Genomic DNA, 47,247 nt, shown 5'->3' with positions numbered 1-47,247 from the left:
TAAGCCCGCTTGACTGCGAGAATGACAATTCGAGCAGGTGCGAAAGCAGGTCATAGTGATCCGGTGGTTCTGTATGGAAGGGCCATCGCTCAACGGATAAAAGGTACTCCGGGGATAACAGGCTGATACCGCCCAAGAGTTCATATCGACGGCGGTGTTTGGCACCTCGATGTCGGCTCATCACATCCTGGGGCTGAAGTCGGTCCCAAGGGTATGGCTGTTCGCCATTTAAAGTGGTACGCGAGCTGGGTTTAGAACGTCGTGAGACAGTTCGGTCCCTATCTGCCGTGGGCGTTGGAAGATTGAAGGGGGCTGCTCCTAGTACGAGAGGACCGGAGTGGACGAACCTCTGGTGTTCGGGTTGTGTCGCCAGACGCATTGCCCGGTAGCTAAGTTCGGAATCGATAACCGCTGAAAGCATCTAAGCGGGAAGCGAGCCCTGAGATGAGTCTTCCCTGACCCCTTGAGGGTCCTAAAGGGTTGTTCGAGACTAGAACGTTGATAGGCAGGGTGTGTAAGCGTTGTGAGGCGTTGAGCTAACCTGTACTAATTGCCCGTGAGGCTTAACCATACAACACCCAAAGGGTTTTGATGGACTCAAAGCAAGAACAGAATTGAATGTGTAGAGAACACAATAACAGCTTTCCGAATTAAAGAATTTGCTTGGCGACCATAGCGATTTGGACCCACCTGATTCCATGCCGAACTCAGAAGTGAAACGAATTAGCGCCGATGGTAGTGTGGGGCTTCCCCATGTGAGAGTAGGACATCGCCAGGCTTTAAATTTAGACTTAGAGTCTAACCAGTGCGGAGCGGTAGTTCAGTTGGTTAGAATACCGGCCTGTCACGCCGGGGGTCGCGGGTTCGAGTCCCGTCCGCTCCGCCACTTATTTCGAAACCTCGCTATGGCGAGGTTTTTTCGAATCTACAATTTGAAAGATTCTACAGGGGTGTAGCTCCAATTGGCAGAGCAGCGGATTCCAAATCCGCGTGTTGGGAGTTCGAATCTCTCCACCCCTGCCATATTCGAAAGCCTCAGCAGAAATGCTGAGGCTTTTTTCGTATGTGTGTCAAACCAAAGCAGCGGATTTCGCCACTACCAAAGACGAACGTGCTGGGAGCTGGAGTGCCAGCCCAGTCGAATATTTCCACTCTGCCATATTCAAGGTTCTAGCAGAAATGCCAGAGCCTTTTTGTTTTTCTAAAGGCGAGTACTTCATCCATAGCTCTCAAACTAGATTTCTTGTTGAGAACTATTCTTACTAATCTGTTACATTTGGTAACTTGTTTACTCAATAGTCGTAGTTTATGGATATTTCTCGTCGCTATTTTATTAAAACAGGATTGGCTGTTTCTGCATTAAGCGTTTTGCCTGCGTGTACTTTAACTCGTGCTAAGAGTGGTAAAGGTGAGTTTGTTTATGAGCTCACCGCAGAGCCAGCAACGGCTGAACTAGTACCTGGTTATACAACGAATGTACTTGGATTTAATGGTGAGATTCCAGCCCCAACGATTCGTTGTCGTCAAGGACAAGAAGTTACGATCAGATTTACCAATAAGCTTTCAGAGCCAACCACGATTCACTGGCATGGGCTGAGAGTTCCAATAGAAATGGATGGTGTACCATTCTTAAGTCAGGCACCAATCATGCCGGGTGAAACTTTCGAGTATCGCTTTACCCCACCTGATGCAGGCACCTTCTGGTATCACCCACATATGAATAGCGTCAAGCAACTTGGTATGGGTTTAGTGGGACTGATCATCGTCGAAGAAGCGGTTCCAGTAGAGTTTGATGAAGAACACGAGTTGATGCTTAAGCACTGGCACCTTGATAAACAGGGGCAGTGGAAAGAGTTAATGATCCCTCGTCTTAGCGCGAGAATGGGAACCCCCGGAGAGTGGAGCAGTGTTAATGGTGTACATGAGCCTATGTATCAATTAAAGGAAAATGCCACTACTCGGCTGCGTATCGCTAACGTCGATAATACCATTACCTATCCGATTGCTATTGAAGGGGCGGAAGCATGGGTGATAGCCATCGATGGTAACCCGATTAAAACTCCCTATAAGCTCTCTCAACATAAAATTGGTCCAGGTATGAGGGTTGACCTTGCCTTAAGAGCTCCAAAGCAAGGAGAGTCCGTTTACGTCCGATACATGAAAGGCAGATTTCCGTTTCCTCTGTGTGAGTTTGAAGCGATCAGGTCTGATCTTTCCGATCACAGACCGATCCCTCAACTTCCTCTTAATCCAGTGCCTGATCTTGATTTGGCCAATGCGGAGAAAATTGATTTCGTATTTGAATGGGAAGGAGCAATTTCACCGGTTGGAAAAGATGGTAAGTCAGTTCCTAAGTTTTGGTTAACCAACAAACGGGCTTGGGAAGGGATGTCGAAAGATAATATCCCCGCGCCACTCGCTTCATTGCAATTGGGTAAAACTTATATTTTCTATCTCAAGAATATCACTCAGTATCATCATCCAATTCATATCCATGGTCATACATTCACAGTTTTGGAGCTCAATGGAAAAAAGGTCGAACAGCCTTTCCATACTGACACTGTTTTACTAGGCAAAAACGGTACGGCTATCGCAGCGTTCGTGGCGGATAATCCAGGGCGGTGGATGTATCACTGTCATGTGATCGAGCATATGAAAACCGGACTAATGGGGTATATTGAAGTAAAGTGACTCCTGTAACTTTTAAAATGTTTGCAGTTAGTAATGGCTAAATCTTAATTTATGATCTTCCGTGAGCTTGTATTTTGGCTACAATACACCCAGTCAATCGGAGGAATTATGGGTCAGTTTTCAATATTGGGTTTTATCGCACTCGGTGGTGCATTTGGTGCATGCTCTCGTTATCTTGTTTCTGAGCTTTGTGTTGCACTTCTTGGGCGCGGATTTCCTTACGGTACGCTAGCTGTTAACGTGGTTGGTTCTTTCATTATGGGTTTGCTTATTGCGGCATTTGAAAATGATATGTTAGCCACCGAGCCATGGCGCCAAATTATCGGATTGGGCTTTCTAGGTGCACTCACCACCTTCTCTACGTTCTCTATGGATAATGTGCTTCTAATGCAGCAAGGCGCTTTTTTTAAGATGGGTTTGAATGTGTTGTTGAATGTCTTTTTAAGCATTTCTGCTGCATGGATTGGTTTTCAAATACTCATCAAGAGCTAATGTTGGTTAAAATTTAGCTAATTATTGTTCATCACGGCTTGGTTTACCCAAGCCGTTTTTATATACTGCAATTACTTGTCGGAGTGCCATAAGGCTGAGACCGTTAATTCGGGATCCGTTGAACCTGATCAGATTAAAATCTGCGAAGGGAACAAGAGAAGATATCTACACCAGAGTTCTGTCTGGTTACCTATCAAATAGTCGAATGTTGTTATATACCATTAGTGCACACTAATAAGGTCATAATTCGATTCCTCTTGTCGCATCTTTCCGCCAAGCATTTTTATCCCATTACTTTTTATCTAAGAATAACAAAGCAAGGAAAAATGCTATGTCGAGTCGCAAACAAGCGAGACTGGAAGCAAAACAGTTCATTGATACACTTTCGGTACAGCCGTACCCAAATTCAAGCAAAGTCTATGTAGAGGGTTCACGCCCAGATATTCGTGTGCCTATGCGAGAAATCTCACTCGCGGATAGTCTTATCGGAGGCACAAAAGAAGCGCCTATTTTCGAACCTAATGAGCCTGTACGTGTTTACGATACTTCCGGTGTATACACTGACCCAGAACACACTATTGACCTTTACAGCGGCCTACCAAAGCTAAGAGAAGGGTGGATTGAAGAACGAGCTGATACTGAATTACTCGACGATGTTAGCTCGGTATACACTAAGGAGCGTTTAGAAGACGAGACGCTTGATGAGCTACGTTATGGCAATTTGCCACGAATTAGACGTGCTAAAGATGGTCAGTGTGTCACTCAGCTGCACTATGCGCGCAAGGGTATCGTTACCCCTGAGATGGAATACATCGCCCTACGTGAAAATATGGGTCGCGCTCATTATCGCGATGAGGTGCTGAATCAACAGCATCCTGGTCAAAGCTTCGGGGCCAACTTACCCAAAGACATTACTGCAGAATTTGTTCGTAAAGAAGTCGCAGAAGGTCGAGCGATTATCCCTTCCAATATTAACCACCCAGAATCTGAACCAATGATTATTGGGCGTAACTTCTTAGTTAAAGTAAACGCTAATATCGGTAATTCATCAGTGACATCTTCAATTGAGGAAGAGGTTGAGAAGCTCGTATGGGCGACTCGCTGGGGTGGCGATACTGTTATGGATCTGTCTACTGGGCGTAATATTCACGAAACTCGTGAGTGGATTCTACGTAACAGTCCGGTGCCGATCGGTACTGTGCCAATGTACCAAGCGCTTGAAAAAGTGAACGGCATTGCGGAAAACCTCAACTGGGAAGTGATGCGCGATACTCTGATTGAGCAAGCAGAGCAGGGCGTCGATTACTTCACTATTCACGCAGGGTTATTGCTTCGCTATGTGCCTATGACGGCAAAACGTGTCACTGGCATTGTTTCTCGTGGTGGTTCTATTATCGCGAAATGGTGTTTAGCACATCATCAGGAAAGCTTCCTATATACTCACTTCCGCGAGATTTGTGAAATTTGTGCCAAGTATGACGTGGCGCTTTCTCTTGGTGATGGCTTGCGTCCTGGCTCAGTAGCCGATGCGAACGATGAAGCGCAGTTTGCTGAGCTTCGTACTCTAGGTGAGCTAACCAAGATTGCTTGGGAATATGACGTTCAGGTCATTATTGAAGGTCCAGGCCATATTCCGATGCATATGATCAAAGAGAACATGGAAGAGCAGCTAGAGCACTGCCATGAAGCGCCGTTTTATACCCTTGGCCCACTGACGACCGATGTTGCGCCGGGCTATGATCATATCACTTCAGGTATTGGTGCCGCGATGATTGGTTGGTATGGCTGTGCGATGCTTTGTTACGTTACGCCAAAAGAGCACCTTGGCTTACCGAACAAAGAAGACGTTAAGGTAGGTATGATCACCTATAAGCTCGCAGCACATGCGGCCGACTTAGCCAAAGGTCACCCCGGTGCTCAAGTCCGTGATAATGCACTTTCTAAAGCGCGTTTTGAATTCCGTTGGGAAGACCAATTTAACCTTTCGCTAGACCCTGATACTGCACGAGCTTACCACGATGAAACTCTACCTCAAGAGTCTGGAAAGGTCGCACACTTCTGCTCTATGTGTGGACCTAAGTTCTGTTCAATGAAGATCTCACAAGAGGTTCGCGAGTACGCGAAGGATACTGAACAAGTAGCGGCGGACCAAGCTATCTCGATCAAAATGCTCGACGATCCACTCGAAGGTATGCGCCAAAAATCGCAAGAGTTCCGAGAGACAGGTTCTGAGCTATACCACCCAGCAGTTCATGCAGAGGTAAGTGACTAATGAGCAAAATCCTAATTCCGTCATCATTGATTGAGCTAACAGGCTTAGTTCAGCAATGTTTGTTGTTGGCGAAAGAACAGGGTTTTTGCATCGAAGAGGTTGAGTTGGGTGTAAGCCCAACTCAGTCTGTTAAGCTTGTTCGTGACCAACAGATTACACATATCGCTACCGATCTCATTGATGGGTACGACTTTGAGTCAGATGACACATTTGCACTTTATTATCGCTCAGGCTTGTCGGTAGAAGCCTGTGCAGAGCAACCATCTAATGCGATTTATATTGGCATTGCTGATGGTTTGGCTTGTGATAAAAAGGATGAAGTGCTTCAGCTCGATGTCTGGCGTCATCCCATTAACGATGAAGTGAGAGCACTTTCCCTTAAGTCTAAACTCAATTCTGTATTTGAGCCTGAGTATCACTTTGCTTGGATAGTCGTGTTGTCCGTACTCGATTTTCCTATCGAAGATGCGTTAACACTCGCACGAGGAATGACAACTCAACAAGCGAATGTTTCACGTGAAACAGTGTTGAATGAGAAATTATTGACTCAGTGGGTTGAGAATTTCAATCAGTTCCCAACCCCCGTACTGGAAGATAGCCGACTGGGCATACAAGTTGGGTGGTCTGCGCAAGGGGAGAGTGTCAACTTTGCTAGCATAACTAAACAGAGTTTAGGGCTTTACCCAGTGGTCGATGATGTTGCTTGGATTGAGCGCTTGCTGCCATTAGGTATCAACACCATTCAACTGCGAATTAAGAACCCACAACAAGCCGATTTAGAACAACAGATCATTCGAGCGATTGAACTCGGTCGCCAATATCAAGCGCAAGTGTTTATCAATGACTACTGGCAGTTAGCTATTAAGCATGGTGCCTATGGTGTCCATCTTGGGCAAGAAGATATAGAAGAGTCAAACTTGGCTCAGCTAACTAAAGCGGGTATTCGTTTAGGTCTTTCTACCCATGGCTATTATGAGCTGCTTCGTATTGTGCAAATCCACCCTAGCTACATCGCGCTGGGACATATCTTCCCAACCACCACTAAGCAGATGCCATCGAAGCCACAAGGTTTAGTGCGCTTAGCTCTATATCAAAAATTGATTGATAGCATTCCTTATGGTTTCACGCATGAGGGTGCTAGTGCTTCGACCCTTGGTTATCCGACGGTTGCAATCGGTGGTATTGACCAATCGAACGCAGAGCAAGTTTGGCAAACCGGCATTTCGAGCTTGGCGGTTGTTAGAGCGATTACGTTGGCGCAGTCACCCAAGCCTGTGATTGAGTTTTTCAACCAGTTGATGAAGGAAAGACAGTCAACCTTTACTGATTCAATCTCGATAGCAACTAATGAAGAGAGAGAACAACATGCTCACTGATCAGCAGTTCCTCCGCTATCAGCGTCAAGTCGCTTTGCCAGAAATTGCTGAAAGTGGTCAGGAGAGACTGATCAAGTCGCAAGTACTGATAATTGGCTGCGGCGGGCTTGGAAGTGCTGCGAGTCTCTATTTGGCATCGGCGGGAGTCGGTAAGTTAGTAGTCGTTGATGATGATGAGGTCGATAGTAGTAACTTACAGCGTCAGATCATCTATCGTGAACGTGATCTCCAGCTTGCTAAAACGGAAGCGACGGTTAAACAGCTTTCTGACCTTAACTCCATGATACAAGTTCGAGCGCTTCACAAGCGGCTCGACAAGGCACAGTTGCAGCTTGAAATTATGCTGGCGGATGTCGTGTTGGACTGCACTGACAATATGCCAACTCGTCAGCTTATAAACCAAGTTTGTTTTGAACAAACAACGCCACTTATATCTGCAGCCGCAATTGGCTGGCAAGGGCAGTTTGCTGTCTTTGACTATCAAGCGAATAGTCGTGCTGATGGAGAAGAAGGTAAGGCTTGTTATCGCTGTTTGTATCCATTCGATGAACTGCAACAAACGCAGAAATGTAGTGAGAGTGGTGTTGTTGGCCCAGTGGTGGGCACACTTGGCAATTACCAAGCATTGGCGGCGATACAAAAACTTGCTACTGGCCTGTTTCATGTCGAGACCGCCAAGCTGCATCTTTTTGATGGTTTGAAAATGCAGTGGCAAACCATGGGGATTAGCAAAGACCAACAGTGCCAAGTTTGCGCTCAAGATCAGAGTGCAAGTTAACGAGAACAAAATATCCAATTGGTCTACTTAAAGTAACGATTGGAATTAAGAGAGTTGGAAGCAATGGCGTTATCAGAACAACAAACAACACAAGCACTTGCTGAAGAACTCGATGTGATCACTATTGTCATCAACGACCAATCACATCAAGTTGCCAGTGTGTCAAATATACAGCAAATCATTCACCAGTTTGAGCTGCCTGAAATGGGGTGTGTTTTTGCAATTAACAACAATGTTGTGCCGCGCAGTGAGTGGGCGAGCACAGTACTTTCGCAGGGAGATAGTATCTCTTTGTTTCAAGCTATCGCAGGGGGTTAAAGTCGATGCTTAAAATTGGTGATAAACAGTTTGAATCACGACTGTTCACAGGAACCGGTAAGTTTGCTAATAGCCAATTAATGGCGCAAGCGATTCAAGCTTCAGGCTCTCAATTGGCAACTATGGCGCTAAAGCGTGTCGACGTGAACGACCAACAAGATGATATTTTGAAGCCTCTAGTGCAATCGGGCGTAAACTTGCTACCAAACACTTCTGGTGCAAAGAACGCGAAGGACGCTGTGTTTGCCGCGCAACTCGCGCGTGAAGCGTTGGGAACTAACTGGTTGAAATTAGAAATCCACCCTGATCCTAAGTACTTAATGCCGGACCCAATTGAAACATTAGCTGCTGCTGAGCAGTTGGTTCGCGAAGGGTTTATTGTACTTCCTTACTGTCATGCAGACCCTGTGTTGTGTAAGCGGTTGGAAGAAGTGGGCTGTGCAGCAGTTATGCCATTAGGCGCGCCGATAGGTTCAAACAAAGGCATCGTTTCTCGCGACTTCCTAGAGATCATCATCGACCAGGCCAATGTTCCAGTAGTTGTGGATGCAGGTATTGGAGCACCTTCACATGCAGCGCGTGCAATGGAAATGGGCGCCGATGCGGTACTTGTTAATACGGCTATAGCTGCATCGAGCGATCCAGTCGCTATGGCACAGGCATTTAGAATGGCAGTTGAATCTGGGCGAATGGCTTATGAAGCGGGTCTTGCTGGTAAGGTGTCTCACGCAGTCGCATCAAGTCCACTGACTTCATTTTTAGATGAGCTATAGGTTCTAAGCGAGAATAACATGAGCTTTGTTGAACAATTTAAGCAGCTCAATTGGGATGACATTTCGATGTCGATTTATGCCAAGACAGCACAAGATGTTGAACGTGCATTGAGTAAGCCCAAGCGTGACTTGGAAGATTTTAAAGCGCTGATTTCACCAGCTGCGGAACCCTATTTGGAGCAGATGGCTCAGTTGTCTTACACGGCAACTCGTAAACGGTTTGGCAATACTATGTCACTCTATATTCCACTGTACTTGTCTAACCTGTGCGCCAATGCTTGTACTTATTGTGGATTCTCAATGGAGAACCGTATTAAGCGTCGCACCCTAAACAAAGATGAAGTATCTGCGGAAGTTGAAGCAATTAAACGAATGAAGTTTGATAGTGTTTTGCTGGTAACTGGCGAACACGAAACTAAAGTTGGCATGAACTATTTCCGTGAAATGGTGCCGATGATTAAGCAGCGCTTTAACTATTTGGCGATGGAAGTTCAACCGCTCGATCAAGACCAATATGCAGAACTTAAGACCTTAGGCTTGGACGCCGTGATGGTATATCAAGAAACTTATCATCCTTCTACCTATGCTGAGCACCACTTGCGTGGTAACAAGATGGATTTTGAATATCGACTAGATACCGCGGATCGATTGGCAAAAGCGGGCATTGATAAGATTGGTATTGGTGCCTTGATTGGCTTGGAAGAGTGGCGAACCGATTGCTTTTATGTTGCGGCGCATCTGGATTATCTAGAGCGTACGTATTGGCAAACTCGTTACTCGATATCGTTCCCGCGATTGCGTCCCTGTGAGGGAGCACTTCAGCCAAAATCGGTGATGACAGATAAGCAATTGGTCCAACTCATTTGTGCCTATCGCTTGCTGAATCCAGAAGTTGAGTTGTCTCTTTCTACTCGTGAGTCTCCGAAGTTTAGAGATAATGTTTTACCCTTGGGCATTACTACCATGTCTGCTGCATCAAAAACTCAGCCAGGTGGTTATGCGATGGATGACGTTGAACTGGAGCAGTTTGAGATCAGTGATGAGCGAAGCGCAGCTTCGGTCGAAGATATGATTCGCGCGAAAGGGTTCGATCCTGTTTGGCGAGATTGGCACTCGGCTTATTCAGGCTTGTCTTAAAAATAGTGTTTCACGTGAAACACACGCAATAAAAAGAGGGTTGATGCATTACATCAACCCTCTATTCTTATCCAGTTATCCAGTTATCCAGTTATCCAGTTATCCAGTTATCCAGTTATCCAGTTATCCAGTTTCTAGCCATGAGCAAGTGGTAAGGTTGCCTGACGCAGCCAATCCTTCACTTCACCTTCTACTAGAGGGCTGATCTCATCCCAGACTTTTTGATGATAGTCATTCAACCAAGCCAGCTCAGGTCGAGTCAGCATATCTACATTGATGTTACGCTTGTCGATTGGGCAACGTGTTAGAGACTCAAAAGACAGAACAGGGAAATCACCGTTGGTAGGCGTTTCGACAACAAGTTCTAGGTTCTCGATACGGATACCAAATGCGTCAGCGCGGTAATAACCTGGCTCGTTCGATAACACCATGCCTTCAGATAAAGGAACATCGATTTGTCGCTTCGAAATACTAGCTGGCCCTTCGTGAACACTTAGGAAGTGACCAACACCATGACCGGTACCATGATCGTAATCATAGCCTTCTGCCCACAGATGCTGACGCGCGAGCGTATCAATTTGGTAACCTCGTGTACCTTTAGGGAAACGCGCACGAGCGACACCGATATGACCTTTTAGAGCTAGCGTGAACTGTTTTATCATCTCTTGTGAAGGTTGACCGATTGCGATTGTGCGCGTGATGTCTGTGGTGCCATCTAGGTACTGACCACCCGAATCGACAAGGTAAAGCGTGTTCAATTCAAGCTGACCAGGCTCTGGCTGATTCTCATGATTATAGTGGCACATCGCTGCGTTGCCGCCTGCTGCTGAAATCGTATCAAAGCTAAGATCCATCAGAGTTGGGTCTTCACTACGAAATGCTTCTAGCTTATCTGACAAGGTTGCTTCGTTATGCAGGCTACCTGCGGCTACTTCAGCATCGAGCCAGCAGAGGAATTTGCTCATCGCAACGCCATCACGAATATGACATGCTTTCATGCCAGCGATTTCAACTGCGTTCTTCGCCGCTTTTGGCATCAAGCAAGGATCAGCTTTGCTAACTACAGTTGCGCCTGCATTTTGTAGAATTAGCTTAAACCATGCGTTACTTGTTGCTGGATCCACCAGTACTTTCTTTCCGTTTAGAGTTTCTAAACGCGCTTGTAAAGCTTGAGGATGATGAACCGTTACGCCTGTCCCTACGTGTGCATCAAATTCTTCTGGTAGGCGAGCAGGATCGAGAAAGAACTCTACGCTTGAGTCTGAATGAAGAATCGCGTGAGAAAGCAAAACGGGTAGTCGTGATACGTCAAGACCGCGGACGTTAAGCAACCAGCAAACTGAATCAAGAGCGGTAATCACTGCGCTGTCTGCGTCAGATTTATTAACTAGTTGCGCTATTTCTTGGCGTTTACTTTGACTAGATTGTCCGACTGCTTCTGTCGCCATTAGGCGAACATCAGAAACCACAGCAGCAGGGCGATCGTGCCAAAGCTCATCAATTGGGTTGTTGTCGAGGATCTTTAACTCAAGTGTATCAGCAAGTTTTGCCTGTGCCATGTCTAACCAAGAAGAGTTGTGCATGCGCGGGTCGATGGCTACAGATGCGCCATTAACTAGTTGGTCTTTAATCCAATCTAGCGCTGGCTCCTCAATCAGGTGACGATATTCGAACAGATCAGCAGGTACCTGCTTAGTCACTTGTACTGTGTAGCGACCATCAACAAAAATAGCGGCTTTATCTTTGGTGATTACCGCAGCACCAGCAGAACCGGTAAAACCTGTTAGCCAATGTAAACGCTCGTTATGTGCAGGTACGTATTCACCCAAATACTCGTCTTCATGTGGGATAAGTAGGGCATCAATATTGTTCTGCGCTATCCAGTGACGAATCGCGGTTAGGCGCTGTTCTGTTGTCGTAAGCATCTATGTTAATCCTTCATATTATTATGGCGTCCATGTCGACGAGAGTGACTGAAATTGGACGATGCGAATAAGCTACTCTTTTTACCGTCAGCCTGCAAATTATCTAAGAGCAGCGGTTTTATCGCGGATAATTTGTCGTAACCAAGACAAGGCAGGGTCATTTTCTCTATCTCTGTGCCAGAACAAAGTGTAAGCCATAGGAGGAAATTCCATTGGCAGTGGTAGCACAGTTAAATCGAGTTGTTTTGATGCCAGTTTGACGAAGTGACTCGGTGCGGTAAAGACAAAGTCGGTGTATGAGCACAAGCTCGCCGCGCTGTTAAAGTCAGGCACCGTAATCGCGATATCACGCTCTTTACCTATGTCAGCCAAACGATAATCTAACAGCCAGCGTTCATTACCGTCACACCTAACTTGTACGTGACGTTGAGTTAGATAGTTTTCGAGGTTCCAGTTTTGGTTTAGTGCAGGGTGCTGCTTACGGACTAAGCACATTTGGTTATCTCGATAGATTTCTTGCTCACAAATATCGCTGGGAGGCAGCATAGTTAACTTTGCGTCATTAATATCAATGTCTTTGCCAGTAATGCCTAAATCAATTTCCCCGCGTTGTATTTGCCTAAATGTCTCTTCTGCCCAGGCGTGAGTGCTAATGGTTACCCCTGGAGCACGCTTGAAGATCTCCGGCAAAAAATGAGGAAGAATAAGTGGGTAAACGCTTTCCACCGCAGCGATCTGATAGCGATAGTCACTTGAGCTAGGCGAGAACTGTTCTGGCTGAGTCAGCTGTTCTAGTTGGTTAATCAGAACTTCTAGCTTAGGTTTTAAAAACAGCGCTTTAGGTGTCGGTTTAAGGCCATGGGCATGGCGAACGAACAGAGGGTCGTCAAACTGTGTTCTTAGCTTGGCTAGGCTCTTGCTCACTGCTGATTGGCTTAAGCACAGTCGGTGTGCCGCCCTAGTAACGTTCAATTCTTCTATCAAGACACGCAAACAAACCAATAAGTTAAGATCGATACGAGCTAGCTTTTCAATATTCATTAGAAATTCTCATTGGGAATAACATTGATGACTATACGTCATTAGTTGGCATATCTAGTTTAGCTTAGAATATCGACAAATTCATCAAGTGCATCGGAGTTCAAAGTGCAAGCGGTAAGTGAAAGTTCCCCACGTAAATTACAGTTAGTGTTGTTAACACTGCTGGTTCTATTCAGCCCATTAGCGATAGACATCTACTTGCCAGCACTACCAATGATCTCTTCTACGTTCCACGTGGAACATGCACTAGCTCAAGACACAATTACATGGTTCTTGTTTGCTATGGGTGTAGGGCAATTGTTTGCAGGCCCTTTAGCAGACAAACTAGGACGTCGAACTGTTGCATTGGGAGGCGTAAGTATCTATGCCGTGAGCGCTTTATTGGCGTGGAGCGCTCAGAACATTGAATGGATGCTCATGTCTCGACTGCTACAAGGCTTAGGTGCGTGCGCGACATCGGTAGCGGCCTTTGCAACAGTTCGCGATATCTTTGGGCCGCAGAAAAGTGGCAAAATGATCAGTTACCTCAATGGTGCTATCTGTTTCATTCCTGCTTTGGCTCCTATTTTAGGCAGTTGGTTAACACAGCAATTCGGATGGCGCTCTAACTTTAGTTTTATGGCGGGATTTGCTGTTGTGGTTCTAGTCATGCTTTGGATAGGACTAAAAGAGACTAATCCTCAATTGAGCAAAGAACCTGTTTTCAAGCTCAACCGCTATCTTGATGTTGTGAAAACGCCTACTTTCCTTTTCCACGCAACGCTATGCATGTTGGCTATGGCTGTTATTCTTGGTTATGTCACCTCTGCACCTGTTGTACTGATGGAGAACTTAGGCTTGTCGATGAATCAATTTACTATGTGGTTCGGTATTAATGCGGCAATTAACATCGTGGCCTGTATGAGTGCGCCTAAGTTCATGGATAAGTTTGGTACGCACAAGGCTTTGTCTGTGGGTATTATTACTTTGGCGATTGCTGGTATTACAATGTTGGCAATGAAAAACCAAGCAACGGCCTTTGCTTTCATGTTGCCAATCTTTATGTCTTCCGTTGGTTTTGCGTGGATTCTGGGTGCCGCTGCAGGTAAAGCTTTAGCGCCTTTTGGTGATAAAGCAGGTACAGCAGCTGCGCTATTAGGACTGTTTCAGATGAGTGGTTCGGGCTTAGTGGTTGGCACCGTTCAGAGAATGGGTATGGAACCGCAAGTAATGATTGCGACGCTGATGTTGATCGTTGCCCCTGCGCTAGCAATTCTTTGGTCTAAAGCCGGAAAAACATGGCATCACGCAATGGCTTAGAGGCACTGACAAGCCTTGATAATCTAACCAAACGATGTATATTTGAGCTTCTTATTTCGAGTTCTGTGGATAAATCACAACGATGTCAATGACAACATACGAGATGGCCCGTTTATTGGAGCAACTGGAAGAGGCTCCAGAAAAGGTCATGTTTGGTAAACTTTTGAGTGAATTAGGCAATCAAAGTGGCGAGCGTATTCGCAGCGCTGCAAAACAGGTACCATTGCCAATTCTTCGCGATATGGTTTATCAGTTTCAGCAAGTGATTGACTCACGTAAAGGTGAGCAGATAGAGTCGTTGGCGAAAGAGATCGCCGAACAAGGTATTTCGGTCGATGATCTAAAGCACTATCTAAACTCAAAATAGTAAGTATTTAACAAATACTAAAACTCGCTACGGCGAGTTTTTTTATGGGTTAACGTTACGGTTGATAGGGTTCTGCAAAGAGATAAGCGTCTCAGTCGATTGAACTTCATCAATCGCTTGGAGCTTATCAATGAGAACGTATTGCAGCTCTTCAATTGAGCGGCACATGAGTTTAACGAAAATATTATATGCTCCAGTGGTGTAATAAGCTTCGACCACTTCTTCCAGAGCATTAAGTTTTTCCAATGCAGAGTGATAGTCTCGTGCGGCATTGAGGTTAATACCGATAAAACAGCATACGTCGTAGCCGAGTTTTTTCGTATCAACAATGACTTCAGTACCCTGGATAATATCACCAGCTTTCATTTTTTCGATTCGTACATGAATCGTCGCAGGGCTGACCTCGAACTGCTTAGCCATTTCGGCGTAAGGAGTGCGAGCATCTTCCATTAATGTCTTCAAGATTGCTTTGTCTAAGTCATCAAGTTTAATCGCGTGTGCCTGCATATAAGTCCTTGTAAATCAGCCTGACTTGGTGGAATAAGTACAAATTATCACCAGTGGTGATACAATTATATCCATATTCCATTGATTTTGAGACTATTTTAGTGCGTTTGTGCCTCTTACTACTAGCGCTAGTTGTCAGCTCTATTGCGCAAGCAAATGAAAAAGATGTGTTAGTGGTGCACTCATATCACCAAGGTTTCTTCTGGACTGATACCTTTCAAAAAGGGTTAGAGCAGCAGTTGAAGAATGCTCACATCTCGACACGTGTGCTATATCTTGATACCAAGCGAATCCAGAGTGAGGCATATTTTGATCAGCTCTACTCGCTGTATAAAACCAAGTTTGAACAAGAACAGTTCAAAGCCATTGTCGTGAGCGATAATAACGCACTGAGTTTGATGAATCGCTTGGCGCCATTGTTGGGAAGCACCCCCGTTATCTTCGGCGGAATCAATGATTATGACCCCTTTATGCACCGCGATCTCAACGCTACCGGGGTGACAGAAGATATTGACCTTTACAGCAATATTTCATTAATTGAGCGCATCCAGCCTGAAGTAAAGTCTATTTACATCATCAGTGATCACTCTGTTACTGGTACTGCTGTGCGATCGCAAGTCGGCCAGTTTCTATCTAACTACCCTGATTACTACAGTAAAGTTATCTCCTTCATCCCTAGTTCGTTTGAGCAGTTGCTTGAACTGGTCGCAAAACTCGATAGCCAATCAAGTGTACTGTTTTGGATTTATTACCGCGAAAGAGATGGCTCCGTTGTCGCACACCAAGAGCAATGGGAGCGATTAAATGAAGCCTCTAAAGCACCTATCTATATGGTGCATGATTTAGGTCTTGGCTATGGTGCGGTGGGTGGTGTCATTCAAAGTGGACGTCAGCATGGTCAGCAAACAGCAAAACTTTTGTTGCGCGTACTCGAAAATCCGCAAGCTCCGTTGCCTAAAGTAGAAGTTGGAATCCCAGAAATTAAGCTCGATTATCAGGCCGTACTTAAGTGGGGGTTAGGTATTGAAGGGGAGGCAACCTCGGTCGTCTTTAATAAGCCTCAATCTTTTTCTGACCGTTATCAGCAAGAACTGAAGGTTGTCGGTAGCGTGGTGCTATTTCTCGCAGTCATTATCATGGGCTTGGTTTACTATTTGAGCCGGATAAAACGCAGCGAGCAACTGGCGAAAGAGAGTCAAACCCTAATAGAGATGGTTTTTGATCAGAGTTATCACTTTATTGGTGTTGTTGATGGCAATGGTCACATCATTTCGAGTAATCGTAAGCTTCAGGATCTGCTGTATGACCAAGATTTTAGTGTTGACCGCCCCATTTGGCAGCATAGGCATTGGGAGCTTGAAGCATCACAGCAGTTGAAGCAGTTCTTTACCACTGAGCACGATACACTAGCTCAGTTTGAAGCGGAAATTTGGCACTCTGATCAAGGCTCAATGGTGCTAGAACTTTCCCTTAAACCGATTCCATTACCCAATAAAGGCACTCAATATTTACTCGAAGCGCGCGATATTACTTCACGCAAGATTACCGAAGAACGCCTGTTCCAACGCGAGGCTAACTTAAGCCACTACTATGATCAACAACCAGTCATGATGTTGACTCTCGATGAGCAAAACCGAATTCAACAAGTGAATCAGTTTGCAGAGCAGCTGCTAGGTTATGGGTCGCAAGAGGTGTTGGGTCATCGGCTAAGAGAGTTTTATTTTCATGAGGCAACCTTGGTACCTCGACAGGTGTTGTTGCAGCCCAAGCAGGCCATTAAAGGGGTATGGCGTCGTGAAGTGGAATATCGTCACGCCAATGGCCATACCGTCTGGGTTCGGGAAAATATTCGTCCTTTAGCAGAATCTGGTCACTTACTGATTGTTGGTGAGGATGTAACAGAGACTAAGGCGCTATCAGAACAGCTGCAGTATCAGGCTCGACATGATCTGCTTACGGGCACCTACAGCCGAAACTACTTCGAGGCAGAGTTGGAAAAGGCCCTGAGAGAGGTAGAGAGCTACACTCGAACTCACGCTATGCTCTATATCGACCTCGATCAGCTTAAAGTTCTCAATGATACGGCAGGCCATGAAGCGGGAGATGCTGCGATTCAGTTTTGTGCCAGCATGCTAGAAGAAATTCTACCTTACAACACGATATTGGCGCGTATGGGCGGCGATGAGTTCGCCATCCTTTTAAAAGATTGTACCGAGGTCGATGCAAAGAAATTGGCGACGACCATCATTAATACCCTAAGCGAACATGCGTTTATCTGGGAAGATATCAGGCTTAACTTAAACTGCTCGATAGGTATTCGCTTGATAGACCATACCGCTTCCTCACCGCAAATGGTCCACGCCCAAGCCGATACCGCTTGTCACATTGCTAAGGAAGAGGGTCGTAACCGCTACAGTATGTATTGCTTAGACGACCAAGAGTTACGTCGTCGTGAGCAAGAGATGGAAAGTGTTAATTTAGTGCACAATGCGCTGGCTAACAACCGAATTGAGCTATTTGCCCAGCAGATCCTCGATTTAACGGGTGAAGAGCAGGGCATGCACTTCGAAATACTGATTCGAATCAGAAACGCAGATGGTGAGTACATCTCACCGGGTATTTTTATGCCAGCATCAGAGCGCTACAACATCGCTCATCTACTTGATAAGCAGGTCGTGAGTCAGACATTAAGTTGGTTTGAGTTGCATCCACACGCGCTAGAACAATTGGGGCTGTGCTCAATAAATTTATCGGGTCACTCTATGGGCAATAAAGAGTTCACTGCCTATTTACTAGAGAAACTGGAGTCTAGCTCAGTGCCCTGCGAAAAAATCTGCTTTGAGATTACTGAGACTGCCGCCATGAGTAATATGAATCAAGCGATTGAGTTTTTTGGACAGCTCAAAGCATTGGGCTGTTGCATCGCATTGGACGATTTTGGCTCGGGTCTCTCTTCATTTGGTTACCTGAAAAAACTTCCGGTCGATATCGTAAAAATTGACGGCATTTTTGTCCGCGATATGGACACCAATGAGATGGATCATTTAATGGTGCGCTCAATTAACGATCTTGCTCGCCAGATGGGTAAGCAAACCGTCGCTGAGTTTGTCGAAAACGCTCAGATTATTGAGCTATTGATGGAGCTCGGAGTCGATTATGCTCAAGGTTACGTCATCGGCAAACCGAAACCACTTGCTGAGCTAGTATCAGAGCTAACGCCACAACAGAATACTTAGTGAAATGGCTCAAGATCCAGTAAACTGCGCCCGAGTCGAGACAATATCCTAGGAACATTGCGTGCAACTACAACTGCTATGTGAAGACCAAACACAGTCTGAGCGCTTTCAACAGATAACCCAACGCTGGGAGTTAACTCATTGCGATGACAGCCCATTCGCTCTTGTGCTTACTGAACAACGTTTAGAGTTGCGTAAGTTGGATGAGCCAAAACTAGGCGCTATCTTTGTTGATTTGGCAAGTGGTGCGGTTGCACATAGGCGTAAGTTTGGTGGTGGTAAAGGTCAGGCGATCGCTAAAGCGGCTGGTTTAAATAAAGGTGCCACACCAACGATACTTGATGGTACGGCTGGCCTGGGGCGTGATGCTTTTGTATTGGCTTCACTGGGCTGTGAAGTTCAGATGGTTGAGCGCCATCCGGTTGTGGCAGCGTTATTAGACGACGGACTAACCCGAGCCAACAACGACCCTGAAATCGGAGCGTGGGTGAGTGAGCGGATGTCATTGATTCACGCATCTAGCCACAATGCACTCAGCCAACTTGCTGAAGACCCTGAGTTTGTTAAACCAGATGTGGTTTATCTTGACCCTATGTACCCGCACCCGGAAAACAAGAAAAAGAGCGCGTTAGTGAAAAAAGAGATGCGCGTCTTTCAGTCTTTGGTCGGTGCTGATCATGACGCTGATGGACTGTTGGAACCCGCCTTAGCCCTTGCTACTAAAAGGGTGGTGGTGAAAAGGCCTGACTATGCAGACTGGCTTAACCAACAAAAACCTATGATGGCCATCGAGACGAAAAAAAATCGTTTTGATGTTTATGTTAATGCATCAATGACTTAGCGAACACTGTATCAATAGTGCGATTTTTGTCCTTGCTAATTGGTTATCAAGCAGGTATATCTTACTAAGAACTATTCGTATTCTTAGCTGGAGTTGTAGCGTGGCTAAACGTTTCTGTAAGATGAATCGCAAGCAAATTGCGGAAAATTTGGGTGATATTCATCGTTTGGTGGTTGAGCCTAAATACCTTTGCCGTTCTTGTGCTCGCTCGTCCGCTTCTAAAGACTCCCTTTGTAAGCCAAGTGCAATTCCTCCTCAAGCATGTCAAAACAAGCCGTTAGAGCAACAACAGAGCTGCGCTTTACTTGCAGAAGCCTTGCCTAACACTCAAGCAAATCTACCCTCAGAGCAAAAAGCGCAAGCCGTCAGAAGAGTGGTTGAGAGGGTGAAAGAGAAAGCCTTGCTGGAAAAAGCGCAACTTCAATCTAGCCAAACCGAAACTGTAGCCAGTGAAATGTTTGATTTAGAGGACAAAAAAGCGCTTAAGAAAGCAAAGAAAGCGATAAAGAAACACTACAAACAGCAGAAGAAACTGCTCAAGTTAGCTGACAAGCAACGTAAGCTGATTAAAAAGCAGAAGAAATTGGAAAGTAAGGTGAGCATATCTCGCTTAATTGCTGAAAGCTCAGAAGCACAAACTAGCTCAAACCTTCATTAATCCTCTAGACAATAAAAAAGCTCTCCGCCAATGGAGAGCTTTTTTGCATCTAATGATTCTATTTACTGTGGATTGGTTTGATAACTCTGCTCTACTTTACGCTTAACCCAAGTCTCGTTGACCCACAAAGAAAGTAGGATGATTGCCCCACCGATACTCAATTGAGTGATATCTACATCTCGATTCCAAATCACAATGTTGACGATTAGGCCGGCTGGCACTAACGCATTATTCATCACTGCTAGGGCTCCCGCATTGACCATAGTTGCGCCTTTATTCCAAGCAAAGTAACCGAGTCCAGAAGCAATCAGGCCTAAATAAACCAAAACACTCCACTGGGTCGTCGTGGTTGGCATCTTGTCTAGGTTGCCCATCAAGGCGAACGCGACCGTTGCTACACACAAAGCGCCTAAGTAGAAGTAGCCAAAAATCGCGTGCTGTGGCAGGTCGACATGGTATTTCTCCATTAGATACTTATAGCCAACCTGTCCAATGGCGAAACAGACATTAGCGCCTTGAACCACTAAGAAACCGACGATGAAATTCTCATTGATTCCGGCAAATTTAATAAAGGCTGCGCCAGCGACAGCGATGACCGCTGTTACTAGATACCATGGTGAGAATCGACGTTTAAGTAGATCGTAAATTAGCGTGACATAAATTGGTGTAAAGACGGTAAACAGCAGCACTTCTGGTACAGAAAGCAATAAGAAAGATTGGTAGTAGAAGCAATACATTAGGCCAAGTTGGAAGCCACCAACGACCATCAGCTTGGCAATCAGCCCTTTATCGACCCCTTTGAACTTAAGAAAAGGTAGGAAAACCAGACTTGCCAACGCAACTCGGATTAATACCGAGAACCAAGAATCAACCTGACCAGCAAGATAGACGCCGATCAGGCTAAACGAAAACGCCCACAATAATGTGACCGCAGATAGATACCCCATAACTAAGACTCATTATCAAAAACTATGGGGCCAGTGTATACCAATATTGGCGAGCAATCAGTCTTTGAGTGGTACTACCAACATATCAACTGGCGAGCAATTAATTAGCTGGCGAGTTGAAGAGAGCAGTTTACTCCAAAAATCTTGGTGGTGGCCGCACACCACGAGGTCGATATTGAACTCTTTAATGGTGTCGCACAATTCATTGCTCAGATCACCACTGCCGACGAGCGTGTGCTTGATCGGGAAATCGGCATGATCCGCCAAATTTTGTAACTGCTTTTGTGAGGCTTCGATGGCCTGATGCTGGGTTTCAGCCAAATTAATATCAATTAGGCCTGTATAGAGTTCGGCGTAGTTGACGTCGATATGAACAAATGACACCGATGCTTCAAGTGGTTTTGCCAAGGACACGGCTCTTTCGACCAAGAGTTTGCTGTCCTCAGAGAGGTCGATGGCAACCAAAATATGTTGATAACTCATAGTGCTATCTCCTTGTAAGGGTACTAATTAAAGATTAGCACCTTGAATTAATAAATTTTGCTGAAGTGATCTCAGATCCACATTTGGCATACAAAGTGTTATGGTTGTGAACATGATATAGTCAATTTAACTTCATAGACTTAGTAGGAGTGGTAAATGCTTTCTCAAGCAATGGTCGATCAATTGAATGAGCAAATTAATCTCGAATTTTTCTCATCCAATCTATACTTACAAATGAGTGCTTGGTGTGAAGACAAAGGATTTGAAGGTGCAGCTGAATTTTTACGCGCACACGCCGTAGAAGAAATGGAGCACATGCAGCGTCTATTCACATATGTGAGTGAGACAGGTGCGATGCCTATTCTGGGTGCAATTGAAGCACCAAAGCACGAGTTTAATAGCCTAGGTGATGTCTTCCGTGAGACGTTTGAACACGAGCAGATGATTACGGAAAAAATCAACAAACTAGCTCATGTTGCGTTTACATCACAAGACTATTCTACGTTCAACTTCTTACAGTGGTACGTTGCAGAGCAGCACGAGGAAGAGAAGTTATTTAAAGGGATCTTAGATAAGTTAGATCTAGTTGGCGAAGATGGCAAAGCGCTGTTCTTCATCGATAAAGATTTAGCAGCTTTGGCAAAAGAAGGTTCATCTTCAATTATGGATGCCCCTGCTGAATAAACTTCAGCGTAAGACACTCTAAGCAGATCGTCTTTTTCTCCGGGCATACCAGAAGATGTAGGGAGGAAAAGATGATCAATGCTGACACAATTCTATTTGCGCTAATGATGGTAACTCTAGTCAATATGGCTCGTTACCTCACTGCACTGCGTTCTCTAATATACATCATGCGTGAAGCCCACCCATTACTTTACCAACAAGTTGATGGTAACGGTTTCTTTACCACTCATGGTAACGTCACTAAGCAAGTTCGTTTGTTCCACTACATCAAGAGCAAAGAGTATCATCACCATCATGATGAAGTGTTTACCGGAAAATGCGATAGAGTCCGCGAGCTATTTATTCTTTCGACCTCTTTACTTGCGGTAACCTTATTGGCTGCGATGATTCTCTAGGTCAATTGGCATTCGCTCAAAATGCCGTTAAAATAGTCGCGCAAATGGCGAAGGATGTGCATCAGGCACATCCTTTTTTATTGGTTTTTATTTGAGTAGTAGTTCATGACAGAGAAGTTTGATGTCGTCATCATAGGTGCGGGCGCTGCAGGGCTGATGTGTGCAGCGGAAGCTGGCAAACGCGGTCGTAAAGTGTTGGTGCTTGATCATGCCAAAAAGCCTGGACGTAAAATCTTAATTGCTGGTGGCGGTCGTTGTAACTTCACTAATTACGATGTGTCAGCCAACAACTTCTTGTGTCAGAACCCTCATTTCGTCAAATCTGCGCTTTCCCAGTATACCAACTGGGACTTCATCTCTATGGTAAGTAAACATGGGATTGAGTTTGAAGAGCGAGATCATGGCCAGCTATTCTGTGTCGGTGACTACAACTCAAAAGACATTGTTAAAATGTTATTGGCTGAATGTGACTTACCAAGCGTGACTCAACGTTATCAGCAAGATGTCCATTATATAGAGAAAACTGAGGCTGGCTTCGAATTACATGCCAATACCAGTGTGATCGAGTGTGAGTCACTTGTTGTGGCGACAGGTGGTCTTTCCATGCCTAAATTGGGCGCGACACCATTCGGCTATAAGGTGGCAGAGCAATTTAACCTCAGCGTTGTGCCAACGAGTGCTGGTCTTGTGCCATTCACTTTGCACAAAGAAGATAAAGAAGCGTTTGCTGAGCTGTCTGGTATTGCCATTCCGGCTGAAATTACCGCTCAAGACGGAACTGTGTTTAAAGAGGCACTGCTGTTTACTCATCGTGGTTTATCTGGGCCTTCTGTACTGCAAATTTCCTCGTTTTGGAAAGCGGGGCAGAAAGTTGCGATCAACTTGGTTCCGGAAGTTGACGTTAATGAACTCCTGCAACGCTCACTAGAGAAGCACCCAAACCAGAGCCTGAAAAATACCTTGGCTAAAGTACTACCTAAGCGCCTTGTCGAAGTACTGATAGAGCGTAAGGTATTTACAGACAAGCCCCTTAAGCAGTTCAATGCTAATCAGCTAGAAGCGGTCACCGCTCAGCTTGAAAACTGGCAGATTGCGCCAAATGGAACAGAAGGGTATCGCACAGCAGAGGTTACTCTCGGTGGCGTAGATACTAACCACCTATCCTCAAAAACCATGGAGTGTAAGCAGGTTCAAGGCTTGTACTTTATAGGTGAGGTTATGGATGTCACTGGCTGGCTTGGTGGCTACAACTTCCAATGGTGTTGGAGTTCCGGTTTCGTCGCAGGGCAATGGGTTTAGCCTGAATAAATAGAAAAAAACGGAAGAGTCTAGGCTCTTCCGTTTTCCATGGAAGGGAAATAAGCAGAATGGAAGGGGTTATAATTTATCAGCAGCAACAGTTTTTATACTGGTCCAGTTGGTGTTTGCATCTTGAATGAAACCTTGAGTATCTTCTAGCCAGCGCTGTTGTACCGTTTTGTCTAGATTGAGATAAAGCTTACCGTCTTTAATTTTCCACGCTTGTGGGTCTGTTTCAAACTTCTTACCCATTGCCACCCCAAACGCGCAGTAGCCTCCATACTGAGGGGCGAAAGCTTGCGGATCTGCTTTGAATTGATCGCGGTTTTCACTGCTCGCGAAGTGATAAATGGCATTTTTATAGGTGGCGGAAAACTGTGGGTTGCCCTGGACGGCACCTGCATCAGTAAAGTACGCGACCGGATCATAGCCTTTGATTGCTAGATCATTGTCATCCACACTCATATCTATATCTGCTGCCATCAGTGAGACACTGGTTCCAAGTAGTGCTGCTATAAGAGTCAGCTTTTTACCGGTTGATTTAATGCGTGCCATAACAAGCTCCTTGCCTATGTTTGGTTATCTTGTATGAAATAAATTAGCCGACTCTCCCGGTCTATAGAGGGACTAAAAGTCTAAAAAGTACGCGTATCGTTCGGAGGTCACATGGATCTGCTGTCACAAATAATGGGGCATTTCTCTATCCGCACCGGTGTTTTCTATTCTGGCCAATTATGCGGTGTCTCTTCTTTCAAGAAGTGCCCACATAACCAAGGTCACCTTCATGTGCTTAAAGCCGGTCATTTGAAGTTGGCAAGCTCATTGGGGATAGCGCATCAGTTAACTCAACCTTGTATCATCTATTTACCTAACAGTACGCCGCATGTGATAGAAGGGACTGGTGAAGGGGCTGAACTCGTCTGTGCCAGTGTCGAGTACCGCGCAGGGCCGGTGAACCCTTTGTTGTCAGCTTTGCCAGACGTTGTCATCATCCCGTTTGAACTTGCACCCAACCTAACCCCTGTCATTGACATGTTGTTTCGAGAGTCGCATAGCGAATCTGCAGGGCAGCAATTTATGATGGATAGGTTGAGCGATGCATTAATGGCACTGATCTTTCGCTACTTAATTGATGAGCAACAGATAGAGCAGGGACTGTTTGCTGCCTTGGCGCACCCTCGCTTGGCTGCTGTAGTTTCAGCAATTCACCAGATACCGGTCCGTCATTACAATATTGCCGAAATGGCTTCGTTAGCTGCTATGTCACGAACTCAGTTTATTGAGACTTTTAAGCAGGTCGTCGGTGAAACCCCCGGAGATTATGTGCAGAGATGGCGCATATCAGTTGCTCAATCTTTATTACTAAAGAATAAACCTCTTAACTGGGTTGCTGATGAAGTTGGCTATGGTAGTTATTCCGGATTCTCGCGTGCTTTTCAACATGTTTTAGGTACCTCTCCACGCCAATGGTTACAAGGCTTGAAGCAATAATCCGCTACCATTTATGAATGGCTTATCGACCTATTCATCAATTTCTGTCCTATATTAAATGGGGAGAAGAGAGCAAGGAGTAAACTCTATGAGTCAACAAGCACTGATTTCTCGTATTAACGAGTTGCCGCGAATCGAAAGTGTACTGCAAGAGTTATTGGAGATGGTCAACCGAGACTCGATCGACTTCGGTGAGCTCGCCCATAAGATGGCAATGGATCAGGTATTGTTGGCAAGGGTTTTAAGGATGGCAAACTCTGCTCAATTTGGTGGTGTAAAAGGGGTGGCGAATATTAATGATGCCATTGTTCGTATCGGAATTGGTGCTATTCGTAACCTAATTTCTTCTTCGATACTTGCTTCGACGTTTCCCAAGATAGAGACCCTCAATATCAAAGATTATTGGGCGGCAACCTTTGAAGTAGCGACAATTGCGAGCACCATAGCGAGAGACATCAAGCTTGACCCCAATGAGGCGTTTAGTACTGGTGTGCTGCATAACATTGGTGAACTCATGATTCATACTCTAGAGCCTGAAAAAGCGGTCGCTATCAGCCAACGTGTCGCCAATGGGGAAAATGCTGCTCAGGTACAAAAAGAAGTACTTGGTGTTGATGCTCAAGAGCTCGGAGCCGTGCTTGCTGAAAGCTGGAAGTTCCCTAATCAGCTTGTTGATGCCATCGCCAATGTTAATCACCCAGCTAAAGCGGTAGAGTCGAAACGACTGGCTTGCTTGATGTATCTGGCGCGAGATGCGCATCAACGCTGGGACATGATGTTGGAAGAGAGTGAAAAGCTGAGTTACCTGGAAAACAGTAAAGCGGCTAAAGCACTACATGTATCACCTGAGCTAGCCGCTAAGATTGATGAGGTGCGCGGGCAAGGAAGTGAGCTAGCCTATCAACTATTTTAGATAGGCTAGGTCAACAAGACCCTATCGGTGTTAACGTGTTGTTATACAGGCTGTTTGGCGTGATCTTTTTTGCCAAATTTGATCTGCTGGATCACTAGGCCAGTAATGATCAGTACCAAGCCAACCAAAGTTGCTGGATGTATTTGTTCACCGATAATCGTTGCTAGCAACATCAGCGAGATAAAAGGGGAAGCAAAGATAAGGTTGCTCAAACGCGATGTATTTTGAGTTAACTTCAATGCGCTCAACCAAAGAACAAAAGTAATCCCCATTTCAAACAAGCCCACATAGCTGACGGCAAGCCATCCCTGGGTAGATATATGGCTAAAGCTCAGCCCTTCATACAGCGTTAAGCCAATAGCGAATGGAATCGCGACCAGAAAACCGAGCAAAACGCCAACAATCGGGTCCGCTTTGTTTTTGGTGTTTAAAATCCAGTAACTTGCCCATAGCAGGGTGGAGAATAGCGCGAGGCCAACTCCAAGCGGGCTCTCAAAGCTTAAGCCAAGTACATCGCCTTGTGTGGCAATTACTATCACTCCCAAGTAGCTAAACGTACAAGCGATCCAGTCTTGCTTACGGATTTTCTGACCTAAAAACACAGCCGCCATCAGGGTAAGCGTAATTGCCCAGCTGTAATTGATCGCTTGTGCTTGTGATGCTGGAAGCAAGTCATAGGCTTTAAACAAAATCACGTAGTAAGCGAGTGGGTTAATCAAGCCTAACAGTAGGTAATACCAAGGATTGGAGAGAAACGTACTCGGTAGTGTTTTAAGCTTACCTTGCACGGCACAAATCGCCATTAGTGCCAGCGCGGAAACGATACTAGCAACAGTCAACATTTGAATAGGGGAAAACTCAGCTAAGGTGAGTTTGAATGCGGTGGCAACCGTTGACCAGAGTAATACTGCTGATAAACCTAAGCCTAAAGCACGGCGCTCGTTCATGATGTTCCTTCAATAAAACCAACCAGTTAAGACTTACTGGCGACAAGTATGGGACAGGGTAGTGAGCGCCTAGTCTAGCTGTTCGATATCTAGCCGACAAACTGGACATTTATCCAGTGCTAAAATACCATTGAAAGTATCTCATTCTGAACAGTTAAATCTTTATTATGCAATGGATTCTTGAGCATCAAGCTATGTTGATCAGTGGCCTATCCGGTGCCGTCGCAAGTGGCGTGGTAGTTGGCTGGTGGGTCAAACAGAAAATGCGCTTTGACAATCAGCTTCTTGAACAACAACTGGAATCGAATCAGCACCTTGCCAGTAGCCAGATTGCGCAGCTAGAAAAAGAACTCCGTGAGGCACAGCAAGAACTCGACGAGCTAGATAGTGAACGTGACAAGTCAGCATACGAGTTAAAACAGTCTCACGGCAAGTTAATGGCAGTGCTAGAGAAGCTGCGCTATTTCGAGGCAGTGAAGCAGGAACGTCAGCAGTATGCCGATGACCTCAACCAAATTCGTGAGCAAAAGTCACAATTAGAGGCACAGTTGCGTGAGCAAGAAGCGCGACATGAGCAACAAAACAAAGCTAGCCAAGAAAAGCTCCAACTGTTAGAGCAGGCAGAAGAGCGCCTCAAGCAGCAATTTGAACAGCTTGCCAATCAGCTATTTGAAGCCAAAACGGCCAAAGTGGACCAGCAAAACCGCCAGAGCTTGGATGGTTTGCTTTCTCCTCTCAAAGAGCAACTGGAAGGGTTCAAGAAACAAGTGAACGACAGCTTTAATCAGGAAGCCAAAGAGCGCCACACCTTAGTTCACGAGTTAAAAAACCTCCAACGCTTAAATGAACAGATGACCAAAGAAGCGCTTAACCTGACTCAAGCGCTAAAGGGCGACAACAAGCAGCAGGGTAACTGGGGCGAAGTGGTACTCGCGCGCGTGCTCGCTGATTCTGGCTTACGTGAAGGGCATGAATATCAAACCCAAGTCAGTTTGCAAAATGAAGCGGGTAAACGCTATCAGCCCGATGTCATCGTTCACTTACCGCAAGATAAACAAGTGGTGGTGGACTCGAAAATGGCTTTGGTGGCCTACGAAAGGTACTTTAATGCTGAAACTGATAACGAACGAGAGCAGGCACTAAGTGAACACTTACTTGCGTTGAGAGCACATATAAAAGGGTTGTCTCAAAAAGATTACCATCAGTTAAAAGGCATTCAGAGTCTAGACTATGTACTGATGTTTATTCCCGTTGAGCCTGCATTTCAGGTCGCTATTCAAGCAGATCCTGGTCTGGTCAAAGATGCGATGGAGCAAAACATCATCTTGGTGAGCCCAACCACTTTGCTTGTAGCGCTACGTACGATCGATAACTTGTGGCGAAACGAGCGACAAAATCAGAATGCTCAGGTGATTGCCGAGCGTGCCAGCAAGCTTTACGACAAACTGCGCCTGTTTGTCGATGATATGGAGAGCCTTGGGGGGGCACTTGATAAAGCCAACCAAAACTATCAAGGGGCAATGAATAAGCTCGCGACAGGGCGCGGAAATGTGATTCGCCAAGCGGAAAGCTTCAAACAACTGGGCGTTGAAGTGAAAAAACCGATTTCCAATGATTTGGCGCAACTCGCTCAGCATGACCATTTCACAGAAAATGCTGCCTTGGATAAAAATGACTCTTTCGTACAAAGACATCCGGATGAGGATAAAGTAAACTAATCGCCCGCAGTGCTTAGGTCGTATTAATTCAATGCGCTGCTCGAAGAGGAATCATCATGACGGATACAAGCGTGCAATCGAATACAGCTTTAGAATCAAATGAAACCACGCACTTTGGTTTCAGTACCGTAGCCAAAGAAGAGAAAGTGGCTAAAGTTGCTCAGGTCTTCCACTCAGTAGCAGCGAAATACGACATTATGAATGACTTAATGTCGGGTGGTATTCATCGCCTATGGAAGCGCTTTACTATCGACTGTAGTGGTGTTCGTCCTGGTCAGCGTGTGCTTGACCTTGGTGGTGGTACGGGTGACCTAACCGCAAAATTCTCGCGAATTGTTGGCGAAAAAGGTCATGTGGTACTGGCCGATATCAATAACTCTATGCTTAACGTAGGCCGAGATAAGCTACGTGACAATGGCATTGTCGGCAATGTCCATTACGTGCAGGCGAATGCCGAAGAGTTGCCGTTTCCTGATGACTATTTTGATGCGATTACGATTAGCTTCTGCTTACGTAACGTAACTGATAAAGATAAAGCGCTACGCTCTATGTACCGTGTGCTTAAACCGGGTGGACGTCTACTAGTTCTAGAGTTCTCTAAGCCGATCTTAGAGCCGCTATCAAAGATTTATGATACTTACTCATTCCACTTATTACCTAAGATGGGCGAATTAGTGGCAAATGATGCAGAAAGCTACCGTTACCTAGCGGAATCTATCCGCATGCATCCAAATCAAGAGACCTTGAAGGGTATGATGAATGAAGCTGGCTTTGATCAAACCAGTTACTACAACCTGACGGGGGGTATCGTTGCCCTTCACCGTGGTTATAAGTTCTAAGGTCGGTTGTTATGCCATTTGAGCCTCTTGTTACTGCAGTGATTGAAACGTCACTCAATACCCTTATCAACGATGACCCTGAGCTGGGTCGTCGTCTTGCTCGCTTAAAAGGGCAAGTGATTCAAGTTCATCTTAAAGAGCTGAACAAGACATTGACCTTTATCTTTAGCCAGCAAATTGATGTTTTGGCGAATTATGAAGGTGAGCCTGATTGCTATCTATCCTTGAACCTCTCGGTACTGCCAGAACTGCGTGAGCAGTCCAATATCACTAAGCTGATCAAGCAAGATAAACTGGTATTGGAAGGCGATATTCAACTGGCACAAAAGTTTTCGCAGCTGATGACGGATTGCAAACCAGATATTGAAGAGTGGTTATCGCGCGTGACCGGTGATGTTGTCGCGCATACTGTGGTTCAGGGGGCTGCCAATGTCGGTCAATTCTTCAAGTCACAAGCCGCTAAGCATCAAGACCACCTTGCACAAGTCCTGACAGAAGAGTGGAAAATTGCGCCAGCACCGTTAGAGGTGGCGCATTTCTGTGACCAAGTGGATGAAGTGAAAAGCCAAGCGTCACGCGTTGAGGCTAAATTGAATCAACTGTTGGAGCGCGCATGACCCCAACAGAGATGCGTCGTTTATACCAGATCATCCGTGTTCAGCTAGAGTATGGCTTGGATGAGCTGCTGCCAACACACCAGTTGACCAAAGCGCCACTGCTGGCAAGAAAAAGCCTGTTTTGGATTAAGAACAAACATCCAGAGAAGCCACTCGGTGACAGGCTGCGTTTAGCACTGCAAGAGCTTGGCCCTGTATGGATTAAGTTTGGTCAGATGATGTCGACTCGTCGAGATCTTTTCCCGCCGCAAATTGCTGATCCACTAGCCTTGCTTCAAGATCAGGTTTCCCCATTTGATGGTCAGCTTGCCAAGCAGCAAATCGAACAAGCACTCGGTGGTTCACTAGAAACATGGTTTGATGATTTCGCGATTGAACCGCTTGCGTCTGCTTCGATCGCTCAGGTGCATACCGCCAAGCTGAAATCGACTAACCAAGAAGTGGTATTGAAGGTTATTCGACCAGATATTCGCCCGGTCATTGATGCAGATCTAAAACTGATGTACCGAATGGCGCGTATAGTCGCCAAAGCACTTCCTGAAGCACGTCGTTTGAAACCTGTCGAAGTGGTGCGTGAATATGAGAAGACCTTGCTTGATGAATTGGACTTGCGCCGAGAAGCGGCCAACGCGATTCAGCTAAGACGTAACTTCGAAGGAAGTGAAGAATTATACGTTCCTGAAGTTATTACCGACTTCAGTAATGAAACTGTAATGGTTTCTGAGCGAATATACGGCATCCAAGTTTCTGATATTGAAGGGTTGAAGGCCAACGGTACTAATATGAAGCTGTTGGCGGAGCGCGGTGTGAGCGTGTTCTTTACCCAGGTATTTCGAGACAGCTTCTTCCACGCAGATATGCATCCGGGCAATGTGTTTGTTGAGCCAGAGCATCCAGAAAACCCGCGTTGGATAGGTTTAGATTGTGGTATCGTCGGGACGCTAAACGGTGAAGATAAACGTTATCTAGCGGAAAACTTTTTAGCTTTCTTTAATCGCGACTATCGACGTGTTGCAGAGTTGCATGTTGAGTCAGGTTGGGTTCCACGTGAAACCAACATTGATGAGTTTGAATTCGCAATACGTATTGTGTGCGAACCGATATTTGCTAAGCCGTTGTGTGAAATTTCGTTTGGTCATGTTTTGCTAAACCTGTTTAACACAGCGCGCCGCTTCAATATGGAAGTACAGCCGCAGCTCGTATTGCTGCAAAAGACGCTGCTTTATGTTGAAGGTTTGGGCCGCCAACTCTACCCGCAACTTGATTTGTGGGAGACGGCTAAGCCATTCTTAGAAGAGTGGATGATGAACCAAGTTGGTCCTCAAGCGGTAATTAATGCGGTTAAAGATCGTGCGCCGTTTTGGGCCGAAAAACTACCCGAGTTGCCAGAGCTTCTCTACGATAGTTTGCGCCAAGGTAAAATGATGAACCAGCGTATGGATCAGCTTTACCAAGGTTATCGTTCAAGCAAGCGTCAGCAGGCGACAGGTAAATTTTTATTTGGTGTTGGAGCCACATTAGTCGTATGCTCGGCAATATTGGTCAACAGCACTTATGAGCAACTTTCACTGGCCAGCGCCCTAGGTGGGGTCACATTTTGGTTGCTTAGTTGGCGAGCTTACCGTCAATAGACGTTAAACTCTTGAAATAAATTTGTTTAATAAGACCCGAGGTAAAAAGAATGGGTGGTATTAGTATTTGGCAACTTCTGATTATTGCTGTCATCGTCGTTCTACTGTTTGGTACTAAGAAGCTACGTGGTATCGGTGGCGATCTGGGTGGAGCAGTAAAAGGCTTCAAGAAAGCAATGAGCGAAGATGAGTCGGACAAAGAGAAGAAAGACGCAGACTTCGAACCTAAGAATTTAGAGCAGCAGAAAACAGACGCAACTGCTGAAACTAAGAAAGACAAAGAGCAGGCGTAGATCGTGTTTGATATCGGTTTTTGGGAACTGGTATTAATATCTGTCGTTGGGCTAGTGGTTCTTGGTCCAGAGCGTTTGCCTCATGCCATTCGAAGTGTTTCCAAGTTTGTTGGTGCGGCGAAAAACATGGCAAACAGTGTGAAAGATGAACTTTCACATGAGCTTAAGGTTCAAGAGCTACAAGAAAACTTGCGCAAAGCCGAGAAGATGGGCATGGAAGATTTATCTCCAGAGCTAAAATCTTCGGTGGAGCAATTAAAGCAAGCTGCGCAAGATGTTCAACGCCCATACGCGAGCAAAAGCGAATCAGCGACGAACAGTGCTGAAGCGGCCAACGAAACTGTTGAGCCCGCTCAGAACGCCAATGACTCAGTAGGGGCGGTTGAGAGTCTAAACACTCAATCAGCGCCACAGGCAGATAAAAAAGCCGAATAGTCTCGCATATAGGAGGAGCTGCTATGGAGTAGCTCCTTTTCGATCTTTATGAGTAGAGGTTTCCATGTCTTCTGTTGAGCAGACACAACCTTTGATCAGCCATTTACTAGAGCTGAGAAATCGCCTGTTACGTGCAATTGTAGCGGTATTGGTGGTTTTCATCGGGCTGATCTATTTTGCCAATGACATCTATGAGTTTGTCTCTGCACCTTTGGTAGAGCGTCTACCTGAAGGGGCAACCATGATTGCTACTGATGTGGCATCACCCTTCTTTACCCCGTTAAAGTTGACCTTGATTGCGTCTATCTTTATCGCCGTTCCGTTTATTCTCTATCAGGTATGGGCATTTGTCGCACCTGGCTTATATAAACATGAACGCCGTTTAATCATGCCACTAATGTTCTCTAGCTCACTGCTGTTCTATTGCGGTGTCGCGTTTGCGTATTTTGTGGTGTTTCCACTGGTATTTGGCTTCTTTACCGCCATTTCGCTGGGTGGAGTAGAGTTCGCCACGGACATATCGAGCTACCTCGATTTTGTTCTCGCGCTGTTCTTAGCCTTTGGTATTGCCTTTGAAGTGCCAGTGGCCATCATCTTGCTATGTTGGACTGGTGCCACTGATCCTAAGAGCTTAAGTCAGAAGCGTCCGTATATTATTGTTGGTGCGTTTGTGGTCGGGATGATGCTGACGCCGCCAGATATGATCTCGCAAACACTACTGGCAATTCCTATGTGTCTACTGTTCGAGGTTGGTTTGTTCTTTGCACGCTTTTATGTGCGTAAAGGCGACAGTGAAGAACAGGTGGAAGAGTAGAGTTTCCACTAAGCCATATAGAGCAACGGGGTTGATAGCTAGCTATCAACCCCGTTTTGTTTTTGGAGAACTAGAGGTTAAAAAGTGTCTTGGCGTTGTGAGTGGTGAGGCTATCCACTTGTTCGATGCTGATTTCTCTTAGGTCAGCCACGCGTTGAGCAACAAGTGAGGTATACGCAGGTTCATTGCGTTTGCCACGATGCGGAACAGGAGCGAGATAAGGGCAGTCGGTTTCTAAGATAACGTAGTCCATATCAAGATGTGGAATCACTTTATCCATGCCACCATTTTTAAAAGTCGAAACGCCACCAAGCCCAAGATGAAAGCCGAGATCATTGATCGCTTTGGCTTCTTCAACACTGCCACCAAAACAGTGGAATACACCGCTTAAAGAACCATCTTGCTCTTTACGAAGTAGTGTGAGGGTTTCTTCTATTGAGTCGCGTGTATGAATGACCACTGGTAGCTTCATCTCTTTTGCCCAATTGAGCTGAGTGATAAACGCCATCTCTTGTTCGGCTTTAAAGGTTTTGTCCCAATAAAGATCAATACCAATTTCACCAACGGCAATAAAGTTGTGCTTATCAAACCAAGAATGAATGATGTCTAGGCTCTGTTTAACATTAGCGTCGACGTAACATGGGTGTAATCCCATCATCGAGCGGCAAACGTCTGGATACTCAGCCTCAGTGCGTAACATCGCCTCAATCGATTCTAAATCAATGTTTGGCAGTAATATCTTATCAATGCCTTGTGCCAACGCACGCTGGACGACTTGGTCGCGATCAGTATCAAATTCAGTAGCATAAATATGTGCGTGGGTATCAATCATTGCTTATCTCACTCTCTATCAGAGCTGAGAGTATACGGCAGTGTGAGCATTTGGTCATTTTTTGCATTTTTCTCGACTCTCTCTGGCGTCGTCAGCTTGGAGTGATATTATGCAATTCAAGCACTTTCACCACACAAGGAGAATAGAGTGTCAGTTTCGATTCAAGGTCAATTCCCTGGCCGTCGTATGCGCCGCCTGCGCAAGCATGACTTTAGCCGCCGCTTGATGGCTGAAAACCAATTGTCTGTTAACGATCTGATTTATCCAATGTTTATTCTTATGGGTAAAGATCGCCGCGAAACCGTGGAGTCAATGCCGGGTATCGAACGTTTGTCGATTGATCTAATGCTAGAAGAGGCGCAGTACTTAGCTCAGCTAGGTGTTCCTGCGATCGCTCTATTCCCTGTGGTCAACCAAGATGCAAAAAGCCTATGTGCTGCTGAGGCCTACAACCCTGAAGGTTTGGTGCAGCGTGCGGTTCGCTCTTTGAAAGAGCATGTGCCAGAAATCGGTGTGATCACGGATGTTGCGCTTGACCCATTCACGACTCATGGCCAAGACGGCATCATTGATGAAGAAGGTTACGTGCTAAATGATGAGACAACCAAAGTCTTGGTTAAACAGGCTTTGTCTCATGCCGAAGCCGGCGCTGATATTGTTGCCCCGTCAGATATGATGGATGGACGTATTGGTGAGATTCGTAAAGCGCTTGAGCAAGCGGGTCACATCAATACTCAGATCATGGCTTATTCTGCTAAATACGCCTCTTGTTACTATGGACCTTTCCGCGATGCGGTCGGTAGTGCAAGCAACCTTAAAGGCGGCAATAAGAAAAACTACCAAATGGATCCTGCTAATAGCGATGAAGCGATTCATGAAGTGGCGATGGATGTGAATGAAGGCGCAGACATGGTCATGGTTAAGCCTGGTATGCCTTACCTTGATATTGTTCGCCGCGTTAAGTCGGAACTTGAAGTACCAACCTTTGCTTATCAGGTCTCTGGTGAGTACGCGATGCACAAAGCGGCATTTGCCAATGGTTGGTTAAAAGAGCGTGATACTGTGATGGAATCGCTACTCTGCTTTAAGCGTGCAGGAGCGGACGGCATCCTTACCTATTTTGCTAAAGACGTCGCAGAGTGGTTAGCGGAAGAAAATGCCCAAGCAGCGACCTTCTTAAAAGAAGATTAGGGTCTGTTAAACAAAGAATATCAAAGGCTGGCGTTTGTCAGCCTTTTTTAATTTTGGAGAATATCGATGAGTATTATTTATCGTTTAGGGACGCTAGAAGAGTGTGTTCAAGTCGTTGAGCAGATCGCGGAGTTTGCCCATAAAGAGAGTGTCGAGAGTTTGTCTGCACGTTTAGAAGGGAAGTCGTGCTCTTTGATTCAGGTGGCGCAACAAGGTGACGACATCCTAGGGTTCAAGATTGGTTACCAGATCGACGAAACGACGTTCTACAGCTGGTTTGGTGGCGTGTCTTCTTTAGCGAGAAACAAAGGGGTGGCGCAAAAATTATTAGATATTCAGGAGCAATGGGTAACAGATCAAGGCTATAAACAGCTTAAAGTGAAATCACGTAACCAATTTCCTGCCATGCTCAGATTGCTGATTAAGAATGATTATCTTATTGAAAATTATGAACAAAAAGAACCGTTGCTAGAGAGCAGAATTCACTTTGTAAAGCAGTTAGGTGAGTGTCATAAAAATTAAATGAGATTTTTTCTCATTTAGGTGTTGACGCATTAAATGAGAATGGTTATTATTTATCTCGTCTTAGGGAATGAGAGAAGTTCACAAGGACGTTGAGTTACCAGATTCACAATTGGAGACGGTGATGACACTGAACTTAATCGAACTTGCACGAGTTCTTTTTGACACGACATTGCTCACATTGCTTCCAGTGTAATTTATAGCTTTATGGCAAAGCACCTCATTCACCTGAATTGCTTTGACCCCTTTTTGCTAGGCGACATCGAAAGATGTCGCTTTTTTTATGCCTGCTATTTCGCTCCGAACAAAAGGACACCAGTAGTCTTTTCCACAACGCAAGATCATTTCAGGATCGATCTTTAAACGATCGATCGGATAATTTATTTATTATTTACAAGGGGTTGTGGTCTATTTTGAGTTTTTTGTGCACTGTTTTATATCCTGTGGGTAAATAATATAAACAGAGTTATCCACAGAATGGTGAGTGGGGTGATAAAGGAATAACCAAATGTGTGAGTAGAGTTCAAAGAGTTAAAATGGATTCGCTGAACCAGTCATGGCATCCTAAGCAGATCTTTTTTGCATTTTCTTTGGATACGTAAAGACTATGGCCAACATTCCTGATAATCCGTTGATTTTGATTGACGGTTCTTCTTATTTATACCGCGCATTCCACGCTTATCCAGAAACGATGAGTAATGGCGAGATCCCAACCAATGCCGTTTATGGTGTGGTCAACATGCTGCGTAGCATGATGCGTCAGTTCTCTTCAGATCGTATTGCGGTTGTCTTTGATGCAAAAGGAAAAACCTTCCGTGATGATATGTACCCAGAGTACAAAGCTAATCGTCCTCCAATGCCCGATGATCTGCGCTGCCAGATTGAGCCTTTGCACAATGTAATCCGTGCGATGGGGTTGCCATTGATCTGTACCCCGGGCGTTGAAGCCGATGATGTGATTGGTACGCTCGCTTACCAAGCATCTCAAGCGGGTATGCCTGTGTTGATCAGTACTGGTGATAAAGATATGGCTCAGCTGGTGGATGACAATGTTACCTTGATCAACACCATGACCAATGTGGTGATGGATCGTGAAGGTGTGGTTGAGAAGTTTGGTATCCCACCAGAGCTAATTATTGATTACCTCGCATTAATGGGCGATAAGGTCGATAACATTCCTGGTGTACCGGGTGTTGGTGATAAAACCGCAACGGCTTTGCTGCAAGGTATTGGCGGTATTAACAAACTGTATGAAAACCTCGACGACATTGCTCCACTAGGTTTCCGCGGTTCGAAAACCATGGCGAAAAAGCTACTCGACAACGAAGAAAATGCACGCCTGTCGTATGAGCTTGCGACGATCAAGCTGGATGTTGAGTTAGAAGAGACGCCTGAATCTCTGCTTAAAACTGAGCCTAACAAAGATGAGCTGATCAAACTTTATGGTCAGTTGGTGTTTAAATCGTGGCTAAACGAACTTCTTGATGGCGGCACTGGTGTTGTTGAGGCTGATGAGAAGTCGGGCAACCAGAGTGGTGCATCTGCCAGTGCTGCGGCAGATATCGACACATCGGCAGTGACTATAGACCGTAGTCAGTATGAAACCATCCTAGATGAGTCTTCATTCAATGCTTGGCTAGAGAAGCTAAAAGCTGCTGAGGTATTCGCCTTTGATACTGAAACCGATAGTTTGGATTACATGGTTGCAAACCTTGTTGGCCTCTCTTTTGCGACCGAAGAAGGGATTGCTGCCTATGTTCCTGTTGCCCACGACTACCTAGATGCCCCTGCGCAGCTAGAGCGCGATTGGGTGTTGGCGCAACTAAAACCTATCTTAGAAGATGATGCCCAAGCGAAGGTAGGTCAAAACCTTAAGTACGATGCGAGCGTGTTAGCGCGTTACGGCATTGAGATGAAAGGTATTAAGCATGACACCATGTTGGCCTCTTACGTCTATAACAGTGTAGGTGGTAAACATGATATGGACAGCTTGGCGCTGCGTTTCCTTCAGCACAGCTGTATTTCATTCGAACAGATTGCAGGTAAAGGCAAGAACCAGCTAACCTTCAATCAAATTGACCTTGATGAAGCGTCACCTTACGCGGCAGAAGATGCCGATGTTACGCTACGTCTTCACAACCGCTTAATGAGCAATATTGAGCAGGATGAAAAGCTGAAAGGTATCTACCAAGATATCGAGGTTCCTTTAGTGCCTGTGCTTTCTCGTATCGAACGTACTGGTGTTCTAATCGATGACATGAAGCTGTCTGCACAGTCTCAAGAGATTGCCCAACGTCTGGATGAATTAGAGCAGAAAGCGTTTGAAATTGCAGAGCAAGAATTCAACATGAATTCGCCAAAGCAGCTTCAAGCTATTCTGTTTGAAAAGATGGGTCTACCAGTAATCAAGAAGACACCTTCAGGTACGCCTTCGACTAACGAAGAAGTGTTGCAAGAGCTGGCATTGGACTACCCATTACCTAAGCTGATCCTTGAATACCGTGGTCTAGCTAAACTTAAGTCTACCTACACAGATAAGCTACCTAAGATGATTAACCCAGAAACTGGGCGTGTGCATACTTCGTATCATCAAGCGGTAACCGCGACGGGTCGTCTTTCTTCAACCGATCCTAACTTACAGAATATTCCAATTCGTAATGATGAAGGTCGACGTATCCGACAGGCATTCATCGCGCCACATGGCTATAAAATTATGGCTGTCGATTACTCGCAGATTGAACTGCGTATTATGGCGCATTTATCTGGTGATAAAGCCCTGTTGGATGCTTTCCAACAAGGTAAAGATATCCACTCTGCGACCGCCGCAGAAATTATGGGTACCACCATTGACCAAGTGAGTACTGAGCAGCGTCGCCGTGCGAAGGCAGTTAACTTCGGTCTTATCTATGGTATGAGTGCTTTTGGTTTGGCCAAGCAGTTAGGTATTCCTCGCGGTGAAGCGCAAGACTACATGAACAAGTACTTCGAGCGTTACCCTGGTGTGATGCAGTATATGGAAGATACACGTAGTGCCGCAGCAGAGCAGGGTTTTGTTGAAACGATCTTCGGCCGTCGTTTACACCTTCCTGAAATTAAGTCACGTAACGGTATGCGTCGTAAAGCGGCAGAACGCGCAGCGATCAATGCGCCAATGCAAGGAACGGCAGCTGACATTATCAAGAAGGCGATGCTGTTAGTCGACGAGTGGATTCAAACTGAAGGTGACGGGCGAGTGAAACTGCTTATGCAGGTTCACGATGAATTGGTATTTGAAGTTCAAGAGTCAGCTTTAGCCGAAATTGAAAGTAAAGTACAACAATTGATGGAATCCGCAGCACAGCTAAATGTCCCTCTGGTTGCCGAGGCAGGGCATGGCGACAACTGGGATCAGGCACACTAGGCAAAAAATCGCCTAAAACACCCTTTTTGCATGAGCCAGCGCACAAACGCTGGCTTTTTTTTGTCCCTAAAAAAGATAGCGGGTATTTCGCATAAATGTAGTTTAATAAAATTATAATGAAAAAAACTTACAAAAAGAGTTTTCATTTCTGACCAATTGTTGTACATTAATCTGCGTAGGGTACAGAGGTAAGATGTTCTATCTTTCAGACCTTTTGTTTCACGTTATTGGATTAGGCTGATTCAGCCGCCCCAGTCAGTTTTTGACTGGGGCGTTTTTTATTGTGCCAAAGAAAAATCCCTACTTATCAAAAAGCTACATACCAAGCGAGTCCTTTCCCTGATATTTTCCCTGATGCCATCTAAAAGCCATTAAAATAATTATGGTTATTGACCTTGGTGTAATTTGGCCAAAGTTTGTAAATTTATACCAGTCACAGTTTGGTTATTTTGATAGAAAAACCAAAACAAAAACAGGCCAGAAAAGATAGCTTTAATTTCGGTTTTTATTTTTATTTTTCAATGAGATGGGTGGTGTTTGGGTGTGGTTTTCCTGAGCGGCACCCCTCTGTTGGGAGTGTTGATTTACGCCTTTAGATACATAATCCTAAGCGCATAATTAATAATAACTACTATTTCTCTCCCGTTGCCCCGCCAGGAAGGTGGGGCTTTTATTTTTCTATGCCGATAAAAAAAGCCCTACCATTTTATCGGCAGGGCTTTAGCAATCATTGTCTGGTCGAGTGTTTAATCTGACTTGTTATCGATATTCTCTTCTTCGATGATCTCTTCAACAACTGATTCCGCCAGCGCTGGAGCGAACCACTCATCGAGCTTGCTACGCAGCGTATCGACACCGATGCCTTTTAGCGATGAAAAAGCGGCGACGCTGACATCGCCACCAAAGCCCACCGCGTCTTTTTTGATCTTCAGAACTTGTGCTTTGCGCGCACCGCTCTTTAGTTTGTCTGCTTTAGTTAGCAGCACCTGAACAGGAATACCACTGTCAACTGCCCAAAAAATTAGCTGCTGGTCGAGGTCTTTCATTGGGTGACGAATATCCATCAGAACCACTAAGCCTTTTAGACATTGGCGTTTTTGTAGGTACTCACCCAACGATTTTTGCCACTTCTTCTTCATTTCTAGTGGTACTTGAGCAAAGCCGTACCCCGGAAGATCGACAATATGACAGCCATCGGTAACCTTAAAAAGGTTAATAAGTTGTGTTCGGCCTGGCGTTTTACTGGTTTTCGCTAAACTACGTTGGTTCGTCAGGCGGTTTAGAGAACTAGACTTACCCGCATTGGAGCGTCCTGCAAACGCAACTTCGATACCTTCATCTTCTGGCAAGGCGCGGATATCCGGCGCACTTGTGATGAAATGGGTGTTTTGATAATGAATTTTTACGCTCACTGTTAACTCCATCTCGACTTTGTGTAGTCGATTGATTACTTTTTTGTGAAATTGTGTAAAATAACCGTGCTCGGCATAAGGTCGCCTATTGTACCATGAGTGGCAACGCAGAGTGGTACCGGAAGCTTGATAATTATAATGGAATGTCATGAAGAAATTAGCGCTAATCTTGAGTCTTTTAGCCAGCTGCTCCGTGTGGGCCCAAGGTAACATTGAAGCTGGTAAAGCAAAATCCCAAACTTGTGTTGCCTGCCATGGTGCTGACGGCAACAGTCAACTCGCTATGTACCCGAAAATTGCAGGTCAGCATGCTAAGTATATTGAAAAGCAGCTGAAAGAATTCAAGTTGGGTATGACTAGTAATGGTAAGCAAGGTCGTATGGATCCTGTGATGAGTGGTATGGCTATGCCACTGTCTGAGGAAGATATGAAAGACCTAGCGGCTTACTATGCCTCTCTACCAATTGCTCACAACACTACGCCTGAAAATGTGGTTGATGCAGGTAGAGTTCTTTACACCGCTGGTGATGCCGAGCGTGGCTTAACAGCATGTATCGCATGTCATGGTCCACGTGGTAACGGTACAGAACTTTCTGGCTTCCCGAAAATTTCTGGTCAGCATGCTGATTACATTAAGGCTCAGCTTGAAAAATTCCGTGATGGTTCTCGTGGTAACGATATGAACGCTATGATGCGTGATATTGCGAAAAAACTAACGGATGAAGATATCGATACACTTTCTAAATATGTTGGTGGCCTACACTAAGCCCTACTTATTCGTTCGAGCATAAAGTTGTATTGAAAAAGCCCAAGCAGTTGCTTGGGTTTTTTCGTTTGAGCGTGATCACATGACTCGCGTGGCCTTGATGAGTCATCTTTCCTCGTTACTTGTAAGAGATCGCCCATACTTGAATGTGCAAGTTTCTATCGGTTATTTGTAACTCATTGAAAAATAGGGTGATGAAATTGTGGGAGTAAAAAAGTGCACTTTTTTAGCTTGAGTGGATTGTTCAAAATGACCAAAGCGATAAAGTGTACTCATCGGCAGGGCGCTGATAACGGATTTAAGACTAGGAAGTCTCCACGGACGCAAGTAATGGAAACTTGGTAGTTATAGAAAGGATGCAAGGGTAGGTAGGAAACCTACTTGATAAGGATGGTCGACTTGTCTAATGGTTTAAGACAGTGAAATGGATCAGGCTAAGGACTAGCCCAGGCATCAGGAAGTAAATGGAAAGCCAAAACTCACCAGGATGGTGGCAAACAACACTTTTGGCAGGGAAAGCACTAAAAACAAATGGAATATTGGTGCACTGAAGTAAGTGCAACACAGTTTTGCCGCAAGGCATTTAGAAAGCGATAGATAACTCTATCGCTTTTTTTATTGCTATTTTTTATGAAGTGATGATTATTTGCACAATAGTGCTCCACTCTAACGCCAGTTTCTGGTATGTTTCGCATCCCGTTTGAGGATATGTTAAACGCACCCAATATGCATAGTTGCCCCCTTTGTCAAAGCTTGGATACTCAGCACTACTACCAAGACAAACGTCGAGAGTATTTACAGTGCCTGCAATGTGAGCTTGTGTTTGTTAATCCAGATCAGCGTTTGGATGCAAAACAGGAAAAAGCCCACTACGATTTGCATGAGAATGACCCAAATGATCAAGGGTACCGACGCTTTTTATCTCGGGTTGCAGACCCCATATTAGAGCGTATTGAGGCTAACTCTCACGGGTTAGATTTTGGTTGTGGGCCTGGCCCAACATTGTCACTGATGTTGGAAGAGCAGGGACACACCATGAGTCTTTACGATATCTACTATCACCCGAATCCTTCGGTGTTAGAAAATTCGTATGACTTTATTACTGCTACAGAGGTTATAGAACACCTCTATGAACCGAATAAGGTGTGGCAGCAATGGTTGAATTTAGTTAAGCCAGGTGGCTGGATTGGTCTAATGACTAAGATGGTCATCGATGTTGAAGCGTTTGCCTCATGGCACTATAAAAACGATCAGACCCATGTGGTGTTCTTTAGTCGTAAAACGTTTCAGTATTTGGCAGAGCGGGATCAGCTCAAGCTTGAATTTATTGGTAATGATGTAATTTTACTGAGGAAAGCCCAGTAATGAGCCGTAGTAAGAAAGCAAGATCGGGTGGCAATGGCGACGTAGTTGTTGTTCGCAACCGAACTCAATCAGACGTTGAAGGACGTCTACGTAAGAAAGACAAAAAGCGCAAAGGTCTAAAGACTGGCGGTCGTAACTCTGAAGCAAAAGATCAGAAGCAGCAGACTGCCGCGCAAAAGCGCGATCCGCGTTTAGGTAGCAAGAAGAAAATCCCTCTTGTGGTTGAAGCTGCCAAGAAGCCAACTAAGGCTGAGCGTCGTATTAATGCAGAGAAAGAACTAGAAATGCTAGAGAGCGATGCACAACTCAATGTGTTGCTCGATCGTCTAGACAATGGTGATAGCCTAGGTGCAGGTCTACAGAAATACGTTGACGAAAAATTAGCACGTATCGAAGTGCTGATGAAGCAGCTAGGTATCTACGAAGAAGAGCCTGAAGAAGAATTTGAGGAAGAGATCGTAGAACAACCTGTTGCGCAGAAGAAAGCCAGTAAGAAAGCAGGCTCAGATGATGAGTTACTTTCTCAGTTCGAAGACTTAGACTTGAACCAATTTAAAGGATAATCGAGCATTATGAATGTAACCTTGTTAGCCATTGCAGGCGGAGCCATCATCCTCGGTCTAGCGTCATATGCAGGTTACCTTCTGCTCAAGCTCAAGAAGCAAAAGGAATTGCAACTGCAGCATCAAAAGTTAGCCATTGAAAAACGCAATGCCAACATCTTTGAAAGTGTGCATGTTCTTTGCTTAGCGGGTATTCAAGAGCAGTGTGATCTGTCAGAAATCAGCATTCGCCTCTATAACATCATGGACTATGTTCAAGGTGAAGAGCGCGTTGATTTTGAAAAAGAATTTCCAGCGACGTCAGAGCTATTCCACATCGTTAAAGATATGGCTCGTGGCGAAGAGCGTCAGGCGCTAGCGAAAAAAGAGCGCATGAAGCAAAACCTTGAGCGCCATAAAGCAGAGTCTCGTCTTCAAGATGCTATCGTTGAAGAGCTGAAGCTTCTGCAGAAAAAGGTTCAACCTCTCAACAATCAGATCAACATCCAAATGATCTAGATTGGCTTTATAGCTCGATCGACTACCCTTTAGAGGGAGTGATCGAGTTATCAATTCTGAGTATTGCTACTCAAAAAGCAGCCTGTCCCACAACCAGTGATATCGAGGTGTGGCAAAATAGCCTGCTAACAATAATGGCTCGTGTAGCCAAACGATGCATTATAGCCCAAACGGAAATACCATCATGTCGCAGCATGTCGTCGCAAGCCAGCAAATAGTCTGGGACCAAGCCATCCTTGATAAGTACAACTATTCGGGTCCTCGTTACACTTCATACCCAACTGCTTTGGAGTTTCATGAAGCGTTCACGGTAGCGGACTACGATATGGCGTGCACTCAGTACCCAGACAGACCGCTGTCTCTTTATATCCATATCCCTTTCTGCCACAAGCTTTGTTACTACTGTGGTTGTAATAAGGTGATCACCCGTCATGCCCATAAAGCGGATGAGTACTTGGATGTATTAGAGCTTGAGGTTCGTACTCGTGCGGCGCTGCTACAAGGGCGTAAAGTGACTCAGCTGCATTTTGGTGGCGGTACGCCAACGTTTCTGACCAAGGCACAAATCAGCCGAGTGATGAATATCTTGCGTGATGAGTTTAACTTCGAAGGTGATGCTGAAATCAGTATCGAAGTTGACCCGCGTGAAATCGAACTCGATATGCTTGATCACTTACGCGGTGAGGGCTTTAATCGCCTCAGTATTGGTGTACAAGACTTCAATAAGGAAGTGCAAAAACTGGTTAACCGTGAGCAGGATGAGGAATTTATCTTTGCCATGGTTGAACGTGCTAAACAACTGGGCTTCCGTTCGACTAACCTAGATCTGATCTACGGCTTGCCAAAGCAGACCCAAGCACGCTTTGCTGAGACTTTAGCTCAGGTATTACAAATGCAGCCAGGCCGCTTATCGATCTTTAACTACGCGCACATGCCTCAGCTATTTGCTGCGCAGCGCAAGATTAAAGATGAAGACCTGCCAGTAGCAGAAGAGAAGATGGCGATTCTGCAAGATACTATCTCGACACTGACTGGTGCAGGGTATCAGTTTATCGGTATGGATCACTTTGCTCAGCCAGATGATGAGCTTGCGGTTGCGCAGCGTAATGGTGTGCTCCACCGCAACTTCCAAGGTTACACCACTCAAGGTGAAGCAGATTTAGTGGGCTTTGGTGTGTCAGCGATTTCCATGATTGGCGATGCGTACGCGCAAAACCAAAAAGAGTTGAAGAAGTACTACGCGCAAGTGAACGACCTACGTCATGCTCTATGGAAAGGGGTAGCTCTTGATAGTGATGACTTACTACGTCGTGAAGTCATTAAACAGCTTATCTGTAACTTTAAACTCGATAAGACTATGATTGAGTCAGAGTTTAAGGTGACTTTTAATGACTACTTTAAAGAAGACTTGCAGCTACTACAGACGTTTATCAATGATGAACTGGTGGAAGTGGATGACAAAGAAATTCGCGTTACACTGCGTGGTCGCCTACTGATCCGTAATATCTGCATGTGCTTTGATAAGTATTTAAGAGCTAAGGCGCGTCAGCAGCAGTTTTCCCGAGTCATTTAAGTTTTCGTCATATTCGACACCTAGCTATGACTCCAACTATCTAGAAAACTACTTTAAATGCAAAAGCCACCGTTATTCTTTCGATCTGAAAAAGCGGTGGCTTTGTTGTATCTGGAGTAATACTAATGAGTTATGGGGCGATATAGGTATCGTGGGCCATTTCCCACAGTGCTTTGACTAGTGGATTATCAAGCTGCGAGCGTTTGCAGCACACGCCGAGTTTAAAGGGTTTTATCGAAGCGACTTTTAAGCGCTCGATTTTTTCCTTAACAGGACTGTTATTGATCACCACATCGGGGGCAATTCCCACACCGCAGCCAAGGGCAACCATACTGACAATAGCTTCATGACCAGAGACTTGGGCGTAGATGTTAGGCTTAATCTTCATTGCCTTAAACCAAGCATTGGCGCGGTCTCGGGCGGTACCCGACTCAGGAACAATAAATGGAATTGTCGACCAATCCGGCTGCTCTTTTTGCAGCTCCTTGGCAAAATTACTTACCCCGACTGGAGCTATTACGGAAAGGGGAATTTCACTGATGGTTTCAAACTCGATTCGAGCGGGCAGTTGTTCGGGCTGGGCGGAAATTGCGATATCCACTTCATCACTCAGGACCTTGTTGATTGCTTGTGCCGGATCTCCGGTTGAAAGCTTAAATTCAATAAACGGGTGTTGAAGACGGAATTCTGACAATAATTCAGGCAAATGGCTGTAACTGGCCGTCACTGAGCAAAAGAGACGAATTTCACCTTTCAGTTCTTCTTCATGGCCTTTGAGTTGGGCATTGTAGTTTTGCCACTCACCAAGAATGTTTAACGCGACAGGCAGAAGCTTTTTTGCAGCAGGGGTCAATTCAACGCTGCGGTTGTCTCGCACGAACAGGACTTGAGCAGTGTCGCTTTCCAATTTTTGTATCTGTCGACTCAGGGCCGACGGGCTAATATGCATCGCCGAAGCTGTCTTAGCGAAGCTCTTACTATCACACAGATGAATGAACAACTGCAGACACTTAATGTTCATGAAATAGTCACATCCTTGTTGCATTAATTGCAATTACTAATTGTGAATATATCACTTTAAGCAACTAAATACCTGTTTTAGTATGGACTCATTCGGTACCCAAGCTACCGACCTCAACGGAAAAATTCTTTAAAGGAGCGCCCTGATGGCTAACTATTTCAACACTTTAAACCTACGCGAGCAGCTAGACCAACTAGGTCGTTGTCGTTTTATGGATCGCAGCGAGTTCGCAACTGAAGCTGATTACCTGAAAGGTAAGAAAGTGGTTATTGTTGGTTGTGGTGCTCAAGGCCTAAACCAAGGTCTAAATATGCGAGACTCTGGTCTAAACGTAGCGTACGCACTACGTCAGGCGGCGATTGACGAGCAGCGTCAATCTTACAAGAACGCAAAAGAGAACGGTTTTGAAGTCGCAAGCTACGAAACGCTAATCCCTGAAGCAGACCTAGTGATCAACCTTACGCCAGACAAGCAGCACACTAACGTAGTTGAAACAGTAATGCCGCTAATGAAAGAAGGCGCTGCACTAGGTTATTCACACGGCTTCAACGTTGTTGAAGAAGGTATGCAAATTCGTAAAGACCTAACAGTTGTAATGGTTGCGCCGAAGTGTCCAGGTACAGAAGTACGTGAAGAGTACAAGCGTGGCTTCGGTGTACCAACGCTAATCGCTGTTCACCCAGAGAACGATCCAAAAGGTGAAGGTTGGGATATCGCGAAAGCATGGGCAGCAGGTACAGGCGGTCACCGCGCAGGTTGTCTAGAGTCTTCATTCGTAGCGGAAGTTAAATCTGACCTAATGGGTGAGCAAACTATCCTATGTGGCATGCTACAAGCAGGTTCAATCGTATCTTACGAGAAGATGGTTGCTGACGGTATCGACCCAA

The 47,247-nt window shown here is 45.3% G+C and carries 46 protein-coding genes, 2 tRNA genes, 2 rRNA genes and 1 riboswitch (1 of these 51 cut by a window edge); of the genes, 39 read left to right on the top strand and 11 right to left on the bottom strand.

The features are described from left to right. The 4 genes from AC6R16_RS08085 to AC6R16_RS08070 all read left to right on the top strand — a co-directional run. Positions 1-571: ribosomal RNA gene (locus AC6R16_RS08085) — 23S ribosomal RNA — on the top strand; the annotation flags it as partial. A gap of 91 nt (positions 572-662) precedes the next feature. Then, a 5S ribosomal RNA gene (rrf, locus tag AC6R16_RS08080) occupies positions 663-778 on the top strand. Positions 779-809: 31 nt separating this feature from the next. Then, positions 810-886, top strand: a tRNA-Asp gene (locus tag AC6R16_RS08075). 60 nt (positions 887-946) lie between these two features. After that, a tRNA-Trp gene (locus AC6R16_RS08070) sits at positions 947-1,023 on the top strand. A 47-nt stretch (positions 1,024-1,070) separates the two neighbouring features. Here the strand turns inward: AC6R16_RS08070 and AC6R16_RS08065 are convergent. Continuing rightward, positions 1,071-1,220 carry a hypothetical protein gene (locus AC6R16_RS08065; RefSeq protein ID WP_500674074.1) on the bottom strand — a complete coding sequence of 50 codons (150 nt, stop codon included), beginning with the start codon at positions 1,218-1,220 and terminating at the stop codon, positions 1,071-1,073. Between the two features lie 88 nt (positions 1,221-1,308). On the opposite strand from AC6R16_RS08065, the gene AC6R16_RS08060 reads away from it, so the two are divergent. The 8 genes from AC6R16_RS08060 to thiH all read left to right on the top strand — a co-directional run bounded on the left by AC6R16_RS08060 (position 1,309) and on the right by thiH (position 9,837). Beyond that, complete coding sequence (locus AC6R16_RS08060; RefSeq protein ID WP_500674073.1) at positions 1,309-2,691, top strand: multicopper oxidase domain-containing protein; 1,383 nt, start codon at positions 1,309-1,311, stop codon at positions 2,689-2,691. A 108-nt stretch (positions 2,692-2,799) separates the two neighbouring features. Further along, entirely contained in the window at positions 2,800-3,183 is a 384-nt protein-coding gene (gene crcB / locus AC6R16_RS08055) for a fluoride efflux transporter CrcB (protein WP_500674072.1), read from the top strand. Between the two features lie 69 nt (positions 3,184-3,252). Further along, positions 3,253-3,351: riboswitch (TPP riboswitch) on the top strand. Between the two features lie 163 nt (positions 3,352-3,514). Continuing rightward, entirely contained in the window at positions 3,515-5,455 is a 1,941-nt protein-coding gene (gene thiC / locus AC6R16_RS08050) for a phosphomethylpyrimidine synthase ThiC (protein WP_500674071.1), read from the top strand. Continuing rightward, positions 5,455-6,831, top strand: coding sequence for a thiamine phosphate synthase (locus tag AC6R16_RS08045; protein WP_500674070.1), 1,377 nt, complete (start codon positions 5,455-5,457; stop codon positions 6,829-6,831). Before thiC ends, AC6R16_RS08045 begins: the two co-directional genes overlap by 1 nt. Continuing rightward, positions 6,821-7,609 (top strand): thiazole biosynthesis adenylyltransferase ThiF, encoded by a 789-nt coding sequence (gene thiF / locus AC6R16_RS08040; protein WP_500674069.1) that lies wholly within the window; start codon positions 6,821-6,823, stop codon positions 7,607-7,609. The genes AC6R16_RS08045 and thiF overlap by 11 nt, the downstream gene beginning before the upstream one ends. Before the next feature lie 63 nt (positions 7,610-7,672). Next, positions 7,673-7,927, top strand: a complete 255-nt coding sequence (gene thiS / locus AC6R16_RS08035) for a sulfur carrier protein ThiS (RefSeq protein WP_500674068.1) — start codon at positions 7,673-7,675, stop codon at positions 7,925-7,927. A 5-nt stretch (positions 7,928-7,932) separates the two neighbouring features. Further along, complete coding sequence (locus AC6R16_RS08030; protein ID WP_500674067.1) at positions 7,933-8,700, top strand: thiazole synthase; 768 nt, start codon at positions 7,933-7,935, stop codon at positions 8,698-8,700. An 18-nt stretch (positions 8,701-8,718) separates the two neighbouring features. Then, positions 8,719-9,837 carry a 2-iminoacetate synthase ThiH gene (gene thiH, locus AC6R16_RS08025; protein WP_500674066.1) on the top strand — a complete coding sequence of 373 codons (1,119 nt, stop codon included), beginning with the start codon at positions 8,719-8,721 and terminating at the stop codon, positions 9,835-9,837. A gap of 134 nt (positions 9,838-9,971) precedes the next feature. On the opposite strand, the gene AC6R16_RS08020 is transcribed toward thiH, so the two are convergent. Both AC6R16_RS08020 and AC6R16_RS08015 read right to left on the bottom strand, forming a co-directional pair. Further along, positions 9,972-11,762, bottom strand: a complete 1,791-nt coding sequence (locus AC6R16_RS08020; RefSeq protein ID WP_500674065.1) for an aminopeptidase P family protein — start codon at positions 11,760-11,762, stop codon at positions 9,972-9,974. A gap of 99 nt (positions 11,763-11,861) precedes the next feature. Beyond that, positions 11,862-12,803, bottom strand: coding sequence for a LysR family transcriptional regulator (locus AC6R16_RS08015; protein WP_272785980.1), 942 nt, complete (start codon positions 12,801-12,803; stop codon positions 11,862-11,864). Positions 12,804-12,908: 105 nt separating this feature from the next. Here AC6R16_RS08015 and AC6R16_RS08010 point away from each other — a divergent pair, with 105 nt between their 5' ends. Both AC6R16_RS08010 and tsrA read left to right on the top strand, forming a co-directional pair. Further along, positions 12,909-14,102 (top strand): multidrug effflux MFS transporter, encoded by a 1,194-nt coding sequence (locus AC6R16_RS08010; protein ID WP_500674064.1) that lies wholly within the window; start codon positions 12,909-12,911, stop codon positions 14,100-14,102. Positions 14,103-14,184: 82 nt separating this feature from the next. Beyond that, complete coding sequence (gene tsrA / locus AC6R16_RS08005) at positions 14,185-14,469, top strand: H-NS-like global regulator TsrA (protein ID WP_069667953.1); 285 nt, start codon at positions 14,185-14,187, stop codon at positions 14,467-14,469. 42 nt (positions 14,470-14,511) lie between these two features. On the opposite strand, the gene asnC is transcribed toward tsrA, so the two are convergent. Continuing rightward, positions 14,512-14,976: a transcriptional regulator AsnC gene (gene asnC, locus AC6R16_RS08000; RefSeq protein WP_500639320.1), complete on the bottom strand. Its 465-nt coding sequence runs from the start codon at positions 14,974-14,976 to the stop codon at positions 14,512-14,514. Between the two features lie 101 nt (positions 14,977-15,077). Between asnC and AC6R16_RS07995 the strand changes: the two genes are divergently transcribed. From AC6R16_RS07995 to AC6R16_RS07985, 3 genes are all read left to right on the top strand, one after another. Further along, positions 15,078-18,212 (top strand): EAL domain-containing protein, encoded by a 3,135-nt coding sequence (locus AC6R16_RS07995; RefSeq protein WP_500674063.1) that lies wholly within the window; start codon positions 15,078-15,080, stop codon positions 18,210-18,212. A 61-nt stretch (positions 18,213-18,273) separates the two neighbouring features. Then, complete coding sequence (locus AC6R16_RS07990; RefSeq protein ID WP_500674062.1) at positions 18,274-19,053, top strand: class I SAM-dependent methyltransferase; 780 nt, start codon at positions 18,274-18,276, stop codon at positions 19,051-19,053. A 100-nt stretch (positions 19,054-19,153) separates the two neighbouring features. Beyond that, positions 19,154-19,711, top strand: coding sequence for a hypothetical protein (locus AC6R16_RS07985; RefSeq protein ID WP_500674061.1), 558 nt, complete (start codon positions 19,154-19,156; stop codon positions 19,709-19,711). A 62-nt stretch (positions 19,712-19,773) separates the two neighbouring features. Here AC6R16_RS07985 and AC6R16_RS07980 read toward each other — a convergent pair whose 3' ends face one another. Continuing rightward, a complete protein-coding gene (locus AC6R16_RS07980) occupies positions 19,774-20,658 on the bottom strand; it encodes a carboxylate/amino acid/amine transporter (protein ID WP_500674060.1) in 885 nt (294 codons plus the stop codon). Positions 20,659-20,715: 57 nt separating this feature from the next. After that, positions 20,716-21,141 carry a universal stress protein UspA gene (gene uspA, locus AC6R16_RS07975; RefSeq protein WP_500639325.1) on the bottom strand — a complete coding sequence of 142 codons (426 nt, stop codon included), beginning with the start codon at positions 21,139-21,141 and terminating at the stop codon, positions 20,716-20,718. A gap of 156 nt (positions 21,142-21,297) precedes the next feature. On the opposite strand from uspA, the gene ftnA reads away from it, so the two are divergent. The 3 genes from ftnA (at position 21,298) to AC6R16_RS07960 (ending at position 23,519) form a co-directional block, all read left to right on the top strand. Continuing rightward, the gene (gene ftnA, locus AC6R16_RS07970; RefSeq protein ID WP_004745366.1) at positions 21,298-21,825 is read left to right on the top strand and encodes a non-heme ferritin; all 528 of its coding nucleotides are present in this window, start codon (positions 21,298-21,300) and stop codon (positions 21,823-21,825) included. 71 nt (positions 21,826-21,896) lie between these two features. Then, positions 21,897-22,220 (top strand): universal stress protein UspB, encoded by a 324-nt coding sequence (uspB, locus tag AC6R16_RS07965; RefSeq protein WP_045954504.1) that lies wholly within the window; start codon positions 21,897-21,899, stop codon positions 22,218-22,220. Between the two features lie 105 nt (positions 22,221-22,325). After that, positions 22,326-23,519 carry a BaiN/RdsA family NAD(P)/FAD-dependent oxidoreductase gene (locus tag AC6R16_RS07960; RefSeq protein WP_500674059.1) on the top strand — a complete coding sequence of 398 codons (1,194 nt, stop codon included), beginning with the start codon at positions 22,326-22,328 and terminating at the stop codon, positions 23,517-23,519. A 78-nt stretch (positions 23,520-23,597) separates the two neighbouring features. On the opposite strand, the gene AC6R16_RS07955 is transcribed toward AC6R16_RS07960, so the two are convergent. Beyond that, entirely contained in the window at positions 23,598-24,074 is a 477-nt protein-coding gene (locus tag AC6R16_RS07955) for a YHS domain-containing (seleno)protein (protein WP_500674058.1), read from the bottom strand. A 111-nt stretch (positions 24,075-24,185) separates the two neighbouring features. Between AC6R16_RS07955 and AC6R16_RS07950 the strand changes: the two genes are divergently transcribed. Together AC6R16_RS07950 and AC6R16_RS07945 are read left to right on the top strand one after the other, a co-directional pair. Further along, positions 24,186-25,010 carry an AraC family transcriptional regulator gene (locus AC6R16_RS07950; protein ID WP_500674057.1) on the top strand — a complete coding sequence of 275 codons (825 nt, stop codon included), beginning with the start codon at positions 24,186-24,188 and terminating at the stop codon, positions 25,008-25,010. An 88-nt stretch (positions 25,011-25,098) separates the two neighbouring features. Next, entirely contained in the window at positions 25,099-25,923 is an 825-nt protein-coding gene (locus tag AC6R16_RS07945) for an HDOD domain-containing protein (protein WP_425666179.1), read from the top strand. Between the two features lie 41 nt (positions 25,924-25,964). On the opposite strand, the gene AC6R16_RS07940 is transcribed toward AC6R16_RS07945, so the two are convergent. After that, a complete protein-coding gene (locus AC6R16_RS07940; protein ID WP_500674056.1) occupies positions 25,965-26,870 on the bottom strand; it encodes a DMT family transporter in 906 nt (301 codons plus the stop codon). Positions 26,871-27,037: 167 nt separating this feature from the next. Here AC6R16_RS07940 and rmuC point away from each other — a divergent pair, with 167 nt between their 5' ends. From rmuC to tatC, 7 genes are all read left to right on the top strand, one after another. Next, complete coding sequence (rmuC, locus tag AC6R16_RS07935; RefSeq protein WP_500674055.1) at positions 27,038-28,588, top strand: DNA recombination protein RmuC; 1,551 nt, start codon at positions 27,038-27,040, stop codon at positions 28,586-28,588. Between the two features lie 56 nt (positions 28,589-28,644). Next, positions 28,645-29,427, top strand: coding sequence for a bifunctional demethylmenaquinone methyltransferase/2-methoxy-6-polyprenyl-1,4-benzoquinol methylase UbiE (ubiE, locus tag AC6R16_RS07930; protein WP_239827143.1), 783 nt, complete (start codon positions 28,645-28,647; stop codon positions 29,425-29,427). A gap of 11 nt (positions 29,428-29,438) precedes the next feature. Continuing rightward, positions 29,439-30,044: a ubiquinone biosynthesis accessory factor UbiJ gene (locus tag AC6R16_RS07925; RefSeq protein WP_049846352.1), complete on the top strand. Its 606-nt coding sequence runs from the start codon at positions 29,439-29,441 to the stop codon at positions 30,042-30,044. After that, positions 30,041-31,675: a ubiquinone biosynthesis regulatory protein kinase UbiB gene (ubiB, locus tag AC6R16_RS07920; protein WP_500674054.1), complete on the top strand. Its 1,635-nt coding sequence runs from the start codon at positions 30,041-30,043 to the stop codon at positions 31,673-31,675. Before AC6R16_RS07925 ends, ubiB begins: the two co-directional genes overlap by 4 nt. 50 nt (positions 31,676-31,725) lie before the next feature. After that, on the top strand, positions 31,726-31,968 hold the full coding sequence (gene tatA, locus AC6R16_RS07915) for a Sec-independent protein translocase subunit TatA (RefSeq protein ID WP_425666175.1): 243 nt from the start codon (positions 31,726-31,728) through the stop codon (positions 31,966-31,968). A 3-nt stretch (positions 31,969-31,971) separates the two neighbouring features. Further along, on the top strand, positions 31,972-32,403 hold the full coding sequence (gene tatB, locus AC6R16_RS07910; RefSeq protein WP_425666174.1) for a Sec-independent protein translocase protein TatB: 432 nt from the start codon (positions 31,972-31,974) through the stop codon (positions 32,401-32,403). A gap of 64 nt (positions 32,404-32,467) precedes the next feature. Then, entirely contained in the window at positions 32,468-33,217 is a 750-nt protein-coding gene (tatC, locus tag AC6R16_RS07905) for a twin-arginine translocase subunit TatC (RefSeq protein WP_004745389.1), read from the top strand. A 70-nt stretch (positions 33,218-33,287) separates the two neighbouring features. Here the strand turns inward: tatC and AC6R16_RS07900 are convergent, their stop codons facing one another. Continuing rightward, a complete protein-coding gene (locus tag AC6R16_RS07900) occupies positions 33,288-34,049 on the bottom strand; it encodes a TatD family hydrolase (protein WP_500674053.1) in 762 nt (253 codons plus the stop codon). A 147-nt stretch (positions 34,050-34,196) separates the two neighbouring features. Here AC6R16_RS07900 and hemB point away from each other — a divergent pair, with 147 nt between their 5' ends. The 4 genes from hemB to spfP all read left to right on the top strand — a co-directional run bounded on the left by hemB (position 34,197) and on the right by spfP (position 39,403). Next, positions 34,197-35,240 (top strand): porphobilinogen synthase, encoded by a 1,044-nt coding sequence (hemB, locus tag AC6R16_RS07895; RefSeq protein ID WP_500674052.1) that lies wholly within the window; start codon positions 34,197-34,199, stop codon positions 35,238-35,240. A gap of 66 nt (positions 35,241-35,306) precedes the next feature. Next, positions 35,307-35,762 (top strand): GNAT family N-acetyltransferase, encoded by a 456-nt coding sequence (locus tag AC6R16_RS07890; protein WP_500639333.1) that lies wholly within the window; start codon positions 35,307-35,309, stop codon positions 35,760-35,762. A gap of 607 nt (positions 35,763-36,369) precedes the next feature. Beyond that, positions 36,370-39,162, top strand: coding sequence for a DNA polymerase I (polA, locus tag AC6R16_RS07885; protein WP_500674051.1), 2,793 nt, complete (start codon positions 36,370-36,372; stop codon positions 39,160-39,162). Positions 39,163-39,355: 193 nt separating this feature from the next. Continuing rightward, a complete protein-coding gene (spfP, locus tag AC6R16_RS07880) occupies positions 39,356-39,403 on the top strand; it encodes a small protein SpfP (protein WP_438356636.1) in 48 nt (15 codons plus the stop codon). Between the two features lie 505 nt (positions 39,404-39,908). Here spfP and yihA read toward each other — a convergent pair. Continuing rightward, positions 39,909-40,574, bottom strand: coding sequence for a ribosome biogenesis GTP-binding protein YihA/YsxC (gene yihA / locus AC6R16_RS07875; protein WP_500674050.1), 666 nt, complete (start codon positions 40,572-40,574; stop codon positions 39,909-39,911). A 148-nt stretch (positions 40,575-40,722) separates the two neighbouring features. Here yihA and AC6R16_RS07870 point away from each other — a divergent pair, with 148 nt between their 5' ends. The 5 genes from AC6R16_RS07870 to hemN all read left to right on the top strand — a co-directional run bounded on the left by AC6R16_RS07870 (position 40,723) and on the right by hemN (position 45,339). After that, positions 40,723-41,340 carry a c-type cytochrome gene (locus AC6R16_RS07870; RefSeq protein WP_500674049.1) on the top strand — a complete coding sequence of 206 codons (618 nt, stop codon included), beginning with the start codon at positions 40,723-40,725 and terminating at the stop codon, positions 41,338-41,340. 726 nt (positions 41,341-42,066) lie between these two features. Next, positions 42,067-42,705 carry a class I SAM-dependent methyltransferase gene (locus AC6R16_RS07865; RefSeq protein ID WP_500674048.1) on the top strand — a complete coding sequence of 213 codons (639 nt, stop codon included), beginning with the start codon at positions 42,067-42,069 and terminating at the stop codon, positions 42,703-42,705. Next, a complete protein-coding gene (gene yihI / locus AC6R16_RS07860) occupies positions 42,705-43,268 on the top strand; it encodes a Der GTPase-activating protein YihI (RefSeq protein WP_500674047.1) in 564 nt (187 codons plus the stop codon). The genes AC6R16_RS07865 and yihI overlap by 1 nt, the downstream gene beginning before the upstream one ends. A 9-nt stretch (positions 43,269-43,277) precedes the next feature. After that, positions 43,278-43,766 (top strand): DUF2489 domain-containing protein, encoded by a 489-nt coding sequence (locus AC6R16_RS07855; protein ID WP_171325946.1) that lies wholly within the window; start codon positions 43,278-43,280, stop codon positions 43,764-43,766. Positions 43,767-43,950: 184 nt separating this feature from the next. Then, positions 43,951-45,339 (top strand): oxygen-independent coproporphyrinogen III oxidase, encoded by a 1,389-nt coding sequence (gene hemN, locus AC6R16_RS07850; RefSeq protein WP_367937376.1) that lies wholly within the window; start codon positions 43,951-43,953, stop codon positions 45,337-45,339. A 130-nt stretch (positions 45,340-45,469) separates the two neighbouring features. Here hemN and ilvY read toward each other — a convergent pair whose 3' ends face one another. After that, a complete protein-coding gene (gene ilvY / locus AC6R16_RS07845) occupies positions 45,470-46,360 on the bottom strand; it encodes an HTH-type transcriptional activator IlvY (protein WP_004745408.1) in 891 nt (296 codons plus the stop codon). A gap of 145 nt (positions 46,361-46,505) precedes the next feature. On the opposite strand from ilvY, the gene ilvC reads away from it, so the two are divergent. Beyond that, positions 46,506-47,247: the beginning of a ketol-acid reductoisomerase gene (gene ilvC, locus AC6R16_RS07840; protein WP_004745409.1), read on the top strand. Its footprint extends 743 nt past the window's final position; 742 of the gene's 1,485 nt are visible here — the first part of the coding sequence; its start codon is at positions 46,506-46,508; its stop codon lies beyond the right edge, outside the window.

It is taken from the genome of Vibrio sp. R10-SG3-ISO10 (genome assembly GCF_059834185.1).
Note: the sequence above shows the minus strand (reverse complement) of the source record. Positions and strands in the feature narration are given on the sequence as shown.

Excerpts from the sequence above, each read along its gene's own strand:
- ilvY (WP_004745408.1), bottom strand. The coding sequence starts at position 46,360 with ATGAACATTAAGTGTCTGCAGTTGTTCATTCATCTGTGTGATAGTAAG.
- AC6R16_RS08045 (WP_500674070.1), top strand. The coding sequence starts at position 5,455 with ATGAGCAAAATCCTAATTCCGTCATCATTGATTGAGCTAACAGGCTTA.
- AC6R16_RS08015 (WP_272785980.1), bottom strand. The coding sequence starts at position 12,803 with ATGAATATTGAAAAGCTAGCTCGTATCGATCTTAACTTATTGGTTTGT.
- ftnA (WP_004745366.1), top strand. The coding sequence starts at position 21,298 with ATGCTTTCTCAAGCAATGGTCGATCAATTGAATGAGCAAATTAATCTC.
- AC6R16_RS07960 (WP_500674059.1), top strand. The coding sequence starts at position 22,326 with ATGACAGAGAAGTTTGATGTCGTCATCATAGGTGCGGGCGCTGCAGGG.
- AC6R16_RS07980 (WP_500674060.1), bottom strand. The coding sequence starts at position 20,658 with ATGGGGTATCTATCTGCGGTCACATTATTGTGGGCGTTTTCGTTTAGC.
- tsrA (WP_069667953.1), top strand. The coding sequence starts at position 14,185 with ATGTCAATGACAACATACGAGATGGCCCGTTTATTGGAGCAACTGGAA.
- polA (WP_500674051.1), top strand. The coding sequence starts at position 36,370 with ATGGCCAACATTCCTGATAATCCGTTGATTTTGATTGACGGTTCTTCT.
- AC6R16_RS07925 (WP_049846352.1), top strand. The coding sequence starts at position 29,439 with ATGCCATTTGAGCCTCTTGTTACTGCAGTGATTGAAACGTCACTCAAT.
- thiF (WP_500674069.1), top strand. The coding sequence starts at position 6,821 with ATGCTCACTGATCAGCAGTTCCTCCGCTATCAGCGTCAAGTCGCTTTG.
- hemN (WP_367937376.1), top strand. The coding sequence starts at position 43,951 with ATGTCGCAGCATGTCGTCGCAAGCCAGCAAATAGTCTGGGACCAAGCC.
- uspA (WP_500639325.1), bottom strand. The coding sequence starts at position 21,141 with ATGAGTTATCAACATATTTTGGTTGCCATCGACCTCTCTGAGGACAGC.
- AC6R16_RS08030 (WP_500674067.1), top strand. The coding sequence starts at position 7,933 with ATGCTTAAAATTGGTGATAAACAGTTTGAATCACGACTGTTCACAGGA.
- AC6R16_RS07870 (WP_500674049.1), top strand. The coding sequence starts at position 40,723 with ATGAAGAAATTAGCGCTAATCTTGAGTCTTTTAGCCAGCTGCTCCGTG.
- AC6R16_RS08060 (WP_500674073.1), top strand. The coding sequence starts at position 1,309 with ATGGATATTTCTCGTCGCTATTTTATTAAAACAGGATTGGCTGTTTCT.
- AC6R16_RS07955 (WP_500674058.1), bottom strand. The coding sequence starts at position 24,074 with ATGGCACGCATTAAATCAACCGGTAAAAAGCTGACTCTTATAGCAGCA.
- tatC (WP_004745389.1), top strand. The coding sequence starts at position 32,468 with ATGTCTTCTGTTGAGCAGACACAACCTTTGATCAGCCATTTACTAGAG.
- AC6R16_RS07950 (WP_500674057.1), top strand. The coding sequence starts at position 24,186 with ATGGATCTGCTGTCACAAATAATGGGGCATTTCTCTATCCGCACCGGT.
- AC6R16_RS07855 (WP_171325946.1), top strand. The coding sequence starts at position 43,278 with ATGAATGTAACCTTGTTAGCCATTGCAGGCGGAGCCATCATCCTCGGT.
- rmuC (WP_500674055.1), top strand. The coding sequence starts at position 27,038 with ATGCAATGGATTCTTGAGCATCAAGCTATGTTGATCAGTGGCCTATCC.
- AC6R16_RS07890 (WP_500639333.1), top strand. The coding sequence starts at position 35,307 with ATGAGTATTATTTATCGTTTAGGGACGCTAGAAGAGTGTGTTCAAGTC.
- tatA (WP_425666175.1), top strand. The coding sequence starts at position 31,726 with ATGGGTGGTATTAGTATTTGGCAACTTCTGATTATTGCTGTCATCGTC.
- ubiE (WP_239827143.1), top strand. The coding sequence starts at position 28,645 with ATGACGGATACAAGCGTGCAATCGAATACAGCTTTAGAATCAAATGAA.
- uspB (WP_045954504.1), top strand. The coding sequence starts at position 21,897 with ATGATCAATGCTGACACAATTCTATTTGCGCTAATGATGGTAACTCTA.
- asnC (WP_500639320.1), bottom strand. The coding sequence starts at position 14,976 with ATGCAGGCACACGCGATTAAACTTGATGACTTAGACAAAGCAATCTTG.
- AC6R16_RS07865 (WP_500674048.1), top strand. The coding sequence starts at position 42,067 with ATGCATAGTTGCCCCCTTTGTCAAAGCTTGGATACTCAGCACTACTAC.
- crcB (WP_500674072.1), top strand. The coding sequence starts at position 2,800 with ATGGGTCAGTTTTCAATATTGGGTTTTATCGCACTCGGTGGTGCATTT.
- yihI (WP_500674047.1), top strand. The coding sequence starts at position 42,705 with ATGAGCCGTAGTAAGAAAGCAAGATCGGGTGGCAATGGCGACGTAGTT.
- AC6R16_RS07900 (WP_500674053.1), bottom strand. The coding sequence starts at position 34,049 with ATGATTGATACCCACGCACATATTTATGCTACTGAATTTGATACTGAT.
- thiH (WP_500674066.1), top strand. The coding sequence starts at position 8,719 with ATGAGCTTTGTTGAACAATTTAAGCAGCTCAATTGGGATGACATTTCG.
- ubiB (WP_500674054.1), top strand. The coding sequence starts at position 30,041 with ATGACCCCAACAGAGATGCGTCGTTTATACCAGATCATCCGTGTTCAG.
- AC6R16_RS08020 (WP_500674065.1), bottom strand. The coding sequence starts at position 11,762 with ATGCTTACGACAACAGAACAGCGCCTAACCGCGATTCGTCACTGGATA.
- AC6R16_RS07945 (WP_425666179.1), top strand. The coding sequence starts at position 25,099 with ATGAGTCAACAAGCACTGATTTCTCGTATTAACGAGTTGCCGCGAATC.
- AC6R16_RS07940 (WP_500674056.1), bottom strand. The coding sequence starts at position 26,870 with ATGAACGAGCGCCGTGCTTTAGGCTTAGGTTTATCAGCAGTATTACTC.
- AC6R16_RS08065 (WP_500674074.1), bottom strand. The coding sequence starts at position 1,220 with ATGAAGTACTCGCCTTTAGAAAAACAAAAAGGCTCTGGCATTTCTGCT.
- thiS (WP_500674068.1), top strand. The coding sequence starts at position 7,673 with ATGGCGTTATCAGAACAACAAACAACACAAGCACTTGCTGAAGAACTC.
- thiC (WP_500674071.1), top strand. The coding sequence starts at position 3,515 with ATGTCGAGTCGCAAACAAGCGAGACTGGAAGCAAAACAGTTCATTGAT.